Annotated in this window: 44 protein-coding genes, 1 pseudogene and 1 riboswitch (1 of these 46 only partly in view); of the genes and pseudogenes, 30 read left to right on the forward strand and 15 right to left on the reverse strand. The window is 42.1% G+C overall.

The window, feature by feature from the left end; all coding sequences use genetic code 11:
• Positions 1 to 26: 26 nt before the first annotated feature.
• Both typA and J8Z25_RS00865 read left to right on the forward strand, forming a co-directional pair.
• Positions 27 to 1,850, forward strand: coding sequence for a translational GTPase TypA (typA, locus tag J8Z25_RS00860; RefSeq protein ID WP_130049997.1), 1,824 nt, complete (start codon positions 27 to 29; stop codon positions 1,848 to 1,850).
• 492 nt (positions 1,851 to 2,342) lie between these two features.
• A complete protein-coding gene (locus J8Z25_RS00865) occupies positions 2,343 to 2,768 on the forward strand; it encodes a BLUF domain-containing protein (protein ID WP_130049995.1) in 426 nt (141 codons plus the stop codon).
• 15 nt (positions 2,769 to 2,783) lie between these two features.
• On the opposite strand, the gene J8Z25_RS00870 is transcribed toward J8Z25_RS00865, so the two are convergent.
• On the reverse strand, positions 2,784 to 3,875 hold the full coding sequence (locus tag J8Z25_RS00870) for an MBL fold metallo-hydrolase (RefSeq protein WP_130049994.1): 1,092 nt from the start codon (positions 3,873 to 3,875) through the stop codon (positions 2,784 to 2,786).
• Positions 3,876 to 4,007: 132 nt separating this feature from the next.
• Positions 4,008 to 4,664: a DUF2959 domain-containing protein gene (locus J8Z25_RS00875; protein ID WP_130049993.1), complete on the reverse strand. Its 657-nt coding sequence runs from the start codon at positions 4,662 to 4,664 to the stop codon at positions 4,008 to 4,010.
• A gap of 86 nt (positions 4,665 to 4,750) precedes the next feature.
• On the opposite strand from J8Z25_RS00875, the gene J8Z25_RS00880 reads away from it, so the two are divergent.
• Genes J8Z25_RS00880 through dtd form a run of 3 tightly spaced genes read left to right on the forward strand, consistent with a single transcriptional unit; the run spans position 4,751 to position 7,027 of the window.
• Positions 4,751 to 5,623, forward strand: a complete 873-nt coding sequence (locus tag J8Z25_RS00880; protein ID WP_055198935.1) for a virulence factor BrkB family protein — start codon at positions 4,751 to 4,753, stop codon at positions 5,621 to 5,623.
• 25 nt (positions 5,624 to 5,648) lie between these two features.
• Positions 5,649 to 6,602, forward strand: a complete 954-nt coding sequence (locus J8Z25_RS00885) for an alpha/beta fold hydrolase (protein ID WP_250661529.1) — start codon at positions 5,649 to 5,651, stop codon at positions 6,600 to 6,602.
• Complete coding sequence (gene dtd / locus J8Z25_RS00890; protein WP_130049991.1) at positions 6,590 to 7,027, forward strand: D-aminoacyl-tRNA deacylase; 438 nt, start codon at positions 6,590 to 6,592, stop codon at positions 7,025 to 7,027. The genes J8Z25_RS00885 and dtd overlap by 13 nt, the downstream gene beginning before the upstream one ends.
• A 169-nt stretch (positions 7,028 to 7,196) precedes the next feature.
• On the opposite strand, the gene J8Z25_RS00895 is transcribed toward dtd, so the two are convergent.
• Positions 7,197 to 7,886, reverse strand: a complete 690-nt coding sequence (locus tag J8Z25_RS00895; RefSeq protein ID WP_250661530.1) for a spermidine synthase — start codon at positions 7,884 to 7,886, stop codon at positions 7,197 to 7,199.
• A 228-nt stretch (positions 7,887 to 8,114) separates the two neighbouring features.
• On the opposite strand from J8Z25_RS00895, the gene J8Z25_RS00900 reads away from it, so the two are divergent.
• A complete protein-coding gene (locus tag J8Z25_RS00900; protein WP_130049989.1) occupies positions 8,115 to 9,008 on the forward strand; it encodes a bifunctional GNAT family N-acetyltransferase/hotdog fold thioesterase in 894 nt (297 codons plus the stop codon).
• A 44-nt stretch (positions 9,009 to 9,052) separates the two neighbouring features.
• On the opposite strand, the gene J8Z25_RS00905 is transcribed toward J8Z25_RS00900, so the two are convergent.
• The 5 genes from J8Z25_RS00905 to dapA form a co-directional block, all read right to left on the reverse strand.
• Positions 9,053 to 10,090 (reverse strand): phospholipase A, encoded by a 1,038-nt coding sequence (locus tag J8Z25_RS00905; protein WP_130049988.1) that lies wholly within the window; start codon positions 10,088 to 10,090, stop codon positions 9,053 to 9,055.
• Between the two features lie 186 nt (positions 10,091 to 10,276).
• Complete coding sequence (locus J8Z25_RS00910; RefSeq protein ID WP_239977793.1) at positions 10,277 to 11,395, reverse strand: succinylglutamate desuccinylase/aspartoacylase family protein; 1,119 nt, start codon at positions 11,393 to 11,395, stop codon at positions 10,277 to 10,279.
• Positions 11,396 to 11,400: 5 nt separating this feature from the next.
• Positions 11,401 to 12,606: a PLP-dependent decarboxylase gene (locus tag J8Z25_RS00915; protein WP_239977792.1), complete on the reverse strand. Its 1,206-nt coding sequence runs from the start codon at positions 12,604 to 12,606 to the stop codon at positions 11,401 to 11,403.
• Positions 12,606 to 13,346 carry a 2,3,4,5-tetrahydropyridine-2,6-dicarboxylate N-succinyltransferase gene (locus J8Z25_RS00920; protein WP_250661531.1) on the reverse strand — a complete coding sequence of 247 codons (741 nt, stop codon included), beginning with the start codon at positions 13,344 to 13,346 and terminating at the stop codon, positions 12,606 to 12,608. The genes J8Z25_RS00915 and J8Z25_RS00920 overlap by 1 nt, the downstream gene beginning before the upstream one ends.
• A gap of 14 nt (positions 13,347 to 13,360) precedes the next feature.
• Positions 13,361 to 14,245: a 4-hydroxy-tetrahydrodipicolinate synthase gene (dapA, locus tag J8Z25_RS00925; protein ID WP_130049984.1), complete on the reverse strand. Its 885-nt coding sequence runs from the start codon at positions 14,243 to 14,245 to the stop codon at positions 13,361 to 13,363.
• Between the two features lie 137 nt (positions 14,246 to 14,382).
• Positions 14,383 to 14,579: riboswitch (Lysine riboswitch) on the reverse strand.
• A gap of 183 nt (positions 14,580 to 14,762) precedes the next feature.
• Here dapA and J8Z25_RS00930 point away from each other — a divergent pair.
• The 7 genes from J8Z25_RS00930 to J8Z25_RS00960 all read left to right on the forward strand — a co-directional run bounded on the left by J8Z25_RS00930 (position 14,763) and on the right by J8Z25_RS00960 (position 24,755).
• Positions 14,763 to 15,458 carry a DNA-3-methyladenine glycosylase I gene (locus J8Z25_RS00930; protein WP_250661532.1) on the forward strand — a complete coding sequence of 232 codons (696 nt, stop codon included), beginning with the start codon at positions 14,763 to 14,765 and terminating at the stop codon, positions 15,456 to 15,458.
• 8 nt (positions 15,459 to 15,466) lie between these two features.
• A complete protein-coding gene (locus J8Z25_RS00935) occupies positions 15,467 to 16,879 on the forward strand; it encodes a protein adenylyltransferase SelO (RefSeq protein ID WP_250661533.1) in 1,413 nt (470 codons plus the stop codon).
• A gap of 325 nt (positions 16,880 to 17,204) precedes the next feature.
• On the forward strand, positions 17,205 to 18,263 hold the full coding sequence (locus J8Z25_RS00940) for an OmpA family protein (RefSeq protein WP_130049982.1): 1,059 nt from the start codon (positions 17,205 to 17,207) through the stop codon (positions 18,261 to 18,263).
• 452 nt (positions 18,264 to 18,715) lie between these two features.
• Entirely contained in the window at positions 18,716 to 19,786 is a 1,071-nt protein-coding gene (locus tag J8Z25_RS00945; protein ID WP_130049981.1) for an OmpA family protein, read from the forward strand.
• 294 nt (positions 19,787 to 20,080) lie between these two features.
• Positions 20,081 to 22,678: a bifunctional aconitate hydratase 2/2-methylisocitrate dehydratase gene (acnB, locus tag J8Z25_RS00950; protein ID WP_130049980.1), complete on the forward strand. Its 2,598-nt coding sequence runs from the start codon at positions 20,081 to 20,083 to the stop codon at positions 22,676 to 22,678.
• A 196-nt stretch (positions 22,679 to 22,874) separates the two neighbouring features.
• The gene (locus J8Z25_RS00955) at positions 22,875 to 23,507 is read left to right on the forward strand and encodes a 2OG-Fe dioxygenase family protein (protein WP_130049979.1); all 633 of its coding nucleotides are present in this window, start codon (positions 22,875 to 22,877) and stop codon (positions 23,505 to 23,507) included.
• A 9-nt stretch (positions 23,508 to 23,516) separates the two neighbouring features.
• Positions 23,517 to 24,755, forward strand: coding sequence for a cysteine desulfurase-like protein (locus J8Z25_RS00960; RefSeq protein ID WP_250661534.1), 1,239 nt, complete (start codon positions 23,517 to 23,519; stop codon positions 24,753 to 24,755).
• Positions 24,756 to 24,869: 114 nt separating this feature from the next.
• Here J8Z25_RS00960 and J8Z25_RS00965 read toward each other — a convergent pair whose 3' ends face one another.
• Entirely contained in the window at positions 24,870 to 26,912 is a 2,043-nt protein-coding gene (locus J8Z25_RS00965; protein WP_250661535.1) for a glycoside hydrolase family 97 protein, read from the reverse strand.
• 161 nt (positions 26,913 to 27,073) lie between these two features.
• Here J8Z25_RS00965 and J8Z25_RS00970 point away from each other — a divergent pair, with 161 nt between their 5' ends.
• The 3 genes from J8Z25_RS00970 to J8Z25_RS00980 all read left to right on the forward strand — a co-directional run bounded on the left by J8Z25_RS00970 (position 27,074) and on the right by J8Z25_RS00980 (position 30,583).
• Complete coding sequence (locus J8Z25_RS00970) at positions 27,074 to 27,688, forward strand: methylamine utilization protein (RefSeq protein ID WP_130049975.1); 615 nt, start codon at positions 27,074 to 27,076, stop codon at positions 27,686 to 27,688.
• The gene (locus tag J8Z25_RS00975) at positions 27,678 to 28,907 is read left to right on the forward strand and encodes a hypothetical protein (RefSeq protein WP_250661536.1); all 1,230 of its coding nucleotides are present in this window, start codon (positions 27,678 to 27,680) and stop codon (positions 28,905 to 28,907) included. Before J8Z25_RS00970 ends, J8Z25_RS00975 begins: the two co-directional genes overlap by 11 nt.
• Before the next feature lie 74 nt (positions 28,908 to 28,981).
• On the forward strand, positions 28,982 to 30,583 hold the full coding sequence (locus tag J8Z25_RS00980) for a methyl-accepting chemotaxis protein (protein ID WP_130049973.1): 1,602 nt from the start codon (positions 28,982 to 28,984) through the stop codon (positions 30,581 to 30,583).
• Between the two features lie 56 nt (positions 30,584 to 30,639).
• On the opposite strand, the gene speE is transcribed toward J8Z25_RS00980, so the two are convergent.
• Positions 30,640 to 31,503: a polyamine aminopropyltransferase gene (speE, locus tag J8Z25_RS00985; RefSeq protein WP_054562846.1), complete on the reverse strand. Its 864-nt coding sequence runs from the start codon at positions 31,501 to 31,503 to the stop codon at positions 30,640 to 30,642.
• A 198-nt stretch (positions 31,504 to 31,701) separates the two neighbouring features.
• Here speE and speA point away from each other — a divergent pair, with 198 nt between their 5' ends.
• From speA to J8Z25_RS01005, 4 genes are read left to right on the forward strand one after another with little or no spacing between them, the layout of a single operon-like run.
• Entirely contained in the window at positions 31,702 to 33,582 is a 1,881-nt protein-coding gene (gene speA / locus J8Z25_RS00990) for a biosynthetic arginine decarboxylase (protein WP_130049971.1), read from the forward strand.
• A 21-nt stretch (positions 33,583 to 33,603) separates the two neighbouring features.
• Complete coding sequence (gene yihG, locus J8Z25_RS00995; protein ID WP_130049970.1) at positions 33,604 to 34,482, forward strand: 1-acylglycerol-3-phosphate O-acyltransferase, YihG family; 879 nt, start codon at positions 33,604 to 33,606, stop codon at positions 34,480 to 34,482.
• 28 nt (positions 34,483 to 34,510) lie between these two features.
• Positions 34,511 to 35,434, forward strand: a complete 924-nt coding sequence (gene yihG / locus J8Z25_RS01000) for a 1-acylglycerol-3-phosphate O-acyltransferase, YihG family (RefSeq protein WP_130049969.1) — start codon at positions 34,511 to 34,513, stop codon at positions 35,432 to 35,434.
• Positions 35,431 to 36,681 (forward strand): mechanosensitive ion channel family protein, encoded by a 1,251-nt coding sequence (locus tag J8Z25_RS01005; RefSeq protein WP_130049968.1) that lies wholly within the window; start codon positions 35,431 to 35,433, stop codon positions 36,679 to 36,681. The genes yihG (J8Z25_RS01000) and J8Z25_RS01005 overlap by 4 nt, the downstream gene beginning before the upstream one ends.
• Here J8Z25_RS01005 and chrA read toward each other — a convergent pair.
• Positions 36,678 to 37,814, reverse strand: a complete 1,137-nt coding sequence (gene chrA / locus J8Z25_RS01010; RefSeq protein ID WP_250661537.1) for a chromate efflux transporter — start codon at positions 37,812 to 37,814, stop codon at positions 36,678 to 36,680. The genes J8Z25_RS01005 and chrA overlap by 4 nt on opposite strands.
• A gap of 33 nt (positions 37,815 to 37,847) precedes the next feature.
• On the opposite strand from chrA, the gene J8Z25_RS01015 reads away from it, so the two are divergent.
• Positions 37,848 to 38,717 carry a substrate-binding periplasmic protein gene (locus tag J8Z25_RS01015; RefSeq protein ID WP_130049966.1) on the forward strand — a complete coding sequence of 290 codons (870 nt, stop codon included), beginning with the start codon at positions 37,848 to 37,850 and terminating at the stop codon, positions 38,715 to 38,717.
• A gap of 80 nt (positions 38,718 to 38,797) precedes the next feature.
• Complete coding sequence (locus J8Z25_RS01020; protein WP_130049965.1) at positions 38,798 to 39,430, forward strand: YiaD family glycine zipper/OmpA-like lipoprotein; 633 nt, start codon at positions 38,798 to 38,800, stop codon at positions 39,428 to 39,430.
• Between the two features lie 225 nt (positions 39,431 to 39,655).
• On the opposite strand, the gene J8Z25_RS01025 is transcribed toward J8Z25_RS01020, so the two are convergent.
• Positions 39,656 to 41,428, reverse strand: a complete 1,773-nt coding sequence (locus J8Z25_RS01025) for an ABC transporter transmembrane domain-containing protein (RefSeq protein ID WP_250661538.1) — start codon at positions 41,426 to 41,428, stop codon at positions 39,656 to 39,658.
• 77 nt (positions 41,429 to 41,505) lie between these two features.
• Between J8Z25_RS01025 and J8Z25_RS01030 the strand changes: the two genes are divergently transcribed.
• The 5 genes from J8Z25_RS01030 (at position 41,506) to J8Z25_RS01050 (ending at position 50,627) form a co-directional block, all read left to right on the forward strand.
• Positions 41,506 to 41,910 (forward strand): DUF3224 domain-containing protein, encoded by a 405-nt coding sequence (locus J8Z25_RS01030; protein WP_130049963.1) that lies wholly within the window; start codon positions 41,506 to 41,508, stop codon positions 41,908 to 41,910.
• Positions 41,911 to 41,949: 39 nt separating this feature from the next.
• On the forward strand, positions 41,950 to 42,567 hold the full coding sequence (locus tag J8Z25_RS01035; RefSeq protein ID WP_250661539.1) for a LysE family translocator: 618 nt from the start codon (positions 41,950 to 41,952) through the stop codon (positions 42,565 to 42,567).
• 186 nt (positions 42,568 to 42,753) lie between these two features.
• Entirely contained in the window at positions 42,754 to 45,648 is a 2,895-nt protein-coding gene (locus J8Z25_RS01040; protein WP_178926505.1) for a TonB-dependent receptor, read from the forward strand.
• Positions 45,649 to 45,670: 22 nt separating this feature from the next.
• Positions 45,671 to 49,987: an alpha-1,6-glucosidase domain-containing protein gene (locus J8Z25_RS01045; RefSeq protein WP_250661540.1), complete on the forward strand. Its 4,317-nt coding sequence runs from the start codon at positions 45,671 to 45,673 to the stop codon at positions 49,985 to 49,987.
• Positions 49,988 to 50,084: 97 nt separating this feature from the next.
• A complete protein-coding gene (locus tag J8Z25_RS01050) occupies positions 50,085 to 50,627 on the forward strand; it encodes a PH domain-containing protein (protein ID WP_130052212.1) in 543 nt (180 codons plus the stop codon).
• On the opposite strand, the pseudogene J8Z25_RS01055 reads toward J8Z25_RS01050, so the two are convergent.
• The 3 genes and pseudogenes from J8Z25_RS01055 to J8Z25_RS01065 form a co-directional block, all read right to left on the reverse strand.
• Positions 50,624 to 52,414 (reverse strand): annotated as a pseudogene (locus J8Z25_RS01055) (alkaline phosphatase D family protein). The gene J8Z25_RS01050 and the pseudogene J8Z25_RS01055 overlap by 4 nt on opposite strands.
• Before the next feature lie 62 nt (positions 52,415 to 52,476).
• On the reverse strand, positions 52,477 to 52,821 hold the full coding sequence (locus J8Z25_RS01060) for a rhodanese-like domain-containing protein (RefSeq protein WP_130049958.1): 345 nt from the start codon (positions 52,819 to 52,821) through the stop codon (positions 52,477 to 52,479).
• A gap of 1 nt (position 52,822) precedes the next feature.
• Positions 52,823 to 53,011, reverse strand: coding sequence for a YgaP family membrane protein (locus J8Z25_RS01065; RefSeq protein ID WP_054562832.1), 189 nt, complete (start codon positions 53,009 to 53,011; stop codon positions 52,823 to 52,825).
• A 132-nt stretch (positions 53,012 to 53,143) separates the two neighbouring features.
• Between J8Z25_RS01065 and J8Z25_RS01070 the strand changes: the two genes are divergently transcribed.
• The 3 genes in view from J8Z25_RS01070 to J8Z25_RS01080 are tightly spaced (at most 3 nt apart) and all read left to right on the forward strand, a layout consistent with a single transcriptional unit that may run on beyond the window.
• Complete coding sequence (locus tag J8Z25_RS01070) at positions 53,144 to 53,449, forward strand: ArsR/SmtB family transcription factor (RefSeq protein ID WP_130049957.1); 306 nt, start codon at positions 53,144 to 53,146, stop codon at positions 53,447 to 53,449.
• A 3-nt stretch (positions 53,450 to 53,452) separates the two neighbouring features.
• Entirely contained in the window at positions 53,453 to 56,740 is a 3,288-nt protein-coding gene (locus tag J8Z25_RS01075; protein ID WP_250661542.1) for an efflux RND transporter permease subunit, read from the forward strand.
• A protein-coding gene (locus J8Z25_RS01080) for an efflux RND transporter periplasmic adaptor subunit (RefSeq protein ID WP_239977100.1) crosses the window boundary here: on the forward strand, positions 56,730 to 57,671 show its 5' portion. Its footprint extends 120 nt past the window's final position; the window shows 942 of its 1,062 coding nt (coding positions 1-942); the start codon lies at positions 56,730 to 56,732; the stop codon falls past the right edge of the window. The genes J8Z25_RS01075 and J8Z25_RS01080 overlap by 11 nt, the downstream gene beginning before the upstream one ends.

Consider the following 57,671-nt stretch of genomic DNA (forward strand, 5'->3'; position numbering starts at 1 on the left):
GAGATTCAATTTCTCTGAGAAAAAATATGAGCATCGAAAAGTTAAGAAATATAGCGATTATCGCCCACGTTGACCACGGTAAAACAACTTTGGTTGATAAACTGCTTGAGCAATCAGGCACATTAGAAACGCGCGGCGGTAACGAAGAGCGCGTAATGGACTCAAACGACATTGAGAAAGAGCGTGGTATTACCATTTTAGCTAAGAACACAGCTATTTCTTGGAACGACTACCATATCAATATCGTAGACACCCCAGGACACGCCGACTTCGGTGGTGAAGTAGAGCGCGTACTTTCGATGGCTGACTCAGTATTACTACTTGTTGATGCTCAAGAAGGTCCAATGCCGCAAACGCGTTTCGTAACGCAAAAAGCATTCGCACAAGGTTTAACGCCGATTGTTGTTATCAACAAAATCGACAAACCAGGTGCACGTCCTGACTGGGTTATGGACCAAGTTTTCGATTTATTCGATAACCTAGGTGCAACTGATGAACAGTTAGACTTTAAAGTCATCTATGCATCAGCGATCAACGGCTGGGCAACAATGGATTTAGACGAGCCATCAGATAACATGGAACCAATGTTCAAGATGATCGTTGACGAAGTATCTCCACCGGATGCAGATCCTGAAGGTGCTTTCCAAATGCAAATTTCTCAGCTTGACTACAACTCATACATCGGTGTTATCGGTGTAGGTCGTATCAAGCGTGGTACTGTTCGTCCTAACCAACAAGTAACAATTGTTAGTGCAGACGGTACTAAGCGTAACGGTAAAGTTGGCCAAGTAATGAGCTACTTAGGCCTTGAGCGTCATGAAGCAGAATCTGCAGGCGCGGGTGACATCATTGCTATCACAGGTCTTGGTGAGCTGAAAATCTCAGACACTATCTGTGATGTAAATACCGTTGAAGCATTACCACCGCTAAGCGTTGATGAGCCTACAGTAACAATGACGTTCTCTGTAAACACATCACCATTTGCTGGTAAAGAAGGTAAATTCGTAACTTCACGTAACATCCTTGAGCGTTTACAAGCTGAGCTTGTACACAACGTAGCACTACGTGTTGAAGAAACTGACAATCCAGATAGCTTCCGTGTTTCTGGTCGTGGTGAGTTACACTTAGGTATCTTAATCGAGAACATGCGTCGTGAAGGTTACGAGCTTGCGGTTTCTCGTCCACAAGTAATCCTTCGTGAAGTTGATGGTCAAAAAGAAGAGCCATACGAAACACTTACAATCGACTGTCAAGAAGAGCACCAAGGTTCTATCATGGAACAAATTGGTCTTCGTAAGGGTGAACTAACAGACATGTCTCCAGATGGTAAAGGCCGTGTACGTATGGACTTTATGATCCCAAGCCGTGGCTTAATTGGTTTCCAAACTGAATTCATGACATTAACGTCTGGTTCTGGTCTTCTTTACCACACATTCGATCACTACGGTCCACATAAAGGCGGTACTATCGGTGCGCGTAAGAATGGTGTAATGATTGCAAACGCAACAGGTAAAGCACTTACTAACGCATTATTCAACTTACAAGACCGCGGTAAGTTATTCATCGGTCACGGTGTTGAAGTTTACGAAGGTATGGTTATCGGTATCCACAGCCGTGATAACGACCTAACAGTAAACGCACTTAAAGGTAAGCAACTTACTAACGTTCGTGCATCTGGTACAGATGAAGCACAAACGTTAACACCACCACTTAACTATACGCTTGAACAAGCGATTGAATTCATCGATGATGATGAGTTAGTGGAAGTTACACCTCAGAGCATCCGTATTCGTAAACGTCACTTAACTGAAAGTGAGCGTAAACGTGCGAGTCGTGCAGCTAAAGACTAATAAGGTCTTTTAGTTTTTCAAAATTAAAACCGCCGTATTGAAAAATACGGCGGTTTTTTGTTGTATGATTAGCCGTCAGCCGTCAGCCGTCAGCCGTCAGCCGTCAGCCGTCAGCCGTCAGCCGTCAGCCGTCAGATCGCAAGTGACTTACACTATGTGTCGCAACTAATGTCCCAACCTGAGTGGGATGGTAATCCTGACCTTGATATTACTTTTCTTGTTGGCGTAATATTTCGTACCACAGTGATTAATGTTTTATTGCTACCGACAGGAATTTTAGGAAAATACTTCCATAACAAAGCTAATGCCACTGGAATTTAGCCTAAGCTCATTCACTAGGAGTGAATTGTTCCAACATTGCTATTAGAGCTATAGCTTTGCTTATTTTTTGTATTTCTAACCTAGTTAATTAGTTTATTGAGCAACTCGCAACTTTTTACTAACCCCCCCACTTGTACTATCTTTTCTAAATCTACCTTGCAGGAGAGTAAGATGTATTTAGTTAGACTGATTTACACAAGTGAAATTAGCGATGGATTTGGACCTAATGACATCGAAAATATTCTAGAGAAAGCTAAACAGAATAATGCTAAATGTAATGTAACAGGGCTACTTTGTTTTAATAGTTCTCATTTTATGCAATGCCTCGAAGGGTCACGAAAAGCAGTGAATGAGACTTATCATCGTATTCTTAATGACAAGCGTCATCGTAATATTATCATGCTGAATTATTGTGAAATTTATGAAAGGGAATTTGAAAATTGGTCTATGGGTTATATTCCTTACACTAAACAAGTAAGCCCTATTAATCTTAAATATTCAGGGACCAGCGAATTTAACCCATTAGCCATGTCTGCAGGAAGCGCGCATAAACTTATGCTAGCTTTACGTGACTCATTGCTCAAACATACGATGTAATGCTTGCAGGTGTCGCTACAGTGACACTTGCTCGCCTTCATTTAATATGTAAAGAGGAACTTGGCTGTTCATCTGCTTTTGCATATGTAGTAATCTCAATAACGCAGAGTGACTCGAGTGATCACCCATTTGCCAGCTTGAGTTGCCATAACCCCATGGGATCATCACTTTACAGCTTAGTTCCTCTGCCGCGTTTAATGCATCTTCTGGCGTTGTGTGAACATAACGATACCATTTGCCATTTTCTTCATGGTAATAGGAAGCTATCGGCAGCAAACACACATCAATCTCGCCATATTTTTGGTTAATATCTTGAAAATGTTTTGAGTAACCGGTATCGCCAGCAAAAAATAAGGTTTTACCATTTTGTTCTAGTAACCAGCCATTCCAGAGATCTTTGTTGTGGTCGTCGTAAATGAAAGGCACCATAATACGGCTACTAAAATGGTGCGCTGGCACCGCATTAACAGTTAAGTCATTAATTTGTGTACTTGCGTACCATGCCATTTCTGAAATATTAAAGCCACCCGTCGGGAAGTTATCTGCAAACCCTAATGGCACTAAATAGCGCGGAGCATTGCCAATTTCTTCTATATCCGCTTTGTTAAAATGGTCATAGTGAATATGTGAGTACATTACCGCATCTAAGCCATTAAGTTGTACTTTTGATGGCCAAAAACCGGGTTTGCGATAGATGCCCCCTGCTAGCTTAAAGGCTAAGTCTACGGGTGAATCAAACTGATCCTTAACAGGGTCAAACAACAGCTGTTCACCATTGGGTGACTGAATATAAAAGCTAGCATGGCCTAACCAACGAACCTTAAAGCCTGAGTTGATTGCAGGTACATTTTGCTGTGCTTGATATTGGCATTGTGAGTTGCTGTCGTCGCACACGAGTAGTTCTGACGCTTCATAGCAATTGTCAGTGCAGGTTGTTGGGTATTCTTTATCACCAGGATAAAGGTTGTGGTAGCGACCTTCGTACTCACCCTCGGTTTTTAATGGAGTGATGGTGCCTTCACCGGCAATAACATTAACAGTGTTTGAATTACTGCATGCACTCAAGAGTGCTGCTGCAATAAGTGTTGAGAGAGTTTTTAAATGCATACCATGCTTACTTTTTATTCTTTGCCGTGAGTTTAGCAAAATAAAATTTAAGATAAATCATTAAAAAGTAACAAGAGGTTACACAAAAAAGCCTACGTTTAAGTAGGCTTTTTTACTAATAGCTTGAGTTGGTTAGCCCGCTTTATTCATTTGCTCAATGAACTTATTAGAGTCTTCAATTGATTTGTTCATGTCGTCCATTAACACTTTTATATCGCGTTTTAGGCTTGTGAACTCACCTTTGATTGCAGTAACAGCCTGCGCATTGAGGTTATGTTTTAAATACAGAACATTATCATGTAGTGATGATAATACCGGCTCCATTTTGCTTTCTGCACTGCGCATTGAGCGAAGTAGTTGATCAAATTGGCGCTTAGTTGCATTGAGCTTTTTGCTGCTTTCACGTTTTAGTGAGGCGCTTTTGTATTGCTCTAGCTCATCGGCCCATTCATCAAATAGGGCTTCAGCTACATCTTCTACTTTATTGATATTACTTGTTACATCATTCGCTGCCGCTAAGCTCGACTCGTAGTCATCATTAAGTTGATTGTAGGCATCTTGTAGTTCACCACCTTCAAAGTTGATTAGTGTGGTTAATCTATCTAATGCTGATTGAAACTCTTCTTGCGATTCTTGCTGCGCCTCTTTTGTTTCTTCTACGCGATCAACTAAAATGTCGCGCTTATGCACACCGACAGACTCCATGGCTGAGTAATAAGCTGACTGACAGCCTGTTAATGCCATTGTTACTGCAAATAGTGGTGCACTTAAAAGTGTCAGTTTTTTCATTGAGAATCCTTTTTAGGTACCTGTCATTTCAAATTATGTGGTGGATTGCTATGATTATCAAAACATTTTAGCAGAAATTAGATTCTATGGATGAGAAGCTCAGTCGTTATAAGCTGCAAATAAGCATTTTCTTGAAGCAACAACCTACTTGGTGGATGCAGTATCTTAATCGTTGTATTGACGATCAAATAACTGTAAATGCTGGTTATTTGGCTTATGTAACCCTGTTATCAATCGTACCTTTAGTGGCTGTCGGTGTGGCAATCTTTTCTGCTTTTCCTGGGTTCGAAAGCACATTGGTGACCATAGAAAACTTTTTGTTTACTAATCTTGTGCCGACCTCTACAGATGTAATTAAAGAGCATATCAGTGCTTTTGCAGGTAATGCTAATAAAATGACTGCTGTCGGTGTGGGCTTTTTAGCAGCGGTTTCCTTACTACTTATCCGGAATGTTGATGCTACATTAAACCGAATTTGGCGTATTAAGAAAAAACGCCCAATGATGATTTCGTTTGCCGTATACTGGATGGTGCTCAGTTTAGGCCCTGTACTACTAGGTGCAAGTATTGGTGTGACCTCATACATTGTCTCTTTAGTGTCATTTGCTGATCAGGGGATTCCCGGGTTTAGCGGCTTTTTATTGAAATTATTACCTTACATAATTTCAATGATTGGCTTCATTATGCTCTATACTTTAGTTCCTAACACACGAGTTCCATTTAGAGCGGCAATTCCGGGCGCTTTGTTTGCAGCTATGTTGTTTGAGCTGACAAAAAAAGGCTTTGCTTTGTACATCAGTCACTTCCCATCGTACGAGGTTATTTATGGGGCGTTGGCAACAATACCTATTCTGTTTGTATGGGTGTATTTGTCGTGGATTGTCGTATTACTCGGTGCAGAATTTACTGTATGTATCAGCCCTGAGAATATTGAGGACACGCCTGATATAGAGGTTTAAATATACTGCACCTAAGGAGAGCGAGGTGCAGTTACATCCACATTATGTTGCTAACCGTGACTATCATTTGAGTGTTGGTGATGGTCATCAAATCCATGTTCAAGAATATGGTGCGTCTACGGGAATTGCAGTGGTGTTATGTCATGGCGGTCCTGGCGCGGGGCTGTGCCCAGAAAATTGCCGCTTTTTCGACTTAGAACGTTTTCGAGTGATCATGTTCAGCCAGCGTGGCTGTGGTCATTCTACACCTCATGATATATCTAAAAATACCACTTCCGAATTAGTCGCAGACCTTGAGTTGTTACGCAACCAGTTAGGTATTGATAAGTGGCTTGTTTGTGGCGAATCTTGGGGCGCCACGTTGGCACTTGTATACGCAATAAATCATCGGGAACATATTGCAGGACTTATTTTACGGGCCAGCTTTCTAGCTTGTAATAGCGACTTTGAATGGCTCTATACAAAAAATGGAGCCGGCGCGCATTTTTATCCAGAGTGCTTCAATGAGTTTGCGCACAATTACTCCGATTGGCATGCCTTACTCGATTTTTATCAGCAACAGTTAAACAGTGACGATCAAATAAAAGCAAGTAAATTTGCCAAACTATGGTGTCATTGGGAACAGGTGCTGTGCCATGGTGAGCCATTAACAAACTGGGGTTTACAAGAGCCCCATGTAGGGTTAAATCAAGCAAGGTTAATGGTGCATTATTTTCGTAATCACTGCTTTATCGAAGAGGCCTTTATCTCAGAAAATGCACATTTACTTACTCATTTACCTATTTGGTTTATTCATGGCCGCGCCGATTTGATCTGTCGATATAGTGCGGTACAGCAGCTTGCTGAACAGTTAAATGCACAATTATTGATTTTAGATGGCATTGGGCACAGCAGCGATAATCAGGTATATTTGGCGGCAATGCGACGTGCCGCAGATTTAATGTATATCAAGTTATCGAGGGATCAATGCAAGGCTTAATTCAAAGAGTAAAACAGGCAAAAGTAGAAGTGGCAGGCGAGGTAGTGGGTGAAATTTCACAAGGTATTTTGTTGTTATTAGGTGTTGAAAAACAAGACACCGAGCAAAGCGCTCAGAAGCTTTTACATAAAGTCAGTAATTACCGCATTTTTACCGACGAACAAGGAAAGATGAATTTAAGTTTGAAGGATATTAAGGGTGAGCTATTAGTGGTTTCGCAGTTTACGTTAGCAGCTGACACTAAAAAGGGCATGCGTCCGAGCTTCTCAAGTGCTGGCACACCTGAACAAGCAAATACGCTCTATGAGTATTTTATCGCTGAAGCTAAAAAATCGGGCCTAACAGTCGCTGCTGGGCGTTTTGGTGCTGATATGCAAGTAAGCTTATGCAACGATGGTCCAGTTACTTTTAATTTAGCTGTGTAATACCAACTCGCAATAATACTTAATCATTTTGAGGGATTAAACCTGTCGCTAACTGCGTTAAAAATTTCTCATTTAGAACAACTAAATAACGAAATTTTTGCCTTGTTATCAACGAGGTTTTATTGCCTCAAAATAGACTACTTAATTAAGCGGGTTGGTATAAGTATTTTTACTTTTTGATCATCACTATGTGGTTCACATAGTCTGGGATTTTCACAATACTTGGGCGCTTACCAAACTCGGTGATCAGTAGGTGCTCAAGTTGCTTTAGTTGCGATGGGTGATTAGATAAAAAATTAATAAACAATAAACCACCTTTTGCCATTGCAGCTCTTAATTTAGTGTAAAACTGGTGCTTATATAAAAATAGCGGTGCGTCTACTTCACTGAATAAATCTAAGATAATCCAATTGTATTTGTTATTTTGCTCTAAAACTTGTTGCGCATCAAAACAGTGTAGATTATTGGCATGATCGCCACCAAAGTAGCGTTTATAGCAGTGGATTATGTCGGGATTTTTATCAACTGATGTCAGCTGGCTGTCGGGGTAGGTGTGCTGTAAGTAGTTACGAATAGCACCGCCACCTAACCCTAATTCTAAAATTTTTTTAGGCTCTTCTAAGTCTTGCCAAAGCTTTGCAAGGTATTGTAAATGAGGAAAAAGCAACCTCGCAGGGCGACGTTTCTCAATGACGGATTGTAGAGTTTCGTTGATCAGTAACCAGCGTAATTGGTTAAGTTGTCTAACTTGAATACTGTAATTGCCTTGCTTATGCCAATAGATGAGTTGCCCTAATCGGTGGCAGTCCTCAATAAAACAATGTTTTACTGCGCCACTGGGTTCAATAAAATGTTCCATATTTCGGGCCTTTAGCTATTTATTTATAAAAATAAGACAATTATTTCAGCATAGACCAGTAGGCATAAAGTGCAATTGTGCATTAGTTTTTACAGCTTGGAATAATAATTTAGACTGGGTCACCAAAGTATTATTCCAACTTGTTAGAAGATCGCGTATCGTAATTCGCATTCCAAAGGCCACGTGAGAAAAACAACAGACAGTGGCTGAATTATCACAGGAGTTTTTATGTTTAAAGTGACCACCCCACAAAGCAGCGAAGATTGGCAAGCGTATTATTCACTACGTTGGCAGGTTTTAAGAGCGCCTTGGGGCGAGCCGCGTGGTTCTGAGCAAGATGACTTGGAGCAAGACGCAGAGCACCGCTTTATCAAAAATAATGACGGCGAAGTTTTAGGTGTAGCTCGCCTACATTTTAATAATCATCAGCAAGCGCAAGTTCGCTATATGGCGGTGGCTGAAGGTAACCGTAACCAGCATATCGGTAGTCGTTTATTACATGAATTAGAAAAAATAGCATGGACTCAAGATGCCGATGAATTGGTATTGTTTGCTCGTGAACGCGCGCTTGATTTCTACAAGCGTCATGGCTACGAAGTAAAAGAAAAAGCGCATCTCGCGTATGACGATGTGCAGCACTGGAAAATGGTAAAACAAAAACCGTCTGAACCGGGTTGGTTTCGTCATCCAAACTGGACACAAGTACTACAAAATACTTGGCGTGAGTCGATTCCAATCAGTGATGCGATGGGGATTAAAGTTGAAAGCTATACTGATTGGCAGTTTACTACTCGTGCTGATTTAGATGCGAACTTAAACCTTCATAATACAATGTTTGCTGGTTCTATTTATAGTTTAGCAACGCTAACAGGGTGGGGAGCAACTTACCTTGCGCTGAAAGAAGCAGGCCTTGAAGGAAATATCGTGTTAGCTGATGCTAATATTAAATACCTTAAGCCACTGAATAACGACCCTCGCGGGAGCGTTGAATTGGCTGGTTGTAAAGGTAAGTTAGCGGATTTAGAGTCTAATGGTAAAGCAAGCTACCATGTGCCAGTGAATGTATATGATGGTGATGTGTTAGTTGCTGAATTTGAAGGCCACTTCATCGTTAAAAAATAACGACTATTTAGAGCGAGCTAACTAAAGCTCGCTCTTTATTACAGTTAAAGCAAGTCAGTTAACAGAATACCGACACCAAAGCGTTCAATATCAGCATTGTAGTCAATCAAGCTCTCGCCATAGCCATTAAAGTATTGTGCGTAACCACGTAACCTGCCCCAAAGAGGAAAAGACCAATCTAACTGGATTGCACCACGGTTATCTGAGTTTAAGTTATTACGCGTCATAAAGCTGAATTCATGCTCGTTGTAACGGTATGCACCTGAGAATTCAAAATAACCCATGTATTTGTAGATATCTGGATTATCATCGCCACGTGCTTTTAGCTCATCATCTTTTTTATCTTCAGGAATGCGATACCACGGCTTAAAGCTAAATACAAAGCCATCTTTTTCCCATAAGAAATCAGCATAGATACGGTTCCACGAGCGTGAATTAGGTTGGCTTCGACCATTAGATTGATGCGAGGCACCAATTGCGATTGCCATTTCATCACCCCACAGTACATGCTCAGGATCAAGATAGTTCATCCAGAATATCTCCGGTTCGTAATTGGTTTCACGAAATGGTGATGAAATATCTTTGTTATAAAACTGCCAAAACGACTGCAATGTAAAAGCAAAAAAGATACCTTGGTCTTTATCTGAGAAGCCTTCGAAGATAGGTACTTTAATTGATAGTTGGTATTTCACTTCAAGGTTATCGAGTGGTTCGCCATCGACCTCTTCAGCAAGGTCTTTTAAACCATCAAAAGGGCGCTCATTAGGGTTAGACACGTAAGAGAGCGGTAAAATGTAGTTACGCTTATGTGGAGTGATTACATTACGGTTTTTCTTGCTCACTTCTTCACGAGCTTTGCGTTTGTCTAAAGCCGTGAGCTTTTTGCTCTCGTCTAAGTCAGAGCACTTTTTACGAAGTTCTTCGAGTGTTTGTTTACCGTCACCGCCAATAGCTTCGTTCAAAATACACTGCTTTACGAGTTCTAGCGCGTCATCTTGTTCGTTAGTTTGTGGTTGTTCAGTTTGAGCGAATACAGGTACAGAAAATAAGCCAGCGGCTGCCAGCCAAATGCGCCATCCCATTGCAGTTCCCTTTCAGTAGACTTGTAAGTAGGTATAATTATAACGATTTTTACATAAGTAACCGTGAACTTGTACTGAATTGTTGAAATTTTGGGTAAATAGAGAGCCCCAAGCTAAGCTTGGAGCTCTACTGTAACGGCCTAAGGGCATAAGCCGTCGACTCTCACGCAATGAGAAGGTGTGAGCTTATAGCTCAAATATGTTTGTAAAAAACTTATAAAGTTCAGTACCTTGATTCACGCTTGCTGAAGCAAAATGCAAAATAGCGATGGCGTCTTTATCAAAACTTAATGTTTGAAGGGGTTGCTCAGAAAGGTAGCGCTCCATTCGTAAAATGTGGGCTATAGGCTCGCCTGCTTTTACATGGCCTCCAAGCGGGGCAAGATATTCCACCATGCCACCCATAGGCGCATAGTAAGCAACATAATCTTCAAGCATACAGGCATAGCGTGTTATCGCTTTTGGTTTATAAGCAGCATCCACAAATACCTCTTTGTGAGTGAGGTAACTTAAAATACTATTTGCATCTTCAAGGGCTGCACTTAAATCGATTTTTTCTTGGCTACCTAATTCAACGGTAAATGCTTCAACTTGAACTGCAAATTCACGGCCTTGTTTGGCAAGTTCTTCAGAAAGCGACCACCAAGGACAGAAGCTCGCTTCATCCATCGCTCCATCAAAGTCACTTGGGATCAATAAGATATGTTCAATGTTGAAATAGCTTGCGCTGTCTTTGGCATATTCTGGGCAATAGAGGTGCTGACTTGAGATAGGTCCTGTGTGTAGGTCTAAAACAATATCCGCCTGATGCGCAAGCTTTTGCAGGTTCAGAGCAATGCGCTTACCTGTTGTTAAGCTGTAGTCAGGACCGGTTAGTTGGCTGTCGATGTCAGTAACGAGTGCCTCTTTGAATGCAGCTTTAAGAGTCGCATCATCACTGCCTTTGTGCAGTTCAGCAATCTGTGAGGGTAATGCTTTGTTAAAGCGGTACATGCGGTTCCAGTTGGTACCAGTAATTGGATCGAAGCGACCCAGAGTAAACTCACCTGATTTTTGGTTACAACCAATTGGGTTGGCATAAGGCACAAGAGTAATGTCGCCACGTAGCTTTAGAGATTTTAGCTGTTCAAGTAACTGATAAATTACTGCATTACCTTGTACTTCTGCGCCATGCATATTAGCTTGTATATACACGCTTGGTCCTGTGCCATCGCCTTTTAAGCGATACACAGGGATTGTCAGTGGAAGGCCGTTGGCAATCTCGCCAACCACAATATTCTCTTGGCTGATTAGTTCTTTACTCATGGCGATTACCTTAAATAATAGCTAGCATCTTCAACGCTACGGATGCACTCAATACTGCCTTGTTCAAGGATGTATTCAGCCGCTAATTCGTGGCATAAAAAGTACGGCATACTTTCGGTAAAGCCGTATGCACCACACTGGCTGAATACCAACCAGTCTTGCTCATTTAAATCGCTAGCTAAGAGGTGCTCACCTAAGCAATCAAGCGCGGTGCAAAGTGGGCCGTATAACGTCATTGCTGCAGGCTCAGCCGTCGATTCGCGTAGTAACGCCGCAGGAAAATCTTGGCTTGTCACAGCTGGGCGAAGTAAATGGTTAATACCGCCTGATAAAATCACCTGCTGTTGATTGTAATTTTCTTTACGCTCAACAATCGGCGTTACGTAATGACCACATTCGCCCACTGCATAGCGACCAAGTTCCATCCAAAGCTCATTGACACCGGCATCCGCTTTAATGCTCGCCAGAGTCTCGATAAGTGCAGACCAATCAAGTCGGTTAGCATCTTGAGTATAAGGAATGCCTAGGCCACCACCCAAATCGAGAACATTAAGGTTAATATTTAATGAGTTAGCGAGTCGTTGTAATGGCTCAATCATGGCACGCCATAGCTCAGCGAGTTTATCGGTGCTGAGCATGTTGCCCCATTGGAAAATATGCAGACCATCAAAGTTAAGTGCTGGGTAATTACTTACTGTTAGTGCTTGCCATTCATCACAGCCCAAACCAAAGGGGGTGAGACTATCGCCGCCAAGTGGGTTCTTTTCACTGTCTGGCCAACGTAGTTGTACACGCAATAATACTTGCAGCTGGCAATTTGCTTTTGTTGCTTGTTCGTTTAACCAGCGAACTTGGTTAATGCTCTCTGCCACAAAAGTACGTACACCGCGAGCAATAAAATGTGAAATTTGTTTAGGGCTCTTTGCAGGCCCAGTATTGAGCACGCGCTCGCTATCGATGCCTTGAGCAAGTACTTGCTCAAGTTCACCTTTACTTGCAACATCAAAATTAAACCCTGCGCTGTCTAAACATTGAATAATGCGAGACAGCGGGTTGGCCTTGACTGCGTACCAAAGTTTCACATCGGTTTGCGCCGTCAGTTGATTTAAATGTGCAGTTAATTTATCTAAATCATAGATAAAAAATGGCGTATCAAGGTGCGTTGCTACTTGTTCAACTGCTTGCTTGATGGGCGTGCTCATAAAGCTCATTAACGTAAAACCTCTTCTAACAGTAATGATGCATCGCTTTGTTCATCTCGGTATTTCACGATCAATGCACAAGACATGCTTAGGCCTTGCTCACGAGCCCATGCGTTTGAAGCAGGACGAGAACCTGGGATCACAATCGCGTTTTCTGGGATTGCTTCACCTTTGTTTAGCTGGCGCTCATTAATACAGTCGTAGACTGGAATGGTTGCAGATAAACGCACACCCGGCGCAAGTACCGCGCCTCTTTTCACAACTACACCTTCAACAATTACGCAGCCTGCGCCGATGAATGCATCATCCTCAATAACCACTGGGCTTGCACCAATAGGCTCAAGCACGCCACCTAATTGTACTGCTGCACTTAGGTGAACATTTTTACCCACTTGTGCACATGAACCCACTAATGCGTGGCTGTCGACCATAGTACCTTCGTCGATGAACGCGCCAATATTTACATACGCTGGTGGCATAATAATAGTGCCTTTAGCAACGTGTGCACCACGACGAACACTGCTACCACCTGGTACCATACGCACACCAGCATCTGCAGAAAAGCCTTGTGGTGCTAAGTTGTGCTTATCAACAAAACCACCTGGGAACTCGGTGTTAGTGCCATTTTTAAATGCTTCTAAAATGCCTTGTTTAACTTCAATATTAGCATGCCAGTTGCCGTTCTCGTCTTGTGTTGCTGCGCGAACTGCGCCTGATTCTAAGTTGTTTAATAATTCTAACCAGCTCATGATAAAACCTGTTTTTAGTTCCAAGATAAAATAGTGTTATTTGCGTGGGTGATGCCGTCTGTTTGCTCAAGCTCTAAATGCGTAAGTGGCGGACGTAAATGCGGGGTATTTATTTTACCTTGCAGGTGCATCAGTACTTTTACGGGGATTGGGTTTGCTACAGCAAATAGACTTTGAATTGCTTGCGACCAATCAGTGAATAGATTTGGGTATTGACCACTTAAACAGCGTTTAACAAACTCATGGGTTTGGCTTGGCCAAGCATTAGCGGCAACCGAAACTAAACCTTTTGCACCGGCTTGAGCAAAATACGGCATAAGTGCATCATCGCCACTGAAAATGGCAAGTTTTGGCGATGCCGTTCTAAAGCCTTCAAACTTGCTAATATCGCCGCTGGCTTCTTTTAAAGCCCAAAGGTTTTTGTGGTCGGCAAGGTTTTTAATTACCTGTGGTGAAATTTCAACTGCGCTGCGCCCTGGTACGTTATACAACATACAAGGGTGATGACTAGCGTTAAGTAGGCTTTCAAACCAATGTGTTTGACCCACAACACCAGGTTTTGCATACAGAGGTGAGCCTAACAGGTAGCCATGAATTGGCAGCTGATTGCAGTATTCAACCCATGCAATTTGCTGCTTTAGGTTCATGCCACCCACAGCGATCATCAGTGGCACACTCGGTGCCAATTGGCAAACATGCTCGACAATGGCTTGTTGTTCTTTAAGTGAAAGCGCTAGTCCTTCACCGGTACTGCCAAGCAATAAAATGCCGTTATTTGCGGCTTGCTGTTCAGTGACCAGTTGCTCTAGGGCCGTGTAATCGACCTCGCCAGATTCAGAAAATGGCGTGACAAGCGCTGTCCATAATGGATAGTCATTTAAATCAAAATTGTTGATCATCTCTCACGAACTTATAAGGTATTCGAAGAGTATATGCGGGAACATTTGAATGGGGCCGCATGTCGTCATTCGAACAAGGTATAATTCGAAGAGCGAATGGGCTTAAAATAATAAAGACGCGACGGCCTTATTATACTAAGACCAGAAGCTCTCCACCAAACTAATCAATAGCGCTTTGCTATTGTTGGTGACAGTCGCTGGGATTCAGCCCAGTCGCCCGAAATAAGCACCTCACAAACGGTGTTACTTCTCGGCGTTAATTCCCCTCACGTATGATCAACAGAGTCTGTGCTCTTCCCATACGTTACCTGAATAACGCACCTCTTCCAGCCCTTTATGCTCGCTTTTAAGGTAAAAGCCAACATAGTTAAATAGGGTATTGGCGGCGATTAAAGCATTTTAGCCATCTAGGTGTCAAGCTGATGAGTTTGTTTTTTAGTGACCAATTTTGCAACATGGTTACGTATAACCGTGTTTTTACGTACACTTAGCGTTAACCAAATAAATTGGAAAAATGATGGAAAAATTTAACGATATTTATCAGCGAGCCGTATCTCGAAAGGGTAGCGAAGACATGCTGCGTGCACTGCTATCAAACCCGCTCGATGATACTGATATTGCCAAAATGCATGATGATTTATGGTTAGAAGAGTTTACTCGTAAAATCTTTCAAAGTGGTTTTTATTGGTCAGTTATTAACAATAAATGGGCTGGTTTTTGCGAAGTGTTTTGGGATTTTAGCATTGAAAAATTGTTAATGATGCCGCCGGATATGCTCGAGCAAAAAGCCAATGATGAACGAATTGTTCGTAATTTTAAAAAAGTACAAACAATCCCTGAAAATGCGTATATGATCCATGAAGTCGCGGAGAAACATGGCAGCTTTAGTCAGTTTATTGCTGACTGGCCAAGTGATAATATTATTGGGTTATGGGCTTATCTCAAAAAGCATGGTGCACGTTTAGGCGGGAATACTGGCCCATACGCTTTACGGGCGCTAGGTAAAGATACCTTCTTGCTTTCTCGTGATGTAGAAGCCTACTTGCGTGCCCACGAGTTGATAGACGGTGGCTTACAAACTAAAAAGTCACTACAGTCAGCGCAAAACTTCTTCAATGAATTACAACAGCAAAGTGGCTATAGTCTGCAGGCACTTAGTCAGCTTGTTGCCTATGGTGTAGGTGATAACCGCGTAGGTGTAGCAACGCGTTAAGGAAAATTATGAAACTGCAACCTCGATACACAGACATTAGTGAACTGCTCACGATTGAAGATATGCCTAGTGCTGTAGCTGAGCCTAAATTGCTACTGTTTAATGATCAGTTAGCTGATAATTTTTCGATTAATCATGACAGCGAGTTTTTAGCTAAATTCTTAACTGGTTCAACAATAAGTAACGACGTTGCACCAGTTGCACTTGGTTACTCAGGTCATCAATTTGGTCATTTTTCACCGCGTCTGGGTGATGGCAGAGCACATTTACTTGGTGCTATTGCAGATCAAGATGGCACATTGTGGGACTTACAGCTAAAAGGCGCTGGCGCAACTGTATTTTCTCGTGGTGGTGATGGTCGCTGTGCAATTGGTCCTGCGGTGCGAGAATATATTATGAGTGAAGCTCTTAATGCTCTAGGTATTGCTACTACACGTTGTTTAGCAGTCGTTGCTACCGGTGAAACCGTATATCGCCAACCGCCTCGTACAGGCGCCGTAGTTACTCGTTTAGCTAAAAGTCATATTCGTGTCGGCTCATTTCAATATTTAGCAACGCAAGGGGATATTGAAGGGCTAGAAAAGCTGGTCGATTACGCAATTAATTGTCATTTCTCTGAAATTAGCAGTGCTGGTGAGCAACGCTACATTGAGTTTTTAACTGCTGTATTAGATAAACAAGTTGAGCTGGTCGTAAGTTGGATGCGAGTTGGCTTTATACATGGTGTAATGAATACCGACAACACTTTGATTAGTGGTGAAACTATCGATTATGGCCCATGTGCGATGATGAACCAGTTTGACCTAGACACGGTGTTCAGTTCGATTGATAACCAAGGGCGCTATTCATTTGGTAATCAGCCCAATATTGCCAATTGGAATGTTGCGCGTTTAGCTGAAAGCTTGATTCCTTTATTTGATGAGCAAGATGGTGCCGTAGAAAAACTTTCGTCGGTTGTGAATGGTTTTGCTGATAAATTTAATGATGCATTTAATGCTATGTGGCAGCAGAAATTAGGGTTAGCAGGTCAGCAAGAAGGTGATCATGTTTTGGTTTCAGAATTACTTGCTTTAATGAAGCAGCATCAACTCGATTATACCAATACATTTAATGCACTCACTGAATCTTTAGTAAGTGATTTTACTGTGGATTGTAGGTTGAAAGGGTGGGTTTTAAAGTGGAAGCTAAGAACAACTGCTGAAAGTTACAGCGTCATGAGAGCCGTTAATCCTGCAGTCATCCCGCGTAATCATAATATAGAAAGCATAATAGCTGAATTTGAAAAAGCAGGTAGTAGCTTATTATTAAATGATTTTCTTGAAGTGATTTCAGAGCCATACACATACTTTAAAGAACATCAAAGTTGGTACGAGTTGCCAAGTGATGGTGACAAAAACTATCAAACTTTCTGTGGCACATAAATGATAGTTACACCTCTGAAAGAAAAAAGTTATTTATCGCTTTAAAATGTTCGTAGATTGAGCAGGACATTGACTGGTGATATCATTGATTTAAAGTAAATTATTGCTTTAAGTGGTGTTACACTACTATGCTGGTAGTTTGAAAGTTTTAATTAGTATAAATTGCCACTGAATAGATTACTTTTATTAATAGTAAAGTATTAGTAAATATAAAATATAGCTGTTTATAAAATTTCATTAAATTAGTTTTTAAGCTGCTATATAGTTTTAAGTACTCGAAATACATTAGCTTCAATAGCTTTATTGTGAAAATGGGAAGGAAATAATGAAACTAAAATCACTTACTATTGCGTTAGCACTTGCTGCAACTAGTACAACAGGCTTCGCTGCCGAAAAAGAAGGTTTTTATATTGGCGCATTCGGCGATTACTATGATAACTCTTGGGAAAATGTTCGCGATTATCCGCCAGGTGGATTAAATGTAGATGATTCAACTGGATGGGGTCTGGAATTAGGTTATCGTTTTAGCGATTATTGGAGCGCTCGTTTAGAGTACGCTGATATGGACTTCGATTGGAATGCAGAGCTTAATGATGGCACATCTGTAAGTGGTTCAGAAAGCGGCAAGCGCTACGGTATCGATGCGCTATACCATTTAGGTGGCGGCCCTTTCTACGGTATTTTCGGTCTTAAAAATCTGGATGCAGTTGACGAAGATCTAATGTTCGCAAACGTAGGTGCTGGTTACCAGCACTACTTCACAGATAACTTTGCTTTTAATGCTGAAACATCTTTATACCAAGGTCTTGATCGTGGTTATACAGATGTTGGTGCTAAACTGGGTATTAGCTATATCTTTGGCGATCAAAGTGCGCCTGCTCCGGTAGAGCCTGCACCTGTAGTCGCTGCACCAACTGACAGTGATAATGACGGTGTAATGGATGCAGATGATCAGTGTGCAAACACACCGATGACTGATGCTGTCGACAGCACTGGTTGTACTCTGTATGAAGAAAAAGAGGCAACTATAACTTTACTAGTTACGTTCCCGCATGACGTTGCAGAAGTACCTAATCAATACTTTAGCGACATTGCAGATGTTGCAGCCTTTATGAAAGAAAATGAAGGTACTTCAGTAGTACTTGAAGGGCATGCATCAGCAGTTGGTGACGCTGATTACAACATGATGCTTTCTGAAAAGCGTGCTAAAGATGTTGCTGAAGAGCTAGTTAAAGACGGCATTTCTTCAGATAGAATCTCTACGGTTGGCTATGGTGAAGAGCGTTTGAAAAATAAAGCGTATACACTTGAGGCACATGCAGAGAATCGTCGCGTAGAAGCTCAAATCACGAGCGTTGAAAAAGTTAAAGTACTTCGTAAGTAAGTTATTATATTTAAGGTAGAAATTCCTTATTTAATTAATAATATATAACTAGGGCCGGACTAATTTTATTAGTCCGGCCTTTTTTTGAATGAAATTCAATATTTACTTTCCTAAGAAACAAGTTAATCTTAATTTGTACCAATTTTAGATGTAATAACCATCATATATTGATATGAATCACCTAATCAAAGTTCAAATTATTGTAGTATGGTGTTTAATCACCTTGTTGAATTATTATTAGGTTATATAATTATTTTTAATGACGTGTAATTTGCACCAGTCCGACATGGATTATTAAGGTGCTTTATGTCGCTGTATTTAGTTGATGCTATGGAATTATAAAAATTTACTAGTTGTTTGAGTTTATTAAGTTTGGATTAATTACTCATCACCTATCTTGACTGAGTGTAGGCTACACTGCCTTTAGTTACTAAAATGGAAGGGAATGAAACATGAAACTAAAATCACTAACTATAGCTTTAGCGCTTGCTGCAACAAGTGCTTCAGGTATCGCTGCAGAAAAACAAGGTTTTTATATAGGCGCATTTGGCGATTATTATGATAACTCTTGGGAAAATATCCGTGACTATCCACCTGGCGGTTTAGATGTAGATGACTCAACTGGGTGGGGTTTGGAATTAGGTTACCGCTTCAGCGATTATTGGAGTGCTCGTTTAGAATATGCTGATATGGATTTTGACTGGAGCGCTGAAACCACAGCCGGTACCACTGTAAGTGGCTCTGAAAGTGGTAAGCGTTACGGTATTGATGGCTTATATCATTTTGGCGGTGGTCCTTTCTACGGTATTTTTGGTTTAAAAAATCTTGATGCTGTTGATGAAGATCTAATGTTTGCTAACGTAGGTGCCGGTTACCAACATTACTTCACCGATAACTTTGCATTCAACGCTGAAACATCTTTATATCAAGGTCTTGACCGTGGTTACACAGATGTTGGTGCAAAGCTAGGTCTTAGCTATATATTTGGTGATCAAAGCGCTCCTGCTGAGCCAGTAGAGCCAGCTCCAACTGTTGTTCCTGTAGCTGTTGAGCCAGTAGATAGCGATGGAGATAATATCCCAGATGCTGATGACCAGTGTGCAAATACACCAATGACAGATGCTGTTGATGGTACTGGTTGTACATTGTATGAAGACCGTGAAGTGTCTAAGACTTTACTAATCACATTCCCTAACAATACATCTAAAGTATCTCAACAATACTTAGACGATATTGATGCTGCTGCTGCGTTTTTGAAAGAGCACCCAGGAACAGACGTAGTACTTGAAGGTCACTCTTCGTCAGTAGGTAAAGCTGACTATAACAAGTGGTTATCTAAAAAACGTGCTGATGCTGTTGCTAAGAAACTAATTGAAGATGGCATTGACCCAATGCGTCTTACTACTGTTGGTTTAGGTGAAGAGCGTCTTAAAAACCCAGCAAATACGCCAGAAGCTCACGCTGAAAACCGTCGTGTTGAAGCGAAAGTGACTGTTATTGAGCGTGTTAAAGTAGAGCGTTAATCTAACCCTTTACGCAAATTTTAAAACCCAGCCTAGTGCTGGGTTTTTTCATTTTAAAGCCCTAGAAATTGATAGATAGGAATGATTCTTAATAAATATTCATTTGAATAGCGTTTTTTTCTAGTACTATTCATGCTATTTATAGTGAGTATTAAAGCCTCTAACTACAGCATGGATTTTCATCTATACTTAAAAGCTTTATAATTAACCGTCAGAATACTATAAGTACTGGGTCTTAATTGGTATTTAGCTTACTACTACCGAGTACTTTCACGTCACCAAGAGGGCAATATTGTGCTACAAGAATATCGTAAACACGTAGAAGAACGTGCCGCGTTAGGTATCGTACCAGCGCCATTAGATGCTCAGCAAACGGCTGATCTTATTGAACTAATCAAAAATCCACCGGCAGGCGAAGAAGAATTTATTGTTGATCTTCTAGTTAATCGCGTACCACCAGGTGTTGATGATGCTGCTTACATCAAAGCAGGTTTCTTAGCTGCAGTTGCAAAAGGTGAAGCGAGCTCTCCACTTGTATCAAAAGAAAAAGCAGCTGAGCTACTTGGTACTATGTTAGGTGGTTACAACATCGCACCTATGATTGATCTTTTAGATGACGAAGCGCTAGCACCAATCGTTGTTAAAGGTTTATCAAACACATTATTAATGTTCGATGCTTTCTACGATGTAGAAGAAAAAGCGAAAGCAGGTAACGAGTTTGCTAAGCAAGTAATCGAATCTTGGGCAAATGCTGAGTGGTTTGTAAACAAGCCTGCAGTTGCTGAAAAAATCTCAGTTACAGTATTCAAAGTAACTGGCGAAACAAATACTGATGACCTTTCTCCTGCACCTGATGCATGGTCACGTCCTGATATTCCACTACATGCTTTAGCAATGCTGAAGAATGAACGTGATGGCATCAATCCTGACAAACCAGGTGAAGTTGGTCCAATCGCACAGCTAGAAGAGCTTAAAACGAAAGGTTTACCTCTTGCATACGTTGGTGATGTAGTTGGTACGGGTTCTTCTCGTAAATCTGCAACTAACTCTGTACTTTGGTTCATGGGTGATGATATTCCTCACGTACCAAACAAACGCGTTGGTGGTGTATGTTTAGGTGGTAAAATCGCTCCTATCTTCTTCAACACAATGGAAGACTCTGGTGCGTTACCAATTGAGCTACCTGTTGATGAGCTAAACATGGGTGACCAAATCGATATCTTCCCATACGAAGGTGTTGTTAAGCGTCACGGTACAGATGAAGTTATCTCTACTTTCTCTCTTAAATCAGACGTAATTCTTGATGAAGTTCGTGCTGGCGGTCGTATTCCACTTATCATCGGTCGTGGTTTAACTGATAAAGCGCGTGCATCACTAGGTATGGAAGCTGAAGATATCTTCCGTAAGCCAGCTCTTGTAACTGATTCTGGTAAAGGCTTCACATTAGCTCAGAAGATGGTTGGTAAAGCATGTAACATGCCTGGCGTACGTCCTGGTCAATACTGTGAGCCGAAAATGACAACTGTTGGTTCGCAAGATACAACAGGTCCTATGACGCGTGACGAACTTAAAGATCTAGCGTGTTTAGGTTTCTCTGCAGATTTAACAATGCAGTCTTTCTGTCATACATCAGCTTATCCTAAGCCAATCGACGTAAATACTCACCACACACTTCCTGATTTCATCATGAACCGTGGCGGTGTATCACTTCGTCCAGGTGACGGTGTAATCCACTCATGGTTAAACCGTATGTTATTACCAGATACAGTAGGTACTGGTGGTGACTCGCATACTCGTTTCCCTCTAGGTATTTCATTCCCTGCGGGTTCTGGTGCGGTAGCATTCGCAGCAGCAACTGGTGTAATGCCTCTTGATATGCCAGAGTCAATCTTAGTACGTTTCAAAGGCGAAATGCAGCCAGGTATCACATTACGTGACCTAGTTCATGCTATCCCTTACTACGGTATCAAAGAAGGTCTTCTTACTGTTGAGAAGAAAGGTAAAATCAACGAATTTTCTGGTCGCGTGCTAGAAATCGAAGGTGTTGAGCACCTAACTGTTGAGCAAGCTTTCGAACTTTCTGATGCGTCAGCTGAACGTTCAGCTGCAGGTTGTACAGTTAAGCTTTCTAAAGAGTCTATCGCTGAATACCTAGAGTCAAACATCGTAATGCTTAAGTGGATGATCTCTGAAGGTTACGGTGATGTGCGTACTATTGAGCGTCGTATCAATGCAATGCAAGAGTGGTTAGCTAATCCTGAGCTTATGGAAGCTGATGCTGACGCAGAGTACAAACATGTACTTGAAATTGATCTTGCTGACATCAAAGAGCCAATCCTTTGTGCTCCAAATGATCCTGATGATGCACGTCTTCTTTCAGACGTAACAGGCGAGAAAATCGACGAAGTATTCATCGGTTCTTGTATGACTAACATCGGTCACTTCCGTGCCGCAGGTAAATTACTAGATGGCTTCAGTGGTCGTATCCCAACTCAACTTTGGGTTGCACCACCAACGAAGATGGATAAAGACCAGCTTACTGACGAAGGTTACTACGGTATCTTTGGTCGCGTAGGTGCACGTATCGAAACTCCAGGGTGTTCACTATGTATGGGTAACCAAGCACGTGTTGCTGATAAAGCAACTGTTGTTTCTACCTCTACGCGTAACTTCCCTAACCGTCTAGGTACTGGCGCGAACGTATTCTTAGCATCAGCAGAGCTTGCTGCAGTAGCAGCAATCCTAGGTAAATTACCTACACCTGCTGAGTACCAAGAGTATGCAGATAAGATCAATGCAACGGCAGCTGATACATATCGTTACCTGAACTTCCACCGTATGCCTCAATACACTAAAAAGGCAGACCAAGTAATCGTTCAACAAGCTGTTTAATTAGAGATAAATTAAATTGCAAGAAAAGCCCGCATTAAGCGGGCTTTTTATTTTAGATAAAATTTCTAAATTACTTGTTTATTCGATCTTAAAACTACATAAACAATCATTGCTGTTTACATAATAACGCAAAAATTTCCTATCAATTGCATTAAAATCCTCGCCAATATTCTCAACGTATTAAGGCGAGATCTAAATGACTACATTAAACAACCAGAACCTTCTACAACTTCGTTTTGTAAGCCAAGCGCATATTGACGCAGTAAAACCTTCTTTTGCTAACCTACCTGCGAATCCATACGCAGATGGTGAGTTTCGTAAGCGTCGTTATTCAGTAATTAAAGTTGTTGATGGAGAATTAAAATTACAACCAACAAAAGCATTCGTGCAAGATGACTCAATTAATACCTTTCAAGGTAATGTTGAGCGTACTTATGAAAACCTAGAAGATAGCTTATTAGCGACTGATGGCATGAAGCAAATCGTTAATCAGTTTCGTGATATGACAGGTATTAGCGATGACCGCAATATTGAAATTCACCAATTTAGAATGCTTGCTATCGACAGCGACACACCTGCTGCGCCTGAAGGTGTTCACCAAGATGGTTTTGATCACGTTTGTGTATGTGGTGTATCACATGAAAACCTAGAAGGTGGTGAGCTACTTGTTTATGAGCACCAACAAGCTGAGCCATGTTTCAAAATGGAAATTAAGGACGGCATGTTTGCGCTTATTAATGACCGTGAAGTATGGCATAACGCAACCCCAATGAATAAATTAGACGCAAGCAAAGAAGGTTACCTTGATTGCTTCGTACTAACTGCGTAAGGGTATATCATGAACTTAACGCAATTACGTCGCCAATTCCCTGCGCTTATGCAACAAGTTGCCGGTCAGTCACCGATTTTCCTTGATGGCCCGGGTGGCTCTCAAGTGCCACAGTCAGTTTTAAGTGCCATGACTGCTTATTTGGGTTACTACAACTCAAACTTAGGCGGTGCATTTTTCTCAAGTGACAAAACAGTAGAGTTAATGGCAAACGCTCGCCAAGCTGCAGCCGACTTATTAAATGCGCCATCTAAAGAGCAAATCGTGTTTGGTGCAAACATGACAAGCTTAACGTTTAGCTTTAGCCGTGCAATCTCGCGTGATTGGACTGCAGGTGATGAAATTATCGTCACCAATGCTGATCACTTCTCAAATGTATCATCTTGGCAGCAAGCTGCTGAAGATAAAGGTGCTACTGTAAAAACAGCCCTTATCAACGAAGCTGATTGCAGCTTAGATATGGCACACTTGGAAAGCCTTTTATCTAACAAAACAAAGCTTGTTGCAGTGACATATGCATCGAACACTACTGGCTCAATTAATGATATTAAACGCATCGTTGAACTTGCACATGCTGTTGGTGCGCTAGTATATGTTGATGCCGTTCATTATGCACCTCATGAGCTTGTGGATGTACAAGCACTTGATTGCGACTTCTTAGCCTGCTCTGCGTACAAGTTCTTTGGCCCTCACCTTGGTATTGTATATGGCAAACGTGAGCACCTAGAAGGTTTCACGCCATATAAAGTTGAGCCTGCAAAAGATGTTGCGCCAGGTCGCTGGGAAACTGGAACACAAAGCTTTGAAGCATTGGCTGGCTTAATTGCTGCTGTGGACTACATTGCTGCAATTAGTGAGCTTGATGATAGTCACTCACGCCGAGATAAATTAGCTGCTGCATTTGCTATCACTAAACAACACGAAATGGCATTAAGTAAGCATTTCTTAACGCGTTTGGCTGATTATCCGCGTATCAAGTTGTTCGGTATTGATGCTTTAGATCGTTTATCTGAGCGTACACCGACTTTTGCACTAACTTTTGCAGACATTGAGCCACGTATTGTTTCTGAGTTTTTAGGTAAGCAGCACATTTGTGTGTGGGATGGTAACTTCTATGCCCAAGGCTTATGTAAGCAGCTAGGGGTATTAGAAACCGGCGGCGTAGTTCGCATTGGTTGTATGCACTACAACACTATAGAAGAGCTCGATAAAGTTTTTGATTTATTTGATCAATTACTAGCAGAGTAAGTTGCTAGCTTTAAGCCCTAAATGATAAGTTTTAAGCAGCCTGACAGGGCTGCTTTTTTATGCCAATAAAAAAGCGCGACATCAAATGCCGCGCTTTTCATAATTTTTAGCAACTTACATCGCTTTAAATCGAATCGCTGTGCCGCCACTGGTAGCAAGCTTTAACGTCAACTTATCATCAGCAGTAACAATGCGTTTTTCTACTTTTAAGTCGTAAGGGTTATTAACCCACTGTGCTTTATCACCGTCACGGTAGATTTGCGCTTCAAACTTTTTGCCTTTATCTAAGAAGTCTAATTTCACTTCTAAAGTGCGGGCTTTTTCGTCTGTGACAGCGCCTAGATACCAGTCGTTACCTGAGTATTGCTCACGCTTGCGCTCTTTACGTGCAAATACAACGTAATCGCCAACTTCGCCTTGTAGTGCAATACTTTGTTGCCAATCAGTTGGTACGTCCTGAATAAACTGAAATGCATCTGGCTTGGCCAAGTAATTACGTGGTAAATCAGCGGCCATTTGAATTGGGCTGTATATTACAACATATAGCGCTAATTGCTTCGCTAGAGTTGTTTGTGGGCGATTGGTATCGGCACCTAGACCGTTAAAGCCCATATCAAAAATACCTGGTGTGAAATCCATTGGGCCGGCAAGCATACGGGTGAAAGCAAGCATTGGAATGTGCTCAGGTGGGTTCGGCGGTGTACCCCATGCGTTAAACTCTTGGCCACGAGCACCTTCACGAGCAATCCAGTTCGGGTATGTACGACGTAGGCCAGTATCTTTTACTGGCTCATGCGTATTGATACTAATCTTATGCTTAGCAGCAAGTTTCACGTTGTATAGGTACTCGTTTACCATGAACTGACCATCGTGCCATTCTTTACGGACAATGCCATTTTCATCGATACGCTTGATGTTACCACCGTCAGCTACATAACCTGTTTTAACTTGGCTTACATTTGATTTTTCATATAACGCAAATGCAGCTTCCATTTGGTTACGGTAGTTAGTCACGTTACCTGAAGTTTCGTGGTGACCAATTAATTGCACGCCTTTTTCTTTGCCGTAACGTGTTAGCTCTTCAATATCAAAGTCGTCATAAGGTTGAGTAAAGCTAAATACATCACCGTTATAAAACCAGTCGCCATCCCAGCCAATATTCCAGCCTTCGACTAGCACGCCATCAAAGCCATATTTAGCAGCGAAATCCATATAATATTTAGTGTTTGCAGTGGTTGCACCATGAATTTTACCGCTACCCCAAGTATTTTCATTGATGTGCATACCCCACCAAATACCTACGTATTTACCCGGTTTAACCCAAGATACATCACCGAGTTTATTCGGCTCGTTTAGGTTTAAGATGATATCAGAATTGATTAAATCAACGGCTTCATCACCAATTTGAATTGTACGCCAAGGTGTATTGAATGCGCCGTGCTTTTTAACTGCTACACCGTCTGACCAAGGTGTTAAATCTGCTTGGAAAGTACCATCACGACGTTGATTTAAAACCATGCCTGCATAATCAACAAGGGCAGCTTCGTGAATACTGATATGCACACCATCTTTATTTTTTAAAGTAAATGGTGTGTGCACAAGTGCGGCTTTATGAAGTGGGGTAGTGTTATAAACATACTCATAACGGTTCCAACCTCGGGCGGGGATCCACCAAGCTGTTGCATCTGATGAATCTGTAATAGCAAACTCTGTAAGCTCTTTAGTGATTTCTACATCATCATAGCCAGCTTGTTTTGGTAATTCGTATCGAAAACCTACACCATCATTAAAAGCGCGAAAACGTACTGTAAACGTGCCACCTTGTGGTTGTGGCTTTTTAAAGGTAACAGCGACTTCGTTATGGTTATCAACTACTGTTTGGCGTTCACCCCAAGGTTGCTCCCAGCTGCTTTTTACCGAATCAGAGGTTTGGCTGCTAATTTTGTAACCTTCGCTCATTGCTGGTTGTTGTTTAAAAACAAGGCCTAACGAAGAGTTAGCAATGACTTGTTTACCTGCAAAGCTGATTTCGTAGCTAGGTGTGTGTTGCTCATCTGAGATAGTTACTTTGATCTGCCCATCAGGTGAACTGACGGTTGTGGTTTGTGCTAGGCAAGTACCTGAAAAGGCTGCTAACATTAAGGCAGTTAATCGCATTGTTGTTCCTTGGCGGCTTATGGTTATGGATTGTTGTCACGTATTCACATACATCTTTAAAGCATAAAGTGACTTGCCGGTTAATACGAGAGATCTGCATACGTATTCAACAAAGTGAACGCTGCGATACCAAGTCCAGCACCTAAAAAGGTTTAGCAAAAATGACAAGAATAACCCTGTTGCTACTACTATTGTTTAGTCAATGTTTATTGGCACAGCAAATACAGATAGTTGATAAGCAGAATCAACCTCTCAAAAATGCCGTGGTTTGGCTTAAAGGTTCAAAACAAGTTACAGCTCTTGATAGTCATTATACTATGAGTCAAAAAAAACGTGCCTTTGTGCCTCATGTGCTGGCAGTGCCACAAGGGGCTAATGTTGAGTTTCCTAACCTTGATTCAATCATGCACCACGTTTATTCATTTTCTAAAACAAAGCAATTTGAGTTAAAGCTTTACCACGATAAACCAGAAAAACCGATTAACTTTGCACAAACAGGCGTTGTCGAGCTTGGCTGTAACATTCATGACTGGATGCTGGGTTATATTGTAGTCGTTGATGGCGGTATTTATGGGCAAACCGATGAGCAAGGTATGGTTGAACTAAGCTTACCTGAAGGTAAGTTTACTTTGGCTGTTTGGCATGACCGATTTAATGATATCAGCACACCAGAAACCATCGAGATCAAAAACACGGCTAAGCAATTAAGTTATCAGTTAAAACAAACTTTATTACCAAAATTAGAACTAAGCAGCGACGAATTTGATGATTATTAATAAATGGCACGCCTTGGCATTATTTAGTGTTGTGGGGTTACCTATACAGGCCTTTGCCGAGCATGATGGGCAGCTAACCGTAACGGCTGTGCGTGGCGACCAACTGTCGAGTTATCAGCGTAAGGGAATCGGCTTATACCGTTATGACCAAGAGCATGATGGTGTCGTAATATCACAAGCTATGCTAAGTAGTCGTTTTGAATTAAATAGCGATTGGTCTGCGCATACTGTGCTTAACGCTCATCCAGATCCTGAACTGTCAGTAGGCTTTACTCAGGCTTATTTACAATATCAGCCTCTCACTGCAAGTCGCTACAAATGGGCTGTTAAAGCTGGTGGCTTTTATCCAAAAATGTCACTAGAGAATCCACAAAGTGGCTGGATGTCACCTTATAACTATACTAATTCTGCGATTAATACATGGATTGGTGAAGAGGTACGTGCTTTTGGTTTAGAGGCAAGCATTAAGCGCCCAGGTCGACAGTTTAGAAGTAACCACAGCTTTGAAGGGGTTGCCTCGGTGTTTAAAGGCAATGATCCCGCCGGTACTTTATTGTCATGGCGGGGCTTTGCTATGCATGATAGGCAAACTACCTTTAATGAACGTATTGATTTTGCAACCCCTAATTCATTTAATTGGTATCAGTTAAGTAAGCAAGCTGAGCATGTTGAGCCTTTCGAAGAAGTTGATGGCCGCTTTGGTTATTACGTTGGCGCGCATTGGGATTATCAGAAGCGATCGCAATTACGTGTTTATTATTATGATAACAATGGCGATCCAGGTGCTTTGAATACCGATACTGGTCAATACGCATGGGATACTCGCTTTTTAAGCGTTGCTTGGCTATATAAAGTTAATAAGCAAACACGCATTATTGCGCAATTGTTAGATGGTAAAACTTCAATGGGCCCTCACCGTGGGGTAGATAATGATTTTTATAGTCATTTTGTTTTATTAAGCCACAAGTTAGACCAGCATCGTCTCACAATTAGGTATGATTATTTCAAGGTTAGCGATCATGATGATTGGCAATTTGATCCTAACCAAAGTCGTGGAGAAGCTTTAACCGCAAGTTGGCGTTATCAACTGTCAACTCAGTGGCAAGTAGGTGCTGAATATTCAGTGCTGAGCAGTGACGCTCAAAACAGACCCGGTATGGGATTTAATGAGCATAACTCGCAGCAGCAATTGCAATTTTCAGCGAGTTGTTTTTTTTAATTTCATACACTTTTTTAGTTTTTCTACTAACATTCTAATGAACGTGCTGATTAGAATTTGAATTGGGATAATGTATGAAGTTACAAAGCATTCGCGTCAAAAGCTCTTTACCAATTGTGCTACTTGGCATTGCTGTCGTCATTTTAATTGCCGGCTATACCTATCTAATTAACCTTCAAAAAGAAGCGATTGATGCACAGTCAGAACGTTTCTTAAATGCGGTTTCTGTGGTTGTTAATGCTGACCGAGACCTGTACCAAGCTAAAGTGGCAGAGTTGCATCTTGTTACTCAAATGAAAGGTGATAAAGAGCAACTAACAGATCACCAAGAAAATGCCGAGCAAGTTAAAGAACGATTTAAGCAATATCTATCTTATATGTCGCCATACTCTGAGATTACGAGTCAATTCCGTAACTTTGATAGCGCATTTGATGCATGGTACACAGCATCAACAAGTTACATAAATAACCCTGCTGATGCTTCGCAAAGACAAGCTGCAGAGCAATCCTTTTCGGCACTACGTGATATTTTAGATAAAGCCGGTGAAGCGGCAGATAAAACCTCTCAAGCAGAAACAGAAAAGCTGATGGATAAAGTAATGGGCTTTAAAGTGATGCTTATGCTGATGATTGCAGTTGTTCTGGCAGTTGCTGGTTGGTTTAGTTATTTTGTGCCACGCCAGCTTACAAAACAAATTAACTTTGTCACAGAACGAATTAACGAAATTGCCTCTGGAGATGGAGATTTAACAGGTCGTATTAATGTTAAAACGCAAGATGAATTTGCTGAGTTGGCTACTGCATTCAACCGCTTTTTAGATAACTTACAACAGTTAATCAAAGATATTTTAGAACAAGCGAAAGAGCTACATAATCTTGGTAATGATTTAGACAACTTTGCTAATCAAAACCACCAAGTAAATCAAAAGCTCAGCCAAGCGTCTGAGTCGATAGTCAGTGCTGTACACGAAATGAGTGTAGCAAGTCGCGAAGTGGCCAATGTGGCGCAAAACTCATCTCATGAAGCCGATAATTCACAACAGCTAGCTAAACAAGGCTTAGCTGCGGTTGATAATTCAAGCCGTAAAATTATTGCGCTGTCAGACAACATGGAGCATGCCAGCCAGCGTTCAACAGAATTGCAGCAAAGCTCAGACAACATCGCCAAAGTGCTTGAAGTAATTCGAGCAATAGCTGAACAAACAAATTTGCTTGCTCTGAATGCTGCAATTGAAGCCGCGCGCGCCGGTGAGCAAGGTCGCGGTTTTGCGGTCGTTGCTGATGAGGTTCGTACCCTAGCAACTCGCACACAAGAAAGTACTAATGACATTCAAACTATGGTTGAACAGTTTGCTACAAGCGTTGAGCAGTCACTGCAAGCTATTAATAGTGGTAAGCGCTATGCCGATGAAGCGGTTGAGTCATTTACACAAACCAATGATGTGCTTAACTCAATGCAAGAGTCATCAGTTAAGGTAAATGATATGGCGATGCAGACAGCGCAAGCGACGGAAGAGCAAACTGCTGTGGCAGATGAAATTAGCCAAAATTTATCAGACTTAAACGATCAAACCCAACAAGGGGGCGGCTTAGCAAGTTCAACACAAGAAGTAGCTAATCGTATGAACCAACTCACTGATGAGCTCAATCATTTAGTAAATCGATTTAAAGTCTAATCATAAGCCAACAAAAAAGGGCTCAATGAGCCCTTTTTTACATCTAGCTAAAACGCTTACTTTTTCTCAAAAGCACGCTTCATATAATTTGGTGTCGCTAATGCGCCGTGGTGAATACCTGCATTATAGTACTCTGTGCTTTGCGCCAGTGTATTTGCATCATCTTCACGAAACCCTGCGAATGCTTCTGACTTACGAGCAAGGGTTACTGACCATAAGCCACTTGGGTAAATTGGCTGTGGGAAAGGCAGAGTTTGTAGATCAACAAAGCCCACTTCTGTCATCGCATCGCGCATTTCTACTAATAGTGGCATATGCATAAGTGGTGATTCACTTTGCTGAATTAAGATACCGCCAGGGCGAAGTGCAGTTAAACAGCTCGTATAGAAAGCATGGTTGAATAAACCTTCGCCTGGACCAACAGGATCTGTACCATCGACAATCACTACATCGATTGATTCAGGGGCTGCTTCACGCATGTACTTGATGCCGTCGTCAAACATCACTGTAGCGCGAGGATCTTGATTTGATTCACACAGCTCAGGGAAGTATTTAAGTGACATTTGTGTCACGACTTCATCGATATCAATTTGTGTTACGCTTTCAACACCTGGGTGCTTTAATACTTCGCGCAATGTACCGCAGTCACCACCACCAATGATCACAACATTTTTTGGATTTGGGTGTGCAAGCAATGCCGGATGGCTGATCATCTCGTGATAAAAAAAGTTTTCACGGCTACTTACCATAGTACAACCGTCAATAATCATCAGATTACCGAAGTCAGTTGTTTCGTACATTTCTACTTTTTGAAATGGCGACTGTTGTTCATCAAGCTTTTTAGTAATGCGTAGTGAAAAGGCACTACCATCACGGTCACTAATTTCAGTGAACCAGTTGTTTTGATCTAAATTAGCCATCTTGCTCATACACTTTTGGTTAATGGTAAAAAAGGGGGGCAATTTTGCCAGTGCTTGACCAATTGCTCAATCAAATTTTAATCAGTATAGCGAATATTTTTTATCACTTTGGCATATAGCGCAATTTTTGTTAGCGTGGTCAGCCCTAGCGTATTAAAATGTGCGTTTATATTTAATGAAATTACAGAAGATATTGCCATGACTTGGGGTTTAGACAAAGCACGCGATACATACAATGTTGCTCACTGGAGTGACGGTTACTTTGACATTAACGCGCAAGGTGAGCTGGTGGCTTACCCTGATGGTGATCAAACTAAAGCTGCGGTGTCTTTATCTGAACTGACCGAGCAATTCAAAAAGCAAGGTCTTACTTTACCTGTACTAGTACGCTTTACTGACATTCTACAAAATCGTGTTGATACTCTGACGAGTGCTTTTACCAAAGCGTGTAACGCCCGTGAATATCAAGGTAGTTATACTTGTGTTTATCCAATTAAGGTTAATCAACAGCGCTCTGTTGTGAGTAAACTACTCGCTCATCCAAGTGGTTTAGTGGGCCTTGAGGCCGGCTCAAAGCCTGAGCTTATGGCGATTTTAGGTGTAGCGAAAGAGCCAATTACCATTGTATGTAATGGCTACAAAGACAGTGAATTTTTGCGCTTGGCCTGTATTGGTCAAGGCATGGGGCACAAGGTTCACATTGTTGTTGAAAAACTCTCTGAACTGACTACCTTGTTAGCTGAAATTGATGACTTAGGAATTGAGCCATCAATCGGTATCCGTATTCGCTTAAACTCGGTAGGTAAAGGTAAATGGCAAAATACCGGTGGTGAAAAAGGCAAGTTTGGTTTAACTGCAGGCCAAGTACTTTCTGCTGTTGAGCTACTTAAGTCGCGTAATAAACTTCATTTAATGCAACTAGTGCATTTCCATATTGGCTCTCAGATTGCCAATATCCGTGATATTCATCGGGCACTGCGTGAATGTGCTCGCCATTTTGCTGAGTTAACTCAGTTAGGCGTGCCACTTAATACAGTTGATGTAGGTGGCGGTTTAGGTGTTGATTATGAAGGGTCTGGTTCACGTAGTTCGTGTTCAATGAACTACAGTGTTGATGAATATGCACGTAATGTAGTGAATGCGTTTGCTGAAGTGTGCCAACAACATGACCTTAAACACCCAGCCATTATTACCGAATCAGGTCGTGCGTTAACAGCGCATCATGCGGTATTAATTACTGATGTTATCGATGTTGAGCGTGCGCCAAATCATGAAAACCCAACAGCGCCTGAGGCCGGTAGCGTATTGGTACTAGATGAAATGTGGCAGTGTTTACAGCGTTTAACACCGCGTATGGCGCTGGAAATTTATCATGATGCAATGCATCTATTTAGTGAAGCTCATGATCAGTATGTGCATGGCTTACTCACTATGCTTGAATGGGCGAAGCTTGAGCAGCTGTATTTCACCATTTTACACCGCGTTCGAGCATCCCTCAGCGAAAATGCCCGTGCCCACCGTGAAGTGTTAGACGATTTAAACGAAAAACTGGCCGACAAGCTATTCGTTAATTTCTCATTATTCCAATCACTGCCTGATGTTTGGGGTATTCAGCAATTATTCCCTGTGATGCCTGTTGAAAACCTACATCAGCCGTTAACGCAACGCGCTATTATTCAAGACATTACCTGTGACTCTGATGGACAAATTCGTAACTATGTTGAAGGTACCGGCATTGAGAGCAGCTTACCTATACCTGAGTACAAGCAAGGCCAGCAATATCACATTGCGATGTTCTTAGTGGGCGCGTATCAAGAAATTTTAGGTGATTTACATAACCTATTCGGCGACACAGATTCAGTGCATGTTGAGCTTACTGAAGCCGGTTATCAGCTGACTAACGCGATTAAAGGTGACAGCGTTAAGGACGTATTAAAGTTTGTTGATTATGATAGTGACATTCTTGCTGAAAACTTTGCAAAACGGGTTAAGTCACTGGCAATTGATGAGCAATCTAAGGCACAATATTTGTCAGAACTAAATGCTGGCCTTTCTGGCTACACGTATTTTGAAGATTAAGCATTAAAGGAATAAGTAGTAATGTCCATGATCCGTTGTGTGTTCAGTTTTTTATTCTACACCCTCAATACACTTTTTTGGTTCGTGCCCATCTTTATTTGTGGCGTGATTAAACTGATCCCAATTAAACCTCTGCAAAAATTAATGAGTTGGGTTGCTAAGCAATGCGCCACTATGTGGGTGAGTTGTAACAGTATTAACCAAAACTTATTTGCTTCTTATAAGCTAAACGTAACCGGACTTGAGCAGCTCAAAGCAAAAGATTGGTACTTGGTGATCGCTAATCATCAAAGTTGGGTAGATATTGTTGTAATGCAACGCGTGTTTAATCGCCGCATTCCTTTTTTAAACTTTTTCTTAAAAAAAGAACTAATTTACGTGCCTTTCTTAGGTCTTGCGTGGTGGGCATTAGATTTTCCCTTTATGACTCGCACTAGCAAATCACAATTAAAGAAAAACCCTAAATTACGTGGCAAGGACTTAGAAACAACGCGCAAAGCTTGCGAAAAGTTCAAAGAAATGCCGGTAAGTATCGTTAACTTTGTTGAAGGCACACGTTTTACTGCCGAAAAACATTCACGCCAAAACAGCCCTTTTGAACACTTGTTAAAGCCAAAAGCGGGCGGGGTTGCGTTTGTTATGCAAGCTATGGGTGAACAAATTTCAAAAGTGGTCAATGTAACCATTCATTATCCTGATGGTATTCCGAGCTTTGTTGATTTTGCCAGTGGTCGTGTTACGCAAGTTGATTTGCGAGTAGAAGTGATGGAAGTGAGCCCTAATTTAATCGGTGATTACACCGGTGATGCTGACTTTAGAGTTAACTTTCAAGCTGAGTTAAATCGCATTTGGGATGAAAAAAATCAGCAGCTAGCCGAGTTAGAAGCAAAAACGCAGTAGTATTGCTAACGCAGTCGAGAGCACATATATGTTAAAGAAATTTTTACCAAATTGGTTAACAGGCATCCTAGTCAGCATTGTTTTGTTTGCTAATGTGATTATTTGGGGCACGCTAGTGCTGCTGTTCGGTGTGCTTAAATTATTACTACCGTTTAAAGTGGTTAGCGATATTCTCCATGTAGCTTATCGTGGTTGGTGCAAAGGTAACCGTTTCGCTTTGTGGTTAGGTTGCCCAACGATTGATATCGATATTAAAGGCAATATCAGTAAAGATGGTTGGTACTTACTTATTTCTAATCATATGAGTTGGCTCGACATTGTTGTGTTAAGTGCGATTGATGTGTTACCTGCGCCAAAATTCTTCTTAAAAGACGAGCTGAAGTATGTGCCGTTCATTGGCACCGGCGCTTGGGCTATGGGTATGCCTTTTATGAAGCGCGTTAGCAAAGCGCAGCTGGCAAAAAATCCCAAGCTGAAAGGACTTGATGTAGAGCGTACCAAACGCAGTTGCCGCGATTTTCGTAATCACCCAACGACTATAATTAACTTTGTTGAAGGCACTCGCTTTACTTGTCAAAAACACAGTAAACAGAATAGCCCGTTTACTTACCTCTTAAAGCCAAAAGCGGGTGGTACTGCATTTGCCCTTGAGGTATTAGGTGAGCAGTTTGATGCATTATTAAATACCTCGATTATTTACCAGGGGGAAGGCGAGCATATTTGCCGAAATCTGATGCGTGGTCGTCTTAATGTCATAAAAGTTGAGATGCATGTGCAAGCAATTAGCGCAGATATGATTGGTGATTATCAGCATGACAGAGCTTTTAGAACAGCTTTTCAACAACATATTAATGAGTTATGGTTGCAAAAAGACGCTCAGCTACTAACTTATCATCAAGCCCAGCAAGCTGAGTACCTTGCCAACATCAATAAAGAGGTTGAAGCGCCATGAAGCAAACTCACCTGCAAGAATTGGTGATGCCTTGGTTTGAATCAATGCCAGACGCGACGCTGTTAAGCGCATTAACGGCGACAGCTATCGGCGTTGGCTCATTACTAATAATCTATACGTTTACCCGCCGCCTGCTACTGCCGGGCATCCAAAAGGTTGTTACTCGTCTTTCACCAGAGCGCATTGGCGCGCTGACACCTATGCTCAATAAGCTCAATCGTCGCTTTGCTGGAGCATTGTGTTGCGTTCTTTATTTGGCAACTTTTGATTACGTATATCCTGTCCATGATGTTGCCTCGTTGGTCCTTAAAACCGTGGGGCAAGTTGCCCTGATCATTTATGGTGGTTTCATTTTAAGTAGTGTGGTGAGTATTGCAGGTGGTATTTATAACCAACTTGACTTTGCCCGTGATATTCCGATTCAGGGTTTGATACAGGTAGTAAAACTTATCACTTTTATGGTTTGTGCCATCCTTATTGTGAGCATTTTACTAGAGAAGTCACCGACATATATTCTCTCAGGTTTTGGTGCGATAGCTGCGGTCACCTTACTGGTGTTCAAAGATACTATTTTGGGTTTTGTAGCCAGTATACAAATTGCAGCTAATCGTTTAGTGACCTATGGTGATTGGATCCAAGTGGATAGCTATGGCGCAGACGGTGAGGTTATCGACCTTGGCTTAAATACCGTAAAAGTACGAAACTGGGATAACACCATTACAACTATCCCAACTTATATGCTGGTTGCTGGATCATTTAAAAACTGGCGAGGTATGCAAGAGTCAGGTGGTCGTCGTATCAAGCGTGCTTTAAATATTGATATGAATAGTATACGTTTAGTCGATGATGCGTTTCGTGAACAAATTGATGCTGCTATCCCACTTAACGATTATATTCGTGTTTCAAGCTTGCCTGATCCGGTGACAAACCTTGGTTTATTCCGTCGTTATGCTGAAGGTTACTTAAAACAGCACGAAAAAATTAATCGTGATTTAACCTTAATGGTGCGTGAGTTACAACCGATGAATCATGGTTTACCCATTGAGTTTTACTGCTTTAGTGAAGATAAGCGCTGGATTTCGTATGAGCACTTGCAAGCAGAGATTATGGATCATCTACTTGCTGTGTTGCCTATATTTGGACTTAGACCTTATCAAAGTGTTACTGGGCAGTTAAGTACAAGCGAATCCCAAACAGGGCTAAAACCAAGTATCAAGGTTGCTAACACTGTGCGTGAAAAAGCTTAAAACTGACTAATCAGTACGCTGATAGCAATAAATCCTAACAATAGCCACCAAATTGGTGGCTTTGCTATTCTTAGCCAAGTAAATGCCGCAATAACTAAAGCTACTTGCCACAGATTTTGCACGGCCGATTGCCAAATAGGTGAATAAAGGGCGGCAGCTAAAAAGCCTACCACGGCGGCATTTAATGCTGAAATACTGCCTGCAAAGCGAGGCTTATCAGCCAGTTGTAGCCAGCTTTTCATAAAAGCTAACATCAATAAAAATCCCGGCAAGAAAATCATGATGGTCGCGACAATTGCACCTATAAGTGGCGTATTTGGAGACACTTGTGCGCCTAGGTATGTTGCTATGGTAAACATTGGTCCTGGAATGGCCTGAGCACTGGCATAAGCAGATAAAAACTGCTCGGTTTCAAGACTCGGCACACCAGCTTGTAAAATGGGTAATACAACGTGGCCGCCGCCAAAGACCATAGCGCCTGTTTGGTAAAATGGGGCAAACAAAGAGAACCACTCGCCTAAAGGTAAAAAGCTCATCAGTAACAAGGCGGTAAATAAACCAAGCGGTAACCAAGCAATTTTCACAGGTTTATGTTCTTGGTTCTCTGGCAGTTTAAGCTGAGGATAAAACCAACCTATGGCTGCAGCTGCAATAAGTACTAAAATTTGACTTGATAACTGTGAAAATACAATCAGCGCAACAGTACTCAGTACTGCCATGAGTTTATGTAAGTGGCTTTTGCAAAAGCTCATTGCCATGCTGTAGGTTGCATCGGCAACGATCACTACAGCAAATAGTTTAAGTCCAGCAATGACTGCAAAGTAAATATCACCAAATTGGTGAGCACTGAGAGCCAGAAAAAACATGATTAAAAATGAGGGCAGGGTAAAGCCTACAAAAGCACAAAGACCTCCCAGTAGCCCACCTTTTTCAACCCCCATTGCAAAGCTAACTTGGCTCGACCCCGGGCCTGGTAACGCTTGGCTCAGGCTAATTAGTTGAGCATAACGTTCTGCTGAAAGCCATTTTAAATTATCAACAAAGTGGCGCTTAAAATAACCAAGGTGTGCTGCAGGACCACCAAAGCTCATACAGCCTAATAAAAAGAATTGTTTAAAGATGATGAATAACATTACTTTTGCCGTTCCAGGGTGAATGTTTCTATTATGACAAAATTGTATGACATTTTTGTGGTTTTTATGACACAAGGCCGTCTACAATATAGAGAACGAGTGAACGTAGTTATGAGTATCACTATGAAACGCTATATTACCTGTTTATTGTTATCGCTATGCAGCAGCTTTGCACTTGCAACTTCTTTTGAGAAGGTTGTGGTGGCTGTTGATCATGCGCCTCCTTATGGCATGGTCACTGAAGATGGTAAAGTGAGCGGCGCGATTGTTGATATTATGCGTGAGGTGCGGCGTACTTTACCAATCAAACTTGAGTATGTTGCTTGCCCGTTTTCTCGTTGTCTGAAAATGCTCGAACAAAATGAACTAGATGTGATGGGCGGACTCATTCGCACCAAAGCGCGTGAACAAAAAATGCAGTTTCTCACCCCTCCATACATGATGTTGTCGTCTTCTTTTGTGTTTTATGCAAGAACTGATAGCGAGCTTGAAATAAATAGCTATCAAGATTTAGCCGGTAAACGTATTGCTGTAATGCGAGGTGCAGCACACTTTCCTCGTTTCGATAACGATAAAACACTTATAAAAGTTGAGGCTTTAAGTGAAAATAATGCATTTGAAATGCTATTAAAAAATCGTGTTGAGCTAGTGATTGCTGTTGAGAGCACAGCTGATCATGCCTCTGTATTTCTGCAGCGACCTTCACAAGAAATCGTAAAAATGCCGTATCGCCATAAAGATGTCATATATGGTCACATTGCGTTAAGTAAACAATTCGCACGCTCAGATTTGGCCGAAAAAATTCAAGAGCGCCTCAATACGTTAGTCCTAAATGGCCGCTTAACAGAATTGGTCAAAAGATATAACTTACCTCCGATTACTACTGTAACACTTGATAAGTAACCCACTCTTCATCGTTTGTTCATAGAAACTCATTCATAATTGTTAACAATTCAATTTGAATAATTGCCATGGAGAGACACATGACTTTTACAAAATCAGTTTTAACAGTGGGCGTTTTAGCCGTTCTTTTAACAGGTTGTGAGACAACTAATACAGGTAAAGGCGCTGCGATTGGCGCCGCAACAGGTGCAGTACTAGGTAAAGCAACAGGTGATCACGACGATAAACGTATCTTCATTGGTGCAGCTATTGGTGCATTAGCTGGTGCAGCCGTTGGCGATTATATGGATAAGCAAGAAGAAGCATTTCGCGATGAGCTAGCGGGCTCTGGTGTTGAAGTGGTTCGTGAAGGCGATAATATCCGTCTGGTCATGCCATCAAACATTACTTTTGCGACAGATCAGTCATATATTTCATCAGGTTTCCACAGCACGCTAGACGCGATTGCTAACGTGATGAATAAGTACGAAAAAACGTATTTAAGTGTTGAAGGTCATACAGATAGCACAGGTAAAGATAGCTACAATATGACGTTGTCTCAGCAGCGTGCACAAAGCGTAAAAGATTACCTAGTTAACCATCAGATCATGTCTGCGCGCATTAGCACAAAAGGTTATGGTGAAACGCGTCCTGTAGCGAGCAATGACTCAGCAAATGGTCGTGCTTTAAACCGTCGCGTAGAAATTCAGATCGTACCAAATACACAAGGTTAGATTTTATACCAATCCGCAATAATACTTAATCATTTTGAGGGATTAAACCTGTCGCTAACTGCGTTAAAAATTTCTGATTTAGAACAACTAAATAACGAAATTTTTGCCTTGTTATCAACGAGGTTTTATTGCCTCAAAATAGACTACTTAATTAAGCTAATTGGTATTACATCTAAAGTTGTGGTCAGGTTTGATATGCCCTTTCAAACCTGACATTCCTCTTTTTTAATCTCGATTAAACTGTAATTCGCACAATTGTTTATACAATGGGTTAGTCTCAAACAATTGCTGATGTGTACCAGTTGCAATTATTTCCCCTTTATCCATTACAACAATTACATCGGCATGTTTAACCGTTGCTAAACGATGGGCAATAATGAGTGTTGTTCTGTCTTTCATTAGATGCTTTAACGCAGCTTGTACATGAAACTCACTTTGTGCATCGAGTGCACTGGTTGCTTCATCAAGCAATAAGATAGCTGGGTCTTTTAATATTGCTCGCGCGAGGACTATGCGTTGTTTTTGCCCACCAGAAAGCCTGACACCTTGCTCCCCTAAAAAGCTGTGATAGCCATCAGGTAGTTGATTAATAAACTCATCGGCATGGGCATATTTAGCCGCAGCATATACTTGTTCGTCGGTGGCGCTTGGGTTGCCATAGCGTATGTTATGCATTACGTCCGAGCTAAATAAAATAGGGTTTTGTGCCACCATACCCATTTGCTGGCGTAAGCAATCAAGGGAAAGCGCTTTTATGTCAATGCCTGCCAGCGAAATACTTCCTGAACTTGGGTCGTAAAAACGTTGCAGTAATTCAAACAGTGTGGTTTTACCAGCGCCTGACGGGCCAACTATAGCGACAGTTTGCCCCCGCTTTACCTGTAAATTCAGTGTATTTAAAGCGGCTTTATCAGGCCTTGAAGGGTAATGGAAAGACACATCATTAAATTGGATAGCAGGGTGGGTGAGCTTGTTTGCTTCAAATTGTGCATCGTTATTCGTATCCGGATTTTGGATCATGCTTTCAACGGCTAGTAGCTCTAACAATCGTGCTGCTGCCCCTGCGGCTCTTTGTAGTTCCCCATATACTTCTGCAACTGTTGCTACAGACATGGCCACCATAATTGCGTAAAACACGAAAGCGCCTAGTTCACCACCTGTCATGGTGCCAGCTAATACGTCACTGCCGCCAACCCAAAGCATCACACTAATGGCACTAAAGGTTAGGAATATAACCGCAGCAATTAAAAACGAGCGCTGTTTGATGCGGCTCTTCGCTACTTGAAACGCTTTGTTTGTCTCTTCGCTAAATGCCGCTTTTTCACGCTCTTCATGGCTATAACTTTGCACGACTTTGATATTTTGAATGATCTCACCTGCATAGGTGCTGATATCGGCAATAGCATCTTGGCTGGAACTTGCGAGCTTTCGTACTTTGCGACCAAAAATCATCATCGGCAGTAGTACTACGGGTACGCAGGCAACAACCACAAGAGTTAGCTTTAGGTTGGTGATAAGTAGCATAGCCAAGCCACCAATCAGCATTAAGCTACTGCGCAATGCCATCGAAAAAGAGGAGCCAATGATAGATTGCAACAAGGTGGTGTCGGTGGTTAGTCGCGACATCAGCTCGCCGCTGCGGTTTTCTTCAAAGTAGCTGGGGTGTAATGTAACGATGCGATCAAACACAGCTTTACGAATATCGTTACTGACTCGCTCACCAATCCACGACATTAAATAAAAGCGACAAAAAGTACCTACAGCCAATAAGCTTATTAAACCAATTAACACCATCACCGCTTGTTGAAGCTGAGCTTGTGAGCCAGCAATAAAGCCATGATCAATAACAAATTTAACGCCTTGTCCAAGTGATAAGTTCACACCAGCGGTGAGCAACAAGGCGCCAAGCGCTGCAAACACCACCCATTTATAGGGTTTTATAAAAGCTAAAATTGGTAACAGGCTGCTAAATGCCGCCTTTTCTTTATTGTTAGGCATGCTAGATTCTTATTGGTGAATAGGGTATAGATATGGTTATCAACGCTCTAAAAATCAACAGTTATTAAGGGATTAGTATGGAATCTACAACGATCAGTGGTCAATTCAGCGTAAAATTAAATCCAATTGGCGGCTATGCCACAGGCCAAGATGGCGTTAATTTAGGACGCATGTCGATTGATAAACAGTTCTCAGGCCCATTAGAGGCAACAAGCCAAGGCGAAATGCTCAGTGCCATGACTGCAACTCAAGGCAGTGCAGGCTATGTAGCAATTGAGCAAGTTGTTGGTAGCTTAGAAGGTAAGCAAGGTAGTTTTGTACTGCAACATTTTGGCACTATGGATAAAGGGACTGACCGATTAACTTTAGAAGTGGTGCCTGACTCCGGTGCTGGAGAGCTTGAAGGTATTTCAGGTAAAATGGCAATTCGAATTGAATCGGGTATTCATTATTATGACTTTGAATACCAACTGATGGACTAACATTACATCAGTTTTATTGTTAATAGAGAATAAAGAATAATGACACTAACTGAGTGGTTGAGTTTAGTTTTAATTTGCGTGATGGGTGCTATGTCTCCGGGGCCAAGTTTAGCTGTGGTTTTAAAGCACAGTCTACATGGAGGTTTGAAGAACGGCATGTTAGCGGCGTTAAGCCATGGTATTGGGGTTGGTTTTTATGCGTGTGCCTCGTTACTTGGCTTAGGCGCGCTGATGACTCAGTTACCAACGCTTTATCAAGTGCTGGTCTATGGCGGTGCAGCATATCTCGCCTATTTGGGGATTCGTATTCTGTTAGCTAAACCTAGCCCGCAAACACTGAATGTTGAGCAGACTAAGCCAAGTCCTCGCATCGCTTTGCAAGATGGTTTTGCCATTGCTTTTTTAAATCCAAAGCTTGCGGTATTCTTTCTAGCCCTATTTTCGCAGTTTATTGACCCAGAGAATCTGACTTTGCAAGTCGGGTTGATCATGTGTTTAACCGTGTTTGTACTCGATACAGGCTGGTATCTACTTGTTGCACTGTTAACCGAAATATCAAAAAAGCGTTTTGGTTTTACTAAGGCGAATCCATGGTTTGAAAAATTGCTAGGGGTAATTTTTATTACCTTAGCAGTTCGCGTCGTTATTACCCTATAAATCTCTCTTTGTTGCGATTACACCACTAATAAAAAGGGAGGTGATCGCAGCTCTCCCCAGTAAGCTCCTATTGCATACGTATTCATCACACAATATTCACCTTTTGGTTACACTTTATTGGTTGTTTTTTGACAACAACAATAACCACAAATACAACACCTCCAACGACAACAGGGTGGGAATCCAATGGGGAAATTCAAGCTAAGTGCGCTTATGCTGGCCTTGGTGGCAGCAAATAGTGCAATGGCGGCGACGGAAGAAGAACGCACATCGGCAAAGGAAGTAGATCCTGAGCTTGAAGTAATTGAAGTGCGCGGCTTCAGTCGCAGCTTAATTCAATCATTAAATCAAAAACGTTTTAGCGACACAGTCTCTGAGCAACTATCAGCTGATGACTTAGGAGCATTACCTGATGTATCGATGGCTGATGCATTAACACGGCTACCGGGGATCTCAGCGGTACGTACCGGTGGCCAAGCTGCCGAAATAAACATCCGCGGTTTATCCGGTGGATTTGTTTTTTCGACATTAAATGGTCGTGAGCAAGTATCTACCAGTGGTAGCCGTAGTATTGAGTTTGACCAATATCCGTCTGAGTTAATCAGTTCGGCGGCGGTGTATAAGTCACCCAAAGCATCACTTATAGAAGGGGGCGTAGCGGGTACAGTAGAGTTACAAACAGCCAGCCCATTGGATAATGACCAGCAACACAAATTTACCGCTAATGTGCGGGGTATGTATAACGACCGTGCTTCAGAGGTATTCGATGCTACCGAATACGGCGATCGTATTAGCTTCTCTTACCAAGGTAAGTTTCTTGACGATACATTAGGTGTCGCATTGGGTTACGCACGTTTATTCCAGCCAAGTGTGGCGACTCAGTTTATCGGCTTTGCATATAACGGCAATAAAGATGTTGATGGGTTAGCAAATGATACCGATGGCCCTGCAGATAACCCTGCTAATGAATACATCAGCGAGGGTTTTGAGCTTCAGCATTTAGGCGGTGAAGAAACCCGTAATGGCTATTTAACCTCGATTGAATGGGCGCCAACCGATAGCTTTAAATTAAAAGGTGATGCGTTTTTATCTCGTTTTGATAGCGAGTCATTTGCCCGTGGTTTCCGGGTTAAGTTCGGTGGCCCATCTGCTGTATATGCTAACCCAGTACTTGATGGTAATGCGGTTATTGGTGGTGCGATTAACCGCACATCAAATAGCTTTACTCGCGTTGAAATCGTTAATGATGATAACCAAGACTTCGATGAAGTAGATAGCTACGGTATTAATGCAGATTGGCAAATTACCGAGCGTTTAAACATGAACGCTGACGTGTCGCTATCACGTGCTAAGAGTAACTTCCGAAATGGTTTACTTTGGGCATTGGTTGCAGAAGATGCTACCGTTGAAAACCCTGTGTTTGATACCAATGTATCACTTAACTATCAATTGAACGGCTTAAACTTACCTGATATTGGCTTTAATCAAGCCGATGCATTTAGCGATATCGACCGAGTTATGGTGAGTAAATACGGTATTTATCCGTATGAAAATGAAGATGAAGTAAAAGCATTTCGACTCGATTTTAAATATGAGTTAGAGAACAATTGGTTTAGCTCAATTGAATTTGGCGCTCGTTATTCAGACCGTGAGTACAGTAATAATCGCTCTGTATTTGAATACGGTAACGATGGCGCATTCTCTTCGACACAGCCGCCACTTCGTCTAACTGACGATATGACTACAGTAGTTGATTGGCAAGGTGAATTTAGTTATTTCCCATCATACTTAGCGATAGATTTAGATAAAGCGCTCAATGCGTGGTTCCCTGATGGTATTCCACAGCCAGTACAAACTTGGGGTAATGCTGATGGTGTTGTTGATTTAGATGGTGATGGTGAGCCAAATGCACAAGGCTATACTACTAACTATTCATGGACCATGCTACAAAGCGGATCAGTTTACGAAGAAGTGGTATCAGCGTATCTTATGCTTAATATTGATACCGAAATTGGTACTCTACCAGTCACAGGTAACCTTGGTATTCGCAGAGTTGATACAGACCAGTCAGCGACAGTACTTGAAAATGTCGGTGGCGATCCGCAGCTTGGTGCGCAATATATTGTCGATGACAATGGCATTGTTAATGACCTTTATGCGCCTAGCGTGTTAGGTATTAAATACACTGATTACTTACCATCGTTAAACCTGAATTTTAAAGTAAGTGACGCGACACAAATTCGTTTTGCTGCGGCAAAAGTGATGGCGCGTGCTCCAATTAACCGTTTAGCAGGTGATGCTAGTGCATCGGTTAACAATGACGGCGAAATTAACGGTTCAAGTACCAATAATCCATTCTTAAAACCTTTCTATGCGGACCAGTACGATATCTCATACGAGCAATACTTTGAAGACACAGATGGTGCTCTGGTTGTTGCTGCGTTTTATAAGAATATTGACTCATTCATAGATACGGTAGCCATAGAGAACTTTGACTTCAAAGGTAATGGTTTTAACGTACCAGAATACATTGTGGACCCTGTCAGCGGTGAGCAAATCGAAACTACTAATGGTGTGTACACTACTGCGGTTAATAATGCCAAAGGTGGTTATATTCGTGGGATTGAGCTTGCCTATACGCAAGTTTTCTCTTTCTTACCATCACCGTTTGAAGGTCTAGGCATTAACGCTAGTTACTCATATACCGAGAGCGAAGTGCAATCTATTACTGATTTAGGTGGCGATTCTGTGTCGCAAGATTTGCCTGGCCTTTCAAACAATGTCTTTAACGGCACACTTTTTTACAGCTATGAAAACTTTGAAACACGTTTGAATGTGCGTTATCGCGATGACTTTGTTTCAGAGCAAGTTGCTGTCAATGAGCAAGTGGTGAATTTTGATGCGGAAACGGTTGTCGATTTCCAAACATCGTATCAGTTCACAGATTCATTCGGCATGTTATTACAAGTGAATAACCTGACTGATGAACCAACACAAAGCTACTTTGGAACAACCAGTAAAACAGGGACCACGCAATTCTTTGGTCGCCAGTTTTATCTAGGTTTTACCTATAACCATTGATCAGTAAGCTGGAGATAAAAACATGAAAATAATAGCTAATTTTAGCCGCTTACTGATTGCATGCAGCATGGTATTGCTAGCTGCATGTGGTGGTGGCGCAAGTAACGATATAGATTCAGGGCAAGTTTTATTGACCTGTAGTGTCCCGCAAGTCCCCAATGAAGCGGGTACTGAGTGTGTTGATCCACCGCCGATTAGTTGTCCGGCACCAACGGTACCTGATGAGAATAATGAAAGCTGTGTAGTTGGTGCTGATCCAACTCTTCCTGACCCTGTGGTTTTCCCCGCAGATGACGAAGCCATTTTATTCTATAACCGCACCAGTGATGATGCCTATGAAGGTTACCGTCTTCACTCATGGAATAATGATGACTGTGATGCGTACGCAGCGCCGTTTGATGCCACTGATTGGGCCAATGGGCATGAATACGATGGTATTGATCCTAACTATGGTGCGTACTGGATTGTAAAACTAAAAGAAGGTTATAACGAGTGTGCTAACTTCATCGTGCATATTGGTACCGAAGGATCTGGCAAAGCGTTTGGTGATGTCGATTTAAAAATGCCATTGATGCAGGACGATGAAAAGTTCCAACGAATGAACTTTACTATTCATGGTGAACCATCAGTATTTGAATACCCAATTGTTAGCTTAGGTGAGCGCCCGGTGAGTATTTCTGGTGCATCAGCGCATTGGATTGATTTATCTACTGTGATTTACCAGCCAAGTAATGAGCTGACTAGTATTATTAAATTACACTCGTCAAGCAGTGCAGATTTAGCTGTCGATGAAGATACTGGTGAGTTAAATGGTCAAGTGGTTGAGCTTACATCGACATCTTTGAGCGATGAACAAATCGCTAAAGTGCCACACCTTGCTGGATGGAATGCATACCAAGGTAGCTGGGATGCAACTGCAGCAAAAGAGCTTATTAAACAACAGTTGGTTGTGGCAGGCTATGATGCTGATGGCAAGCTAATTGAAGCAACCTATGTGCAAACAGCTAAAGCCCTAGATGATTTATATACCAGTGGCGAAAGTGACGCTAATGAAGCACAACTAGGTGTGCATTACACCAATAATGGCATTGATGTGTCGGTATGGGCGCCGACTGCCAGCAATATGAAATTAGCGCTTTATGATGCTGATAAAACAGAGCTTGAACAACTTGCTATGACCTTTGATAGCGCAACGGGTATTTGGTCAAGCAATCTCGATATCAGTCACGATCGTCATTACTACCGCTTTATGTTTGATGTTTATCATCCTACGACTAAGAAAATTGAAAGCTTATGGAGCACAGATCCCTATTCATTGAACGTTTCAACCAATGGTTTATACAGCCAACTGGTTAACCTTGATGATGAGGATACTAAACCGACCGGTTGGGATGAGCGTATGGTGCCAACGGTTGATTACCCTGAGCAAGCGGTCATTTACGAAGGCCATGTGCGTGATTTTAGTGTTCGTGATGAAACGGTCAGTGAAGCAAACCGTGGTAAGTATCTTGCGTTTACTGAGCTTGATAGTGCACCAATGCAACATCTTAAAAAGCTAGCTGATAATGGCTTAACACATTTTCATTTACTGCCACTGACAGATATTGGCACCATTGATGAAGATGCCAGTCAGCGTGTTGATATTACCGCAACCTTAGGTGATTTATGTAGCCGCATTGACGACAATGCAGATGCATGTAAAACCGAAGACAAAAACGCATTAATTGTTGACCTTATGGCGTCATACCTACCTGGCTCTGATGATGCACAAGCGCTTGCCAATGCAATGCGTGGTGTTGATAGCTTTAACTGGGGTTATGATCCGCACCACTTTATTGCTCCAGAAGGTTCTTACGCTTCATCGCCAGAAGGTATAGCGCGAGTTAAAGAGACGCGTGCGATGATACAGTCTTTACAAGAAATTGGTTTGCGTGTTGTGCTTGATGTTGTTTACAACCACACTACATCATCAGGTGTCTGGGACAAATCAGTCTTCGATAAACTGGTACCAGGTTATTACCATAGATACAACGAAACATCGGGTGATATTGAGCGCTCAACGTGTTGTGAAAATACTGCAACAGAACATGTCATGATGGATAAGTTTGTTGCTGACTCTATGGTGATTCTAGCTCGTGATTTTGGTTACGATAGCTTCCGCTTTGACGTGATGGGGCATATGCCAAAAGCATCAATTATGACTGCACTTAGTGCAGTGCAAGCAGTTGACCCTGATACCTATTTCTACGGTGAAGGGTGGAACTTTGGTGAAGTGGCAGATAACCGTTTGTTTGTGCAAGCGAAACAAATGGATATGGCTGGCACTGAGGTAGGTACCTTTAATGACCGTATCCGTGAAGCAATTCGCGGTGGTGCGTTCTTTAGCAATAATGCCACAGATGGCAACTTATCTGAGCAAGATACGTTGCGTTTATCACTGGCAGGTAACTTACAAAACTACATTCTTAAAGACTTTAAAGGTAATTCAGCAAAAGGCAGCAGCTTTAGCTGGAGTGGTCAGCCAGCGGCTTACGCCCTTGACCCGGCTGACAGCATTAACTATGTCTCTAAGCATGATAACGAAACACTATGGGATCAGCTGCAATACAAGCACGGCACTAACTTAAGTATTGAAGAGCGTGTACGTGTTCACAATATGGCTCTAGCTATGCCACTGATGAGCCAAGGTATTCCATTTATGCAAATGGGTGCGGATATGTTGCGCTCTAAATCAATGGATCGTAACAGCTATGATTCTGGTGATTGGTTCAACTTTGTTGATTTTAGTATGGATACCAATAACTGGAATGTAGGCCTACCGCCTGCGCAAGATAACCAAGCGAAGTGGGGCGAAATTGCGCCTATTTCAGCAAATCCTAACGCACAAGCGATGGCAAGTGACATTGAGTACGCAAGTAATGTATTTACTGAATTCTTGGCAATTCGTAGTGCCAGCCCACTCTTTAGTTTAACCACAGAGCAAGACATTTTAGACCGTGTTGGCTTTCACAATATTGGTAAGCGTCAACAGCAAGGTTTAGTAGTGATGAGTATCGATGATGGCGTTGGGTTGACTGACCTAGATAGCCAATACGATGCCATTGTAGTGGTTATGAACGGTACTGAGCAAAGCTTATCGCATACGGTATCAACTGCTGCGGGTTTTGAGCTTCACCCTGTTTTAAAAGCGAGTGTTGACTCAAGTATGTCAGCGGCAAGCTTTATAGCTGGTGAGGGTGAAGGTACCTTTAATGTTCCGCCATATACTGTTGCAGTGTTTGTGAAACCACAAGGTGATGCACAAGGCGAAGGCCTAAGTGCGGATGCTACTGTAGGTGCGCCAGATATCGTGCCATTTGGTAGCACAACGGTTTATGTTCGTGGCTCATTAAACGACTGGGGCACGGCAAATAGCTTTGAATATGTGGGTAATGGCGAGTACAAAATTGCGATTCCTCTAACAGCGGGTAGCTATGAGTTTAAAGTCGCTTCTGAAGATTGGTCTACCGTTGATTTTGGTGCGCTTTCTGCAGATGATGCTGAAGTGATCGAAGGCGAAGATGAGCCATTGACACGCAGTGGTGCCAATATGACCTTTACGGCGGCAATGGATGCTATTTATGTATTCTCATTCGATGCCACAGACACCGATAACCCAATACTTAAGGTATATAACGAAGAGCCATTTGTTAGCACACCGATTTATGTACGCGGTAGCTTAAACGATTGGGGTACCAGTGACGAGTTGATGTATCAAGGTAAAGGTATTTACACCTTCACTAAACAATTATCTGCAGGTAGCTATGAATTCAAAGTGGCCTCTGAGGATTGGAGCACGGTGGATTATGGCTCAGGTGAGAGTAGTGCGGCTGTGACTTTAGGCACAGAAAAACAGCTTGCAGTAAAAGGTGCAAACATGACAATTGATATTACAACCGATGGTCAATATCAGTTTGTATTTGACGCCAGTAATCTCGAAGAGCCTCTTATGGCCGTGTTCAACGCAGAAATGTTTGGGGAAACTCAAGTATACTTACGCGGCAGCGTCAATGGCTGGGGAACGGATAACCCTCTAATTTATGCAGGTGATGCGATGTACAGTACAACCATGACATTAGAAGCTGGTGACTATGAGTTCAAAGTTGCTTCTGAAGATTGGAGTACAGTAGATTATGGCGGCAGTGGTGATGCACCTGTCGCTGTGATTGGTGAAGCGGCCTTACTAGAAGCCGTTGGTGCTAATATCGCCTTGAATATCCCGACAGCGGGTGATTACCGTTTTACCGTGCAAGGACCCGATCTGAGTAAACTAACAGTGACGGTTGAAGCAGTGGAATAGCTTTCCCTGCAGTACCTTTAAGCCGGGCTTAGCTCGGCTTTTTTTGTATTTAATGAAAAGTTTGTATATTGTCATAACTCTTATCAAGGAGTCTATGATGACAGAAACCAGTTTATTGAGTGCCAGTTTTGATCCCAAAGTAAAACGGTATTGGTTATTACTGGGTATTTTTACCTGTATGATTAGTATGGTAGGTATCCCTTTCATTCCCATTGTTGCGTTAATAATCTGGCTGGTGGCAGGGCGTATTTTAGCGGCGATGTCAGCTACTTTGTTAACTCGTAAATTAGTGGTGAAGCGTGGTGTCTTTTTTAAAGAAGAAAAGTCGATCCCACTTGAAAAAATAACCGATGTAGCACTAAGTCAAGGTCCCTTAATGCGTCAATTTGGTCTCTATCGACTGAGCTTTGAAACGGCAGGTCAGTCGGGGCAAGGTGCATTGGTATCATTACTCGGAGTGATTGATGCTGAGAAGTTTCGCGAAGCAATCTTGAAACAAAAAGATGAGATGACTCAAACTAGCAGCGCTAAACCAGAGCATCAACCTGAAGACAGTCAGTTAGAACTGCTACGTTCACTTACTTATAGCGTAAAAAACATTGAGCAAATGTTAGTTACGCTATTAGATGAAAAGCGTTAGGCCATTTGTAAAGTAGGGCTACCAGCTTGTACGCTGAGCGCTTTTTGACGCTCGTTAAGCATAGTGTAATCGGCTGTTTTGACACTACTTACATAATGTCACTGGGCAACTGCTTGTTGCTGAGTAAAGGTGACAGTTAAGTAGCCGCGTTCAACTAAGTTGTTATAAGCTAAGTCGTTAACCAGCAATGCAATGACTTGCTCAATTTGTGCGACAGCTTCGCTCGATTGTGTATTTAACGCTAAGTAGTTCTCAAGTCCTGGTGAAGAAACCGAAGATGTCGCAAACTCAACACCGGCAGCGGCTTGAGCAGAAACAGGATTGCTGGCATCAGTGACTAATTGTCCTGCCCAGCTGTTATGTGTATCACCCGCTAAAACGACAAGGTTCTTTTGCGCTGCAATTGCTGTCCCAAGTATTACCTCACGTTCATAAGCATAGCCATCCCATGCATCAAGATTATAGGGCGCTGTCGTTTCTACGCGTGCTCGCTCTTGTGCTGTAACACTTTGATCTCCAGCTAAAATGCGTCCTTTAATTTGCGCAAGCTCACTAAATAACGTGTTTGCTTGAGCAAGTAATGCCGATGGATCAGCACCGCTAGCTTGAATTACTTGAATATTCATTAGTAATTGCAGAATCTCAAATGGCAAATGCATTTTAGTCATCAGCACTTGTTGTCCAAGTACTTGCCATTGTGTTGTTGCTGTCGTTAAACCATCGGTAAGCCAAGTGAGTTGCTCGTTACCTAATAAAGCACGAGTAGGTGAGCTGATTGCTGCAACAAAGTCAGTTTGCCCTTGGCTAGTAGCCAAATCGAAATCAGCATAGTTAATTTGTTCATCGCGAGCTAAAACACGGGTATCGAGCATGTGTAATGACACTAAATTGCCAAACTCAAAGCGTCGATAAATACGTTCTTTATCGGCGACATTGCGTATTGGCATCCATTCGAAATAAGCTTGTAGCGCATGCATTTTTCGCTCGCTAAATTCACCTTCGCCGTCGTTGTGATTTTCTGCGCCACTGTGCCATGTATCATTTGCTATTTCGTGGTCGTCCCAAACAGTAATAAATGCACAATGACTATGGGCAGCTTGTAGGTTCTCGTCTTTACGATAATGGCCGTAACGTTTGCGGTAATCAGCTAAAGAAATGATTTCATCGCTATTGTCATCAGGTAATAAACGGCCTAGTTCGGCAGCATCTTCAGTCGCATAGCCTGTATTACCATATTCATAGATGTAGTCACCTAAGTGTAGTACTGCATCTAAATCGGTTTGTTTTGCGATTTCACCATACACATGGAAGTAGCCAGCAGGATAGTTAGCGCAAGAGACAACGGCAAATTTTACTTGTTCTATGTTGTCGGTTGGAAGCGTTTTACCTGCTCCAGTAGGTGACGTTTTACCATTACTTATGAAGCGGTAGTAATAGGTGGTGTTGGCATCGAGACCTTGCAGATCAACTTTCAAGGTATAGTCGGTTGCATCACTTACTTGAGTTTCGCCATCATGGCTTATAGTTGTGAAGTTAGCATCCGTTGAGGCTTGCCAAACTACGTTAACACTTTTGACGTTTTCAAGTGGGGTTATGCGAGTCCAAATGATGAGGCTATCAGCTAGCGGGTCGCCACTAGCAACACCGTGATCAAAGCTGACAGGGGTCTGCTTTGTGGTTTCCTCATCATCGTCATTAAGACTACAGCCAGTTAAACCGAAAGATAAAACGGCGGCTCCAAAACCAGCCGCCGATGCTTTTAAAAAGCGTCTGCGTGTAAAAGTCATTGCTCTGTACCTACAAATAGAAAAGTACGAGCTTATCCGACCAGTGTTACTATTCTATGAAGCTAAAACACTTGGCAAATTTGTTCTGCATTACAGGTGATTACAGTGACATTTTCGTAGCCAACACGAGTAAGTGCTTCGGCACTAAGTGTGGCACGGGCACTACTTGCACAGTGTAAGTAAATTGGCCTTGCAGGATCTTTTTCAATTTCCATTAATTTCATTTCAAGTACACCGCGCGGGATATTAATAGCACCTGTCGCTGCTTTTGTGGCGTGTTCAGCCGGCTCACGTACGTCTATTAATAAACCGTGATTTTCGCTTAATTCTTGTTTTGCTTGGTCAGCGTTAATGCGGCGCTGGTTTGGGGCAATAATTTTCATTAAGTCAGGAATTGGTGTCAGCATACTAATCCTCCATGCCAAGTTTGCGTAAAATAGTGATCATTGGGCACCACTTAGTGAATGCCGATTGAATTAAGTTTAGAGCAATAAATACCGTAAACCAAATCCACAACGGACTGTGAAACTGTTGTAGCAACAATGAAATACAGATCATTACACCAGCAATTAGGCGAAGCGCGTCATTTAGTTTCATAATAAGACCTCAATAACAGAGTGATGCATTCAATATATTAGAAAAACCTACATTAGTAAATTCTAATATTAGACTTTTCTAATATATCAATCTATACTTTAGCGGTATTTAAGAATATAGAGTAGTGTGACTATGAACATCGATTTTGCGGCTATGGCCGACAATGTGGAACAAGCAGAGCAAATGCTAAAGATATTGGCGAATAAAAATCGCTTGATGATCTTATGTTCGCTGCAAGATGGTGAAATGAGCGTGAGCGAATTAAACGAAGCTGTGCCGTTGGCACAGTCAGCATTATCGCAACACTTAGCGGCGCTGAGAAAAGCGCAGATAGTCTCGACTCGACGTGAAAGCCAAACTATCTATTATCGCGTGGTTGATAAAAACGTGGTATCGATCTTAGCGACCCTACATGGCTTATTTTGCAAAGGTAATTAAGCAATGAATGCTATCGATAATGCAGTAAAAAACAGCTTGAGCGGTCGCCTCCCCGTCATTATTTTTATTATGTCGGTGCTGCTTGGCTTAATGGCATTAAAGCAAACCCCTCGTGAAGAAGAGCCGCAAATTGTGGTTCCTATGCTTGATATATATGTGGCAGCGCCAAACGTTGAAGCGCCAGAAGTAGCCAGGCTGGTAACTGAACCATTGGAGAAGTTATTGGCGCAGTTAACGGGCGTTGAGCATATTTACTCGACTACACAAAGTAATGCTGCTGTTGTTACTCTTCGCTTTGAAGTTGGTCACGACCGTGAGCAAGCCATTCTCGACACTTACGCTAAACTCTATAGCTATCAACACACGATGGCGTCAGTGATCAGTTCATGGCAAATACGCCCGGTTGAAGTGAACGATGTACCCATTGTGATGCTGGGCTTATTTAGTAAAGATCCAAAACTTTACGATGATTACCAACTAACCCGCTTTGCCAACGAAATCGCTAACAGTTTACAGCGCATCGAAAACACCAGCGAAGTGAAAGTGATTGCTGGTAGAACTCGTCAATTAACGATTAACCTTGATGCAAGCGCGCTTGCTGCACATCAAACAACCCTAACCGATGTGTATTATGCGCTTAGCGTATCTAACCAATTAGTTAATGTGGGCAGTGTTGTTGAAGGTAAGCAGCAAATTGCCTTACAAGTGGGTGATGTTTTACGTTCTCAATCTGCGATAGAACGCCTTGTTGTCAACGTGGTTAACGGTAAGAGTGTTTACCTAAGTGATGTGGCCGAGGTGAGTGATGGTCCAAGCGAAGCACAAAGCTATCAATGGTTGGCTCAATCAGATAACCAGCAACAACTTCCTTTAGTTACCATTAGTGTCGCTAAGCAAGCTGGCACTAATGCGGTAGCTGTAGCCAATGAAGTACACAGCATGATGGACAGCTTATCGGCTAATTTGCTGCCAGATGAAGTGGGCTACACCGTACTGCGAGACTATGGCCAAACAGCGAACGAAAAAGTAAATAATCTTACCTCGAGTTTAGTATTTGCGGTGTTTACCGTGGTTATTTTTGTTGGCGTATTTTTAGGCTGGCGACCAGCAATTGTGGTTGGTTTAGCTGTGCCTATTTGTTACGGCATAACCCTGACACTTGATTTTGCCTTTGGTTATACGATTAACCGAGTCACGCTGTTTGCATTAATACTTTCTCTAGGTTTATTGGTTGATGATCCCATCACAGGCATAGATAACATAAGTCGTTTTTTAACGCAAAAAGGTGATAAAAAACAACGCATAGTTGATGCTATGAGCGAAATACGCGTGGCGTTGTTTATGTCAACATTGACTATTATGGTGGCATTTATCCCGCTTGCGTTTATTACTGGCATGATGGGCCCTTATATGGCACCTATGGCATTTAATGTGCCAGTCAGTGTGATGGTTTCTACCATTGTGGCATTTTTTGTAACGCCTTGGTTGGCCATGAAACTGCTGAAAGCGCCCGTTGATGACAGTATGCAACTAGAAGCCAATCCGCATAGTTTGTATGAGCGCATCTTATCGCCATTACTTGAGTCTAAAGGCCGTGCAAAACTCGTTCTATGGACCACATTAGGCCTGTTTGTCGCTAGTGCCATGCTACCCGTCATGCGTGTTGTGCCTTTAAAGTTGCTACCGTTTGATAATAAAAACGAGTTGCAAGTTTTAATCGATATGCCAGAGGGCACGAGCCTTGAGCAAACCGCAGCTTTCACGCGAAAAGTACAAACTGTCACTTGGAAATTAAATGAGGTAAGCGAGGTGGCAGCCTACCTTGGCCAGCCATCGAGTATGGACTTTAATGGTATGGTACGTGGTTATTATCGACGCGAAGCCGCCAATCTTGCTGAGCTAAGAGTATTACTGCTTGATAAAACTGAGCGTGATCATCAATCTCATGCTGTGGTCATGCGCTTGCGTGCAGCATTAGCACCACTGGCAACCGATGGCATTGTTATTAAAGTGGTTGAAGTACCACCAGGCCCGCCTGTTTTAAGTACCTTAGTGGCTGAAGTTTACAGTGAGCCATTTGTTGATACAGACACTCACTATCAAGCAGCTCTTGCAGTTGCGGCAAGGTTAAAGCAAGAGCCGCATGTGGTTGAGGTTGATACCAGTATTGCGGCCAATGCACCCTTACAACGTTTTGTTACCGATAAAAGTAAAGCGTCATTGTCGGCGGTCTCTACGCAAGATATTGCCCAGACCTTAGCCATTGCCTCGCATGGGCAAAATGTTGGGGTGTTATATGTTAGCGGCGAAACAGACCCTGTTGATATTAAACTGCAACTGCCGTATCAAGACCGAAATCAATTTGCTCAATTGCTCGCATTGCAGGTTCGCGGTGACAGAGAACTCGCAAAAACCAGTGACGAATTTGGGCTGCAAAGTGCACCGCGTCCGCTGGTGGCATTATCTGAATTAGGCGAGTTTCAGTATCAAGATGTTGCTAAACCAATTATGCGTAAAGATCAGCGTAATGTTGTGTATGTAATGGCTGAGCTAAACGGTCGTACACCCGCTGAGATCATTGCTGACGTCAATGCCGACTTAGGTATCAGCGCTGACGAATTTAGCCAAACTGATTGGCAAAGTAGGCACTTTTTCAATAATGGTGGTAGCCAAGCTTGGCAATTACCTGCTGGCACTGACGTAACCTTTAGTGGAGAAGGTGAATGGCGAATTACCATTGATGTATTTAGAGATATGGGCATTGCCTTTGCGTTTGCGCTAACTGCAATTTTCATCATCTTACGAATTCAAACAAATTCTGCCAGTTTGTCACTGATCATCATGTCGGCTATTCCATTAACCGTGATAGGTATCATGCCGGGCTTTTGGTTATTAAATCAATTTGGAGAGCGCACCATTGCTGGTGCTCCAGAGCCGGTGTTATTCACTGCAACAGCCATGATAGGCATGATCGCACTTGCCGGTATTGTGGTCCGTAACTCACTTATTTTGGTTGAATTTATTAATCAAGCTCGTAGCCAAGGTATGGCAATTAAACAAGCTTTAATTGCCGCAGGTACAGTGCGTATGCGTCCAGTGTTACTGACTGCAGGAACTACCTTATTAGGTAACTTAGTGATCACCCTAGACCCGGTATTTAGCGGTCTAGCGATTGCAATTATTTTTGGTATTGTGGCATCAACATTGTTCTCATTATTTGTTGTGCCCCTGGTTTATTATTTAGTGTTTGCAAAGGATGCAGCCATAGAGGAACAAGCTCATGCAGGGTAAATCAAAACTTATTGGTTCAATTATCGCGTTATTTGTGATCATTGTGGCGGTACTTTACATGGCGGGCAGTTTTTCTGATAAGCAAGCTGCAGGCATGAAAAACCCATCGGCAAACGATTACAATGGTCAGTTAGTGACAGTGACACTGGCAGATATCGCTCGTGATGAAGTTGTGCCAGGAACCGTGATTGCAAAACAAAATACGCAAATCTCATCGCGAGTTATGGCACAAGTTGAGCGTTTAAATGTACGCGCTGGCGATACTGTAAAACAAGGTGATGTATTGATCACCTTGCAGCAAGATGACTTTAAAGCTGGGCTTGCACAAAGCGAAGCACAAATAAACGCAATTAATGCATCGCTGACTCAAGCAGAGAAACAGCTTAAACGTATCAACGATTTGTACAAACAAGGCTTGGTATCTGTTAGTGAATACGACGATGCTAAAGCAAGGTTCGATAATTTAACTGCGAACCTAGCGATTGCTAAACAACAGCAAACACAAGCACAAGTCGCGTTGAGTTTTACGCAAATTAAAGCGCCGATTTCAGGTGTTGTGGTTGAGCGTTTTGCAGAACCTGGCGATACCGCAACCCCTGGTACGCCATTACTCGCACTGTATAACCCACAGCAATTGCAATTAGCGTTTAATGTCAGAGAACAACAAGCAATTAAATTGAATGTTGGCCAAGCTCTGACAGTCAAATTACCCGCTTTATCAACGTCAATGCCTGCCACTGTGACAGAAATAGTGCCCGTTGCTGATAGTGCTGCGCGCAGTATGGAAATCCGTTTAGAAACAGATGTGCAAACTGGGCTAATGCCTGGGCTTTATGCGCAGTTACAATTACCGCTCGCCACTGAAAAAGGGGTGTTGATTGACTCAAGTTGGGTGCATCAATATGGCCAATTGAGTATGGTCTATTTACTT

The organism is Pseudoalteromonas sp. SCSIO 43101 (assembly GCF_023650775.1).
Classification (GTDB): Bacteria; Pseudomonadota; Gammaproteobacteria; order Enterobacterales; family Alteromonadaceae; genus Pseudoalteromonas; species Pseudoalteromonas apostichopi.

What these genes read in the sequence shown, in the direction of transcription:
- J8Z25_RS00905 (WP_130049988.1), bottom strand. Translation starts at nt 10,090, where the DNA reads ATGGGATGGCGCATTTGGCTGGCAGCCGCTGGCTTATTTTCTGTACCT.
- speA (WP_130049971.1), top strand. Translation starts at nt 31,702, where the DNA reads ATGACTTGGGGTTTAGACAAAGCACGCGATACATACAATGTTGCTCAC.
- J8Z25_RS00935 (WP_250661533.1), top strand. Translation starts at nt 15,467, where the DNA reads ATGAAACTGCAACCTCGATACACAGACATTAGTGAACTGCTCACGATT.
- J8Z25_RS00870 (WP_130049994.1), bottom strand. Translation starts at nt 3,875, where the DNA reads ATGCATTTAAAAACTCTCTCAACACTTATTGCAGCAGCACTCTTGAGT.
- J8Z25_RS01015 (WP_130049966.1), top strand. Translation starts at nt 37,848, where the DNA reads ATGACAAAATTGTATGACATTTTTGTGGTTTTTATGACACAAGGCCGT.
- J8Z25_RS01025 (WP_250661538.1), bottom strand. Translation starts at nt 41,428, where the DNA reads ATGCCTAACAATAAAGAAAAGGCGGCATTTAGCAGCCTGTTACCAATT.
- dtd (WP_130049991.1), top strand. Translation starts at nt 6,590, where the DNA reads ATGCAAGGCTTAATTCAAAGAGTAAAACAGGCAAAAGTAGAAGTGGCA.
- yihG (WP_130049970.1), top strand. Translation starts at nt 33,604, where the DNA reads ATGTCCATGATCCGTTGTGTGTTCAGTTTTTTATTCTACACCCTCAAT.
- J8Z25_RS00970 (WP_130049975.1), top strand. Translation starts at nt 27,074, where the DNA reads ATGACAAGAATAACCCTGTTGCTACTACTATTGTTTAGTCAATGTTTA.
- J8Z25_RS01070 (WP_130049957.1), top strand. Translation starts at nt 53,144, where the DNA reads ATGAACATCGATTTTGCGGCTATGGCCGACAATGTGGAACAAGCAGAG.
- J8Z25_RS01075 (WP_250661542.1), top strand. Translation starts at nt 53,453, where the DNA reads ATGAATGCTATCGATAATGCAGTAAAAAACAGCTTGAGCGGTCGCCTC.
- J8Z25_RS00865 (WP_130049995.1), top strand. Translation starts at nt 2,343, where the DNA reads ATGTATTTAGTTAGACTGATTTACACAAGTGAAATTAGCGATGGATTT.
- J8Z25_RS00965 (WP_250661535.1), bottom strand. Translation starts at nt 26,912, where the DNA reads ATGCGATTAACTGCCTTAATGTTAGCAGCCTTTTCAGGTACTTGCCTA.
- dapA (WP_130049984.1), bottom strand. Translation starts at nt 14,245, where the DNA reads ATGATCAACAATTTTGATTTAAATGACTATCCATTATGGACAGCGCTT.
- J8Z25_RS00895 (WP_250661530.1), bottom strand. Translation starts at nt 7,886, where the DNA reads ATGGAACATTTTATTGAACCCAGTGGCGCAGTAAAACATTGTTTTATT.
- chrA (WP_250661537.1), bottom strand. Translation starts at nt 37,814, where the DNA reads ATGTTATTCATCATCTTTAAACAATTCTTTTTATTAGGCTGTATGAGC.
- J8Z25_RS01040 (WP_178926505.1), top strand. Translation starts at nt 42,754, where the DNA reads ATGGGGAAATTCAAGCTAAGTGCGCTTATGCTGGCCTTGGTGGCAGCA.
- J8Z25_RS01035 (WP_250661539.1), top strand. Translation starts at nt 41,950, where the DNA reads ATGACACTAACTGAGTGGTTGAGTTTAGTTTTAATTTGCGTGATGGGT.
- J8Z25_RS01005 (WP_130049968.1), top strand. Translation starts at nt 35,431, where the DNA reads ATGAAGCAAACTCACCTGCAAGAATTGGTGATGCCTTGGTTTGAATCA.
- J8Z25_RS00940 (WP_130049982.1), top strand. Translation starts at nt 17,205, where the DNA reads ATGAAACTAAAATCACTTACTATTGCGTTAGCACTTGCTGCAACTAGT.
- J8Z25_RS00880 (WP_055198935.1), top strand. Translation starts at nt 4,751, where the DNA reads ATGGATGAGAAGCTCAGTCGTTATAAGCTGCAAATAAGCATTTTCTTG.
- J8Z25_RS01060 (WP_130049958.1), bottom strand. Translation starts at nt 52,821, where the DNA reads ATGCTGACACCAATTCCTGACTTAATGAAAATTATTGCCCCAAACCAG.
- typA (WP_130049997.1), top strand. Translation starts at nt 27, where the DNA reads ATGAGCATCGAAAAGTTAAGAAATATAGCGATTATCGCCCACGTTGAC.
- J8Z25_RS00900 (WP_130049989.1), top strand. Translation starts at nt 8,115, where the DNA reads ATGTTTAAAGTGACCACCCCACAAAGCAGCGAAGATTGGCAAGCGTAT.
- J8Z25_RS00910 (WP_239977793.1), bottom strand. Translation starts at nt 11,395, where the DNA reads ATGAGTAAAGAACTAATCAGCCAAGAGAATATTGTGGTTGGCGAGATT.
- J8Z25_RS01030 (WP_130049963.1), top strand. Translation starts at nt 41,506, where the DNA reads ATGGAATCTACAACGATCAGTGGTCAATTCAGCGTAAAATTAAATCCA.
- J8Z25_RS00955 (WP_130049979.1), top strand. Translation starts at nt 22,875, where the DNA reads ATGACTACATTAAACAACCAGAACCTTCTACAACTTCGTTTTGTAAGC.
- yihG (WP_130049969.1), top strand. Translation starts at nt 34,511, where the DNA reads ATGTTAAAGAAATTTTTACCAAATTGGTTAACAGGCATCCTAGTCAGC.
- J8Z25_RS01065 (WP_054562832.1), bottom strand. Translation starts at nt 53,011, where the DNA reads ATGAAACTAAATGACGCGCTTCGCCTAATTGCTGGTGTAATGATCTGT.
- J8Z25_RS00915 (WP_239977792.1), bottom strand. Translation starts at nt 12,606, where the DNA reads ATGAGCTTTATGAGCACGCCCATCAAGCAAGCAGTTGAACAAGTAGCA.
- J8Z25_RS00980 (WP_130049973.1), top strand. Translation starts at nt 28,982, where the DNA reads ATGAAGTTACAAAGCATTCGCGTCAAAAGCTCTTTACCAATTGTGCTA.
- J8Z25_RS01020 (WP_130049965.1), top strand. Translation starts at nt 38,798, where the DNA reads ATGACTTTTACAAAATCAGTTTTAACAGTGGGCGTTTTAGCCGTTCTT.
- J8Z25_RS01045 (WP_250661540.1), top strand. Translation starts at nt 45,671, where the DNA reads ATGAAAATAATAGCTAATTTTAGCCGCTTACTGATTGCATGCAGCATG.
- J8Z25_RS00945 (WP_130049981.1), top strand. Translation starts at nt 18,716, where the DNA reads ATGAAACTAAAATCACTAACTATAGCTTTAGCGCTTGCTGCAACAAGT.
- J8Z25_RS01050 (WP_130052212.1), top strand. Translation starts at nt 50,085, where the DNA reads ATGACAGAAACCAGTTTATTGAGTGCCAGTTTTGATCCCAAAGTAAAA.
- J8Z25_RS00920 (WP_250661531.1), bottom strand. Translation starts at nt 13,346, where the DNA reads ATGAGCTGGTTAGAATTATTAAACAACTTAGAATCAGGCGCAGTTCGC.
- speE (WP_054562846.1), bottom strand. Translation starts at nt 31,503, where the DNA reads ATGGCTAATTTAGATCAAAACAACTGGTTCACTGAAATTAGTGACCGT.
- J8Z25_RS00930 (WP_250661532.1), top strand. Translation starts at nt 14,763, where the DNA reads ATGGAAAAATTTAACGATATTTATCAGCGAGCCGTATCTCGAAAGGGT.
- J8Z25_RS00975 (WP_250661536.1), top strand. Translation starts at nt 27,678, where the DNA reads ATGATTATTAATAAATGGCACGCCTTGGCATTATTTAGTGTTGTGGGG.
- J8Z25_RS00875 (WP_130049993.1), bottom strand. Translation starts at nt 4,664, where the DNA reads ATGAAAAAACTGACACTTTTAAGTGCACCACTATTTGCAGTAACAATG.
- J8Z25_RS00960 (WP_250661534.1), top strand. Translation starts at nt 23,517, where the DNA reads ATGAACTTAACGCAATTACGTCGCCAATTCCCTGCGCTTATGCAACAA.